45 protein-coding genes and 1 other annotated feature (1 of these 46 only partly in view) are annotated in these 57,671 nt (G+C 30.2%); of the genes, 24 read left to right on the top strand and 21 right to left on the bottom strand.

Translation table 11 applies throughout. From position 1 onward, the window contains the following. The first annotated feature begins 79 nt into the window (after positions 1-79). Complete coding sequence (locus tag CUEA01_RS22690) at positions 80-832, top strand: class I SAM-dependent methyltransferase (protein ID WP_234124500.1); 753 nt, start codon at positions 80-82, stop codon at positions 830-832. A gap of 447 nt (positions 833-1,279) precedes the next feature. Then, positions 1,280-1,831 carry a helix-turn-helix domain-containing protein gene (locus CUEA01_RS22685; protein WP_234124499.1) on the top strand — a complete coding sequence of 184 codons (552 nt, stop codon included), beginning with the start codon at positions 1,280-1,282 and terminating at the stop codon, positions 1,829-1,831. A 41-nt stretch (positions 1,832-1,872) separates the two neighbouring features. Here CUEA01_RS22685 and CUEA01_RS22680 read toward each other — a convergent pair whose 3' ends face one another. The 3 genes from CUEA01_RS22680 to CUEA01_RS22670 form a co-directional block, all read right to left on the bottom strand. Next, a complete protein-coding gene (locus CUEA01_RS22680; RefSeq protein ID WP_234124497.1) occupies positions 1,873-2,736 on the bottom strand; it encodes an AraC family transcriptional regulator in 864 nt (287 codons plus the stop codon). A gap of 184 nt (positions 2,737-2,920) precedes the next feature. Further along, the gene (locus CUEA01_RS22675; protein WP_234124496.1) at positions 2,921-5,557 is read right to left on the bottom strand and encodes a glycoside hydrolase family 3 protein; all 2,637 of its coding nucleotides are present in this window, start codon (positions 5,555-5,557) and stop codon (positions 2,921-2,923) included. 22 nt (positions 5,558-5,579) lie between these two features. Continuing rightward, positions 5,580-6,374 (bottom strand): alpha/beta hydrolase, encoded by a 795-nt coding sequence (locus CUEA01_RS22670; RefSeq protein WP_234124494.1) that lies wholly within the window; start codon positions 6,372-6,374, stop codon positions 5,580-5,582. A 281-nt stretch (positions 6,375-6,655) separates the two neighbouring features. Here CUEA01_RS22670 and CUEA01_RS22665 point away from each other — a divergent pair, with 281 nt between their 5' ends. The 3 genes from CUEA01_RS22665 to CUEA01_RS22655 all read left to right on the top strand — a co-directional run bounded on the left by CUEA01_RS22665 (position 6,656) and on the right by CUEA01_RS22655 (position 9,584). Further along, positions 6,656-7,201, top strand: a complete 546-nt coding sequence (locus tag CUEA01_RS22665; RefSeq protein WP_234124493.1) for a GNAT family N-acetyltransferase — start codon at positions 6,656-6,658, stop codon at positions 7,199-7,201. 85 nt (positions 7,202-7,286) lie between these two features. Continuing rightward, positions 7,287-7,817 (top strand): PadR family transcriptional regulator, encoded by a 531-nt coding sequence (locus CUEA01_RS22660; RefSeq protein WP_234124491.1) that lies wholly within the window; start codon positions 7,287-7,289, stop codon positions 7,815-7,817. A 108-nt stretch (positions 7,818-7,925) separates the two neighbouring features. Beyond that, a complete protein-coding gene (locus CUEA01_RS22655; RefSeq protein ID WP_234124489.1) occupies positions 7,926-9,584 on the top strand; it encodes an MFS transporter in 1,659 nt (552 codons plus the stop codon). A 325-nt stretch (positions 9,585-9,909) separates the two neighbouring features. Here CUEA01_RS22655 and CUEA01_RS22650 read toward each other — a convergent pair whose 3' ends face one another. Further along, positions 9,910-10,677, bottom strand: coding sequence for a YibE/F family protein (locus CUEA01_RS22650; RefSeq protein WP_234124487.1), 768 nt, complete (start codon positions 10,675-10,677; stop codon positions 9,910-9,912). Next, on the bottom strand, positions 10,674-11,813 hold the full coding sequence (locus tag CUEA01_RS22645; RefSeq protein ID WP_234124485.1) for a YibE/F family protein: 1,140 nt from the start codon (positions 11,811-11,813) through the stop codon (positions 10,674-10,676). Before CUEA01_RS22645 ends, CUEA01_RS22650 begins: the two co-directional genes overlap by 4 nt. 246 nt (positions 11,814-12,059) lie before the next feature. Between CUEA01_RS22645 and CUEA01_RS25230 the strand changes: the two genes are divergently transcribed. Next, positions 12,060-14,060: an alpha/beta hydrolase family protein gene (locus CUEA01_RS25230; RefSeq protein WP_234124483.1), complete on the top strand. Its 2,001-nt coding sequence runs from the start codon at positions 12,060-12,062 to the stop codon at positions 14,058-14,060. Between the two features lie 690 nt (positions 14,061-14,750). Here the strand turns inward: CUEA01_RS25230 and CUEA01_RS22635 are convergent. The 6 genes from CUEA01_RS22635 to CUEA01_RS22610 all read right to left on the bottom strand — a co-directional run bounded on the left by CUEA01_RS22635 (position 14,751) and on the right by CUEA01_RS22610 (position 20,702). Beyond that, positions 14,751-15,236: a hypothetical protein gene (locus tag CUEA01_RS22635; RefSeq protein WP_234124481.1), complete on the bottom strand. Its 486-nt coding sequence runs from the start codon at positions 15,234-15,236 to the stop codon at positions 14,751-14,753. A 106-nt stretch (positions 15,237-15,342) separates the two neighbouring features. Continuing rightward, the gene (locus tag CUEA01_RS22630; RefSeq protein WP_234124479.1) at positions 15,343-16,173 is read right to left on the bottom strand and encodes a hypothetical protein; all 831 of its coding nucleotides are present in this window, start codon (positions 16,171-16,173) and stop codon (positions 15,343-15,345) included. Positions 16,174-16,317: 144 nt separating this feature from the next. After that, positions 16,318-17,040, bottom strand: a complete 723-nt coding sequence (locus CUEA01_RS22625; protein WP_234124477.1) for a metallophosphoesterase family protein — start codon at positions 17,038-17,040, stop codon at positions 16,318-16,320. 3 nt (positions 17,041-17,043) lie between these two features. Continuing rightward, entirely contained in the window at positions 17,044-18,696 is a 1,653-nt protein-coding gene (locus CUEA01_RS22620) for an ABC transporter permease (RefSeq protein ID WP_234124475.1), read from the bottom strand. A 31-nt stretch (positions 18,697-18,727) separates the two neighbouring features. Next, positions 18,728-19,738, bottom strand: coding sequence for an ABC transporter substrate-binding protein (locus tag CUEA01_RS22615; protein WP_234124473.1), 1,011 nt, complete (start codon positions 19,736-19,738; stop codon positions 18,728-18,730). Further along, on the bottom strand, positions 19,731-20,702 hold the full coding sequence (locus CUEA01_RS22610; protein ID WP_234124472.1) for an ABC transporter ATP-binding protein: 972 nt from the start codon (positions 20,700-20,702) through the stop codon (positions 19,731-19,733). Before CUEA01_RS22610 ends, CUEA01_RS22615 begins: the two co-directional genes overlap by 8 nt. 142 nt (positions 20,703-20,844) lie before the next feature. On the opposite strand from CUEA01_RS22610, the gene CUEA01_RS22605 reads away from it, so the two are divergent. The 4 genes from CUEA01_RS22605 (at position 20,845) to CUEA01_RS22590 (ending at position 25,501) form a co-directional block, all read left to right on the top strand. Continuing rightward, on the top strand, positions 20,845-21,744 hold the full coding sequence (locus tag CUEA01_RS22605) for a LysR family transcriptional regulator (RefSeq protein ID WP_234124471.1): 900 nt from the start codon (positions 20,845-20,847) through the stop codon (positions 21,742-21,744). 153 nt (positions 21,745-21,897) lie between these two features. Further along, a complete protein-coding gene (locus tag CUEA01_RS22600) occupies positions 21,898-22,146 on the top strand; it encodes a hypothetical protein (protein WP_234124470.1) in 249 nt (82 codons plus the stop codon). A 56-nt stretch (positions 22,147-22,202) separates the two neighbouring features. Further along, positions 22,203-22,458, top strand: a binding site (T-box leader). Positions 22,459-22,591: 133 nt separating this feature from the next. Further along, complete coding sequence (metG, locus tag CUEA01_RS22595; protein WP_234124469.1) at positions 22,592-24,217, top strand: methionine--tRNA ligase; 1,626 nt, start codon at positions 22,592-22,594, stop codon at positions 24,215-24,217. A 72-nt stretch (positions 24,218-24,289) separates the two neighbouring features. After that, the gene (locus tag CUEA01_RS22590) at positions 24,290-25,501 is read left to right on the top strand and encodes a hypothetical protein (protein ID WP_234124468.1); all 1,212 of its coding nucleotides are present in this window, start codon (positions 24,290-24,292) and stop codon (positions 25,499-25,501) included. A 33-nt stretch (positions 25,502-25,534) separates the two neighbouring features. On the opposite strand, the gene CUEA01_RS22585 is transcribed toward CUEA01_RS22590, so the two are convergent. The 6 genes from CUEA01_RS22585 to CUEA01_RS22560 form a co-directional block, all read right to left on the bottom strand. Further along, the gene (locus CUEA01_RS22585) at positions 25,535-26,968 is read right to left on the bottom strand and encodes a sensor histidine kinase (protein WP_234124467.1); all 1,434 of its coding nucleotides are present in this window, start codon (positions 26,966-26,968) and stop codon (positions 25,535-25,537) included. A gap of 21 nt (positions 26,969-26,989) precedes the next feature. Beyond that, positions 26,990-27,163, bottom strand: a complete 174-nt coding sequence (locus CUEA01_RS22580; RefSeq protein WP_234124465.1) for a hypothetical protein — start codon at positions 27,161-27,163, stop codon at positions 26,990-26,992. Between the two features lie 222 nt (positions 27,164-27,385). After that, positions 27,386-28,732, bottom strand: coding sequence for a HAMP domain-containing sensor histidine kinase (locus tag CUEA01_RS22575; protein WP_234124463.1), 1,347 nt, complete (start codon positions 28,730-28,732; stop codon positions 27,386-27,388). Next, a complete protein-coding gene (locus tag CUEA01_RS22570) occupies positions 28,716-29,402 on the bottom strand; it encodes a response regulator transcription factor (protein ID WP_234124461.1) in 687 nt (228 codons plus the stop codon). Before CUEA01_RS22570 ends, CUEA01_RS22575 begins: the two co-directional genes overlap by 17 nt. A 27-nt stretch (positions 29,403-29,429) precedes the next feature. After that, a complete protein-coding gene (locus CUEA01_RS22565) occupies positions 29,430-31,727 on the bottom strand; it encodes an FtsX-like permease family protein (protein WP_234124459.1) in 2,298 nt (765 codons plus the stop codon). Beyond that, positions 31,714-32,370: an ABC transporter ATP-binding protein gene (locus CUEA01_RS22560; protein ID WP_234124457.1), complete on the bottom strand. Its 657-nt coding sequence runs from the start codon at positions 32,368-32,370 to the stop codon at positions 31,714-31,716. The genes CUEA01_RS22565 and CUEA01_RS22560 overlap by 14 nt, the downstream gene beginning before the upstream one ends. A 416-nt stretch (positions 32,371-32,786) precedes the next feature. Between CUEA01_RS22560 and CUEA01_RS22555 the strand changes: the two genes are divergently transcribed. The 4 genes from CUEA01_RS22555 (at position 32,787) to CUEA01_RS22540 (ending at position 37,357) form a co-directional block, all read left to right on the top strand. Next, on the top strand, positions 32,787-34,781 hold the full coding sequence (locus tag CUEA01_RS22555) for an oxidoreductase (RefSeq protein ID WP_234124455.1): 1,995 nt from the start codon (positions 32,787-32,789) through the stop codon (positions 34,779-34,781). A gap of 139 nt (positions 34,782-34,920) precedes the next feature. Next, positions 34,921-35,790: an alpha/beta hydrolase gene (locus CUEA01_RS22550; RefSeq protein WP_234124454.1), complete on the top strand. Its 870-nt coding sequence runs from the start codon at positions 34,921-34,923 to the stop codon at positions 35,788-35,790. A 253-nt stretch (positions 35,791-36,043) separates the two neighbouring features. Further along, a complete protein-coding gene (locus CUEA01_RS22545; RefSeq protein WP_234124452.1) occupies positions 36,044-36,619 on the top strand; it encodes a hypothetical protein in 576 nt (191 codons plus the stop codon). A gap of 33 nt (positions 36,620-36,652) precedes the next feature. Continuing rightward, complete coding sequence (locus CUEA01_RS22540; protein WP_234124450.1) at positions 36,653-37,357, top strand: M48 family metallopeptidase; 705 nt, start codon at positions 36,653-36,655, stop codon at positions 37,355-37,357. A 342-nt stretch (positions 37,358-37,699) separates the two neighbouring features. On the opposite strand, the gene CUEA01_RS22535 is transcribed toward CUEA01_RS22540, so the two are convergent. Then, positions 37,700-38,014 carry a hypothetical protein gene (locus CUEA01_RS22535; protein ID WP_234124449.1) on the bottom strand — a complete coding sequence of 105 codons (315 nt, stop codon included), beginning with the start codon at positions 38,012-38,014 and terminating at the stop codon, positions 37,700-37,702. Positions 38,015-38,052: 38 nt separating this feature from the next. After that, the gene (locus CUEA01_RS22530) at positions 38,053-39,879 is read right to left on the bottom strand and encodes a peptidoglycan D,D-transpeptidase FtsI family protein (RefSeq protein WP_329604022.1); all 1,827 of its coding nucleotides are present in this window, start codon (positions 39,877-39,879) and stop codon (positions 38,053-38,055) included. Positions 39,880-40,179: 300 nt separating this feature from the next. Here CUEA01_RS22530 and CUEA01_RS22525 point away from each other — a divergent pair, with 300 nt between their 5' ends. From CUEA01_RS22525 to CUEA01_RS22510, 4 genes are all read left to right on the top strand, one after another. After that, positions 40,180-42,399 carry a hypothetical protein gene (locus CUEA01_RS22525; RefSeq protein WP_234124448.1) on the top strand — a complete coding sequence of 740 codons (2,220 nt, stop codon included), beginning with the start codon at positions 40,180-40,182 and terminating at the stop codon, positions 42,397-42,399. Positions 42,400-42,631: 232 nt separating this feature from the next. Next, positions 42,632-44,641, top strand: coding sequence for a methyl-accepting chemotaxis protein (locus CUEA01_RS22520; protein WP_234124446.1), 2,010 nt, complete (start codon positions 42,632-42,634; stop codon positions 44,639-44,641). 269 nt (positions 44,642-44,910) lie between these two features. Then, the gene (locus CUEA01_RS22515; protein WP_234124444.1) at positions 44,911-45,438 is read left to right on the top strand and encodes a sigma-70 family RNA polymerase sigma factor; all 528 of its coding nucleotides are present in this window, start codon (positions 44,911-44,913) and stop codon (positions 45,436-45,438) included. A 93-nt stretch (positions 45,439-45,531) separates the two neighbouring features. After that, positions 45,532-46,461: a GH25 family lysozyme gene (locus CUEA01_RS22510; protein WP_234124442.1), complete on the top strand. Its 930-nt coding sequence runs from the start codon at positions 45,532-45,534 to the stop codon at positions 46,459-46,461. A gap of 69 nt (positions 46,462-46,530) precedes the next feature. Here the strand turns inward: CUEA01_RS22510 and CUEA01_RS22505 are convergent, their stop codons facing one another. Both CUEA01_RS22505 and CUEA01_RS22500 read right to left on the bottom strand, forming a co-directional pair. Beyond that, the gene (locus CUEA01_RS22505) at positions 46,531-48,189 is read right to left on the bottom strand and encodes a M56 family metallopeptidase (protein ID WP_234124441.1); all 1,659 of its coding nucleotides are present in this window, start codon (positions 48,187-48,189) and stop codon (positions 46,531-46,533) included. An 18-nt stretch (positions 48,190-48,207) separates the two neighbouring features. Further along, complete coding sequence (locus CUEA01_RS22500) at positions 48,208-48,588, bottom strand: BlaI/MecI/CopY family transcriptional regulator (protein ID WP_234124440.1); 381 nt, start codon at positions 48,586-48,588, stop codon at positions 48,208-48,210. 269 nt (positions 48,589-48,857) lie between these two features. On the opposite strand from CUEA01_RS22500, the gene CUEA01_RS22495 reads away from it, so the two are divergent. From CUEA01_RS22495 to CUEA01_RS22470, 6 genes are all read left to right on the top strand, one after another. Next, on the top strand, positions 48,858-50,099 hold the full coding sequence (locus tag CUEA01_RS22495; protein ID WP_234124439.1) for a hypothetical protein: 1,242 nt from the start codon (positions 48,858-48,860) through the stop codon (positions 50,097-50,099). An 11-nt stretch (positions 50,100-50,110) separates the two neighbouring features. After that, on the top strand, positions 50,111-51,295 hold the full coding sequence (locus CUEA01_RS22490) for a hypothetical protein (protein ID WP_234124438.1): 1,185 nt from the start codon (positions 50,111-50,113) through the stop codon (positions 51,293-51,295). An 11-nt stretch (positions 51,296-51,306) separates the two neighbouring features. Further along, on the top strand, positions 51,307-53,940 hold the full coding sequence (locus CUEA01_RS22485) for a GAP1-N2 domain-containing protein (protein ID WP_234124437.1): 2,634 nt from the start codon (positions 51,307-51,309) through the stop codon (positions 53,938-53,940). A 223-nt stretch (positions 53,941-54,163) separates the two neighbouring features. After that, positions 54,164-55,258: a hypothetical protein gene (locus CUEA01_RS22480; RefSeq protein WP_234124436.1), complete on the top strand. Its 1,095-nt coding sequence runs from the start codon at positions 54,164-54,166 to the stop codon at positions 55,256-55,258. Between the two features lie 275 nt (positions 55,259-55,533). Beyond that, positions 55,534-57,270 (top strand): vWA domain-containing protein, encoded by a 1,737-nt coding sequence (locus tag CUEA01_RS22475; RefSeq protein WP_234124435.1) that lies wholly within the window; start codon positions 55,534-55,536, stop codon positions 57,268-57,270. A gap of 218 nt (positions 57,271-57,488) precedes the next feature. Beyond that, positions 57,489-57,671, top strand: partial view of a tubulin-like doman-containing protein gene (locus CUEA01_RS22470; protein ID WP_234124434.1) — the start only. The gene runs 3,234 nt beyond the window's last position; only the first 183 of its 3,417 coding nucleotides appear in the window; it begins with the start codon at positions 57,489-57,491; the stop codon falls past the right edge of the window.

Here is a 57,671-nt window from a genome sequence, read left to right as displayed (position 1 = left end):
AAGAATATGTTATAATTAGTCAGAAGATAAATAACAGTTTCAATTGATGATTATTTACATTATTAAGGGGGAGATTATTATGGATTTTAGAAAGGTTTTTGACAGTATTCCTGAGAAATTTGACAAAGGGAGAACTCGATATTGTGATGAACTTTTTGCAGATGTTATAGAATACTCAAAGCTTGCACTAGGTAAAACAGTTCTTGAAATTGGGCCAGGAACAGGTCAGGCTACTGAACCAATATTGAAAACAGGTTGCTCGTATTTGGCCATTGAACTTGGAGAAAATCTTGCAGAGTATACAAAGAATAAGTTTTGCTCATACGATAATTTTCAAATTGTAAATTCTGATTTTGAAACATATGATTTTGGGCATAATCAATTCGATTTGGTTTATTCAGCAGCCACAATCCAGTGGATACCGGAAGAAATCGGCTTCCCAAAAGTTTATGATATATTAAAAAGTAATGGAATATTTGCTATGATGCTAACTAGAACGGATGAAAAAAGCGCTAATGAAGCTTTATATTCAAAGATACAGGAAGTATACGATAAATATTTTTATCCAGAAGAAGAGTATAAGTGCAACTTGAATTATAACAATACTAAAAAATATGGATTTACTGATATTGAATGTCGTCATTATCACAATACAAGAAAACTCAATGCTGATGAATATATCTCATGGATAAGTACACATGCTTGTCATATAACTCTACAAGAGCCTTATAAATCTGGATTTTATGCAGGTATTAAAGATGCTATTTTAAGCTTTGGTAATAGCATAACACTATATGACACAATGGATTTATATTTGGTAAGAAAGCCATAATTTAATGATGCAAATACAAGTTGCGGATTTGAAACTTAAAATTGGTGTTGTTTTAGTGTAGAACCTATTATAATTTATACATATAGATACACAACTTGAAACATTGAAATTATAAATACCAAATGTATCCTTATGCTAATATTTTCAATTCACAATTCACAGTTCACAATGCACAATGAAGGATGATTTTTCTACGCAAGCGTAGAAAAATCTGAAAACTTATTTTTTATTGCTTACTGAGCAGCACCATATATGGTGCTTGCGAAGCTGATAATATTTAAATTTAAGATTTACCTGAGAGAAGCGAAAGGTAAATCATCCTTCATTGTGAATTGTGCATCGTGAACTGTGAATTGAAAAATATTGCTGCCAGGATAAACTTGGAATTTGCAATTTTAGTGTTCCAGATTGTATATCTATGATAACAAAAAAGAGAGGTATAAAATTATGGGCTTTGCAGATAATTTAAAATCAATTAGGCAAGAAAGGCATATTTCGCAGGAAGAATTGGCAGAAATAATGGGAGTAAGTCGTCAAGCGGTTTCTAAATGGGAACAGGGAAGTGGATATCCAGAAACGGAAAAGTTGCTTGTTTTAGCTAAGAAACTTAATGTATCTTTAGACTATTTAATGGTTGGGGCTGTAAAATCTTCTGAAGACAATAAAACTTTAGTTAATAATATAATTGTTCCAACGGGGAAAATTACAATTAAATCATATGACGGAAAATCAATTGTTAATTGTTATAAAGTTTTAGCATCACATGTAATGTATAAAGCAAAAAACGATGAGCCTAAGTATTGGTTGATTGGTGTTAATGAAGGATCGTTTTGGGGAGAAAAATCAATTTTACTTGGCTTATATGTTGATGAAGATAGTATAAAAAGAGAAATGGATGAAATTGCAAAAGCCATTAATAGTGGTGTATCAGCATACGAATTAAAATATGCAGTAAAGGTTAAGAATAAAAGGTTAAGAGTAAAAATAGATGAAGAGTAACATGTGTGTATAAATATCTATATCCTAACCATAGCAAAATTTTAACTCCTTAAAATAGAATTTCTATATTCAAAAGGAGTTCTATTATAAACTGATTTAAATACATTAATAAAAGATTTTTCATTTGCAAAACCGTTTTCAAGGGATATAGTAATTATTGATTTATTTGTATTCATAAGCTCCCTATGTGCATTTATGAGCCTTACATTGTTAATGTATTTTAAGATTGTAGTTCCCATATGTTTTTTAAAGTAGCGGCAAAGATATTGAGGTGAAAAACCAAATTTGTCAGCTATTTGTTCTATAGGTAAGGGCTGAGTATAGTTATTTTTTATATACGACACTATTTCAGATATTACTTTTAAGTTTTCTTTTTTATTAACTATGTCAGCCAAAGTTCTTTCTTTTTTAAAGTATTTTAAAAGTAAATACACAGTTTCATAACATAAACCTGTTATTTTAACATTCCAAAAAGTATCTTTTTCATCATAGCATTTTACAATTTGCATAATATTTTTCCGAAGCTTTTTTAAACCCTCTTTCTTATATGCATTATTAATTGAAACAAAGGGCATACAATCAAACTCTATATTGCATAAATTGGGGGATATGCTTTCTAAAAATTTGCATGGTATTAAAAACGTAACAGCAAGCTGATGTATGCAGCTATTTACAGAAATAGAGTGTATACAATTTGAATTAATTAAAAAAATGTCTTTTTGTTTCATAATATACTTTTGACCATCAATATATAAGGTACCTTCGTTTTTAGCTATTACATAAGTAAGTTCCAATTCCTCATGCCAGTGACTTCTGATTAAAATTGACTCTATATCATAATTATGTAGTATTATTTTAAAAGGTATTTTCTCATCATTAACAACATTTTCATATATATACTCCATGTTAATCCCCCTTGATTCTTATAGTATACAAATATAACTTTTAGTTTATTTATCAATAAATTCTATTTTATATAATAAGAATATAAAATAAATAAGCTAGTTGTCAAACATGGAGTAAAGATAAGTTTTGCATTTATACAGCAAAAAATCCAGTATGGCTACTGGATTTTTATATCATAAATTTTTATTTTATATTTTCAGTTTTAACATACCACTTCAAATCACAAAGCTGCTGGGTATATGGCTTAACTCCATTATAAAAATTTGATTTTGAAATCACTTTTAAAATATTTCTAGTGCAATTTTGAAGTTCTCCTAGCGTAATAACTCCATCTTTTACGGCAGCAATAATATCATCCACATTTTGTTTGCATCCAGGCATCTGTAATTCATTACCTGCTTTTATGCAAAGTGGAGAAGAAGAAATTGGATATTTATGTTTTACATTTCCGAATATTGAAGGTGTTTCCTGAGAAGTAAACCAATCTGTCATAACAAAACCCTCAAAGTTCCATTCATCCCTTAAGACTGAAGTTAAGAGGTCGTAATTATTTGCTGAGTGAATTCCATTAATAAGATTATACGAAGTCATGATTGACATTGGCTGAGCCGATTTAACAGCAATCTCAAAGCCCTTAAGATAAATTTCACGCAGAGCTCTCTCACTAATATGTGCATTATTAAACATACGGTTATCCTCTTGAGAATTTGCAGCAAAATGCTTAATAGTAGTACCTATTCCGGGATAAGACTGAACTCCTTTCGTATCAGCTGCAGCACACATACCAGTAAGCAGAGGATCTTCAGAATAATACTCAAAGTTACGTCCGCATAGAGGATTCCTGTGAATATTCATTCCTGGTGCAAGCCAAAGAGTTACATGAAATTCTAACATTTCTCTTCCAACAATTTGTCCAATCGTTTTAATTAGCTCCATATCCCACGACTGAGACAGCATCCAAGCAATAGGAACAGCTGTACAATATTGATAATAGTCTATCTTATCATCAGACTTAACCATCCTCTCAGCAGACAGATTTGAGAATTCTGGTTCATTGACAATCAATGCTCCATCTAAGTTTGTTTGAAAATGAGGCGTAAGTCTAAGTCCTGCAGGACCATCTGCCATAATCAAATTACCTATTTTTCTGTCATCAAGCATTAATGAAGTAGTATCACCAGCTGCTCCAGGAACATTTATAGATGCAGAACCTATAACATCGCAAGAGTCTGCCTTCATGCGCATAGTACCTACACATAGTGAAGCCATCTCCTCTACAGTTAGCTGTGCAGTGAGTTCTTCAATAGTAGCTCGCTTTTCCAAAATATCTTCCATTGTAAGTGTTTTTTCTGGCATATTATCCTTATACTCAGGTTTTTCTGTGTTATATTTTATTGCAACAACATTTATTTTAGAGGTATCAATAAAAATTCTTTTAGCTGCCGAGATTTCCTCCTGCTCACCAGGATACTTATACATATTATTTCGTGTTGGATGCATTAAGTTAAGCTTTTCTGAATCCTTAAATAGATTTATAAGTTTCTCTGTTACAACGTCCTTGTCTATTGTAATAATTGCTGCTACCTTTGTATTTCTAGAACTATTTCCGACACGAATTAGATAATCACCTTTCTCAAGTATCCATGAAGCCGCCTCTTCACTATAAGAAGACATTGATGTTGTCTTAAATGATATTTTCATAAGTTGTTCTTCTCCAGGTGCTAGAAGGTTTGTCTTACCAAATGCAGCTAATTCCTGATAAGGCTTATCTAACTTTCCTTGAGGAGCAGAATAATAAATTTGGACAACTTCTTTTCCATCATAAGTATCTCCTACATTCTTTATCTTAACAGCTACTGAAACCTGAGTTTCATCAGCTCTAACCTCACAAACCTCTATATCAAAATTTGTATATGAAAGTCCATAACCAAAACAGTAATTTGGTGTTATATTAAAAGTATCAAAATATCGGTATCCAACATAGATGCCTTCATTATAATATTCATCATCAATATTGCCGTTATTATGACTATAAGTTCCTGCTGAAGGATAATCCTCATATGATGCTGCCCAAGTATCAGATAATTTTCCTGATGGAACAGTATTCCCTGTTAACACATCAGCTACTGCATATCCTCCAAAGCTCCCAGTTTGTCCAACAAGAATTACAGCATTAATTCCATCAATACTCTTAATGGCACTTGTATCAATAATTCCACCAACATTCAAAATTAAAATAAATTTTTCATATTCTTTTGCAAGCAAGGTAATCTCAGCTATTTCTTCTTTAGATAATAAGTAGTCCCCATCATTATTGTATCTATCAGCACCTTCACCAGAATTTCTAGCAATAACATATATAGCTGTAGAAGTTTTAGAATTGTTAATATCATTTTCTGTAATTGGCTGTGGTTGAGGTTCCTTAAAAGGATTGCCAAATGTCAATATAAACACTGGAGTACCATTTTCTTTTGACATAGCTTCAAGTTCGGACATATATTCCTCATGTTTCTTTTCTGCTAATCTATCATATTCATTAAGCCATTCTTTTGTTGTAATTTTATATCCAACTGCTTCAAGGCCTTGTTCAATATTAATAACGTGTCTGGAATTCACATCGCCAGAGCCAGTTCCGCCTTTTACAGTCCTTCTTGCACCACTACCATAAAGAGCAATGTTTCCATTTGTTGCCATGATAGGTAATGAGCCATCATTTTGAAGGAGTACCATACATTGTCCAGCCAATTTTCTAACAGCTTCTTCGTGATCAATTTCCCTTTTGCTTATAACCTCACTTCTTGTACCAAAATACTTAGTCATATTTATTCCACCTTTCTATTTACTATATCTGGCGTTTTCCAAGTTTAGCATAAAAATCAGTGCGCGGAATCCAGTCCAAGAAAGCCTCAATTTGCAAGTTCCAAAATCTCCATTCATGCTGATAATTTGGAACGGATACCCAATTAACCTCAACGCCCATTTCTGATAACTGCTTTACAAAATCTACATTTGCCTTGTATAAAAAGTCCTTTTCGCCACAAGCGATATAAGCTTTTGGAAATCTTTTACCTGCTTTTGCTAGATTTATAGCAAGGGTAAGTGGATCATATTTTGGATCAATTTCTTTATCCTCACCACCAGTAATGTCTGCAGGGTTAAGCGATATAGCCGCTGAAAATGCACCAAATGCGCAGAATTTTTCAGGACAGCTTAATGCATGAACAAGAGTACCAAAACCACCCATGGACAGTCCAGCTATATAGGTATGCTCTGGCTTATCAGAAATAGGAAACATACCACATATAAACTCAGGCAATTCATCTTCTATAAAATCATAAAATCTATCACCACTTGCTGTGTTATTAATATATGCTTTGTTCTCACCTGAAAGCATTACTACCGCAATATTGCGTTCCTCAGCAAAAAGTTCTACGTTGCTATATCCACACCATGTTGCATGATTGTTTCCCATGCCATGCAGCAAATATAATACTGGATACTTTTCTACAGGCTTATGAGAAGGTTTATATTTACTAAATCCTAAAGATTCAGGAATAGACGGTGTTGGAATAATAACAGTAATATCCACAGCTCTTTTTAACGTATAAGAAATCACATTACAATTAAATTTTGCCATATTTCTCACTCTCCATTTCTAATTTTTACTATTAACATAGTAATATAGCCAATACCAATATCCAATTTTACAAACGTTTACAATGTCATTGTATACATTTTTTTATGTTTTGTATTGTCTTTTATTGACCTATACATAGTCAAATTTTAACTAAATTAAAAATATTGGAGTTGTTATAGTGTATTTTAGTGTAAAATCTACTATAATTAATACATATTAAAAATATTTATTATACAATACGATTAATGAAGAAAGCAAGATTGCATAGAAAGGGGAAAAATATGAAAGGAATTGGAACTCAAAAAATAGAGACTGATAGGCTAATATTAAGAAGATTTGAAATAGAAGATAGTGCGAAGGTTTATAAAAATTGGACTTCAGATAACTTGACTACACGTTATTTAAGCTGGGATACTCATGAAAATGAAGAAATAACAAGAGAATACATTCAATCAAAATTGAGTTTGTATGATAAAGAATTTTTCTTTGATTGGATTGTTATTAGAAAAGAGGATTATGAACCAATAGGAGAGATTAGTTGCGTTAAATTTTCAAAACTTCACAGGCTTTGTGAGATGGGTGACTGCTACGGTTCGAAATATTGGAATTTAGGTTATGGAACAGAAGCATTGAAAGCCTTTATTGAATATATGCTTAAGAAAGTTGAAATTGATATAGTGATTGCTTGTCATACAGAAAGCAATGCAGCATCTGGTCGTATTATGGAGAAGGCAGGTATGAAAAAAGATGCGGCACTACCTAATTATTTTTTTAATAAGGAAACAGGGAAGAGAGAAGCACAGGTGTATTATTCAATAGAACGGTAAATTTCAAAGGTAATGATTTAAAATATTGACAAATATATTGCACAGTACTATACTTTATAGTAGTGTAATAAACGGTGGTGATAAAATGTCTTCAATAAATTTAATAATACTTGGTTATTTACAGAACAAAGAGAAAAGTGCATATGAAATGGTTAAAGAATTTGAAAGCTGGAGTCTTACTTGGTGGTTAAAAATCAGCAGTCCGTCAATTTACAAAAATATAATTAAATTATGTGATAACGGATATTTAAATTCAAGAACCGTTAAAGAAGGTGAAATGCCAGAAAAAACATTATATTCAATGAACGAAAAGGGAATTTTATATTTCAATGAACTAATGGAAGAAAGTTCGAAAGATATAGGAAAGGTTTATTTTGAATTTAATGCATTCTTAGTTAATATAGAGCATTTACCTAAAGAAAAAAGGAAGGAATATCTTAAAAGCTTCAAGACCAAAGTAGAAGAACGTAGGGCTTTTGTAGAGGCAAGATATAATCAAGAGAAGCAGCACGATGGGATAACTGGTTCTGGATTTCTTCTGTTAGAACTATACAATGAATTTTATAATATTTTAGAAAAATGGTCTGAAAAAGTTAATGATTATTATAATAAATAAATTGATGTCTCTAATAAATTAATATATTGAGAGACAATTTTTTTGCACACATACTATACTTTATAGTAGTTTATTATACAGTAATATATTGTTTAGGAGGTTTGTATTATGAATAAAAAATATCAACTCATTTCTTTTATAGCTATCGTTTTAGGTTTTTTTATGACATTATTAGATACAACTATAGTAAATATTACTTTACCTAAAATGACTGAATACTTTAATACTACCATGAATCATATTTCTTGGGTAGTAAATGCATATAATTTAGCTTTTGCGGTTGTTATACTAACTGCTTCGAAATTAGGAGATCAATTTGGAAGAAAAAGGATTTTTATTGCAGGAGTATTTTTATTTATGCTATCTTCTCTGCTAGCTGGAATTTCAAATTCACTTGAACTACTAATATTTTTTAGAACCCTTCAAGGTATATCTGCAGCTTTTGTTGTGCCTGTTACAATGCCACTTTCTGCGGAACTATTTCCACCAGAAAAGAGGGGAACCATTATGGCACTTTGGGGAGCTTTTGCCGGTCTTGCTGCTGCAAGTGGACCAACGCTTGGTGGTATATTAACTCAATTTTTTAATTGGAGATATATTTTCTTTATTAATGTACCTGTAGGTTGCATTTGTATATTATTAACTATGAAATTAATAAAGGAATCTTATGATCCAACTGCAAGTAAAAGTATAGACTTTGCAGGAAATATAACAATTTCAGTTGCTATGTTTTGCTTAACTTTTGCATTAATAAAGGTTAATGAAAAAGGGTGGACTTCGAGTTTTATCCTTTCACTTTTTGCTATCTCTGCTATAGCTCTTATATTATTTGTTATTATTGAGTTAAAAGTTAAGGAACCAATGATTCCCCTTAGCTTATTTAAATCTTTACAATTTACAAGTGGGTCTATTTGCATATTCTTGCTTGGACTTGGCATGATGTGTGGTTCTTATTTTCTATCTTTTTTCCTAATTCAAATTAAAGGATTAACCCAACTGTCATCAGGACTTATTATCTCAACGATGTCCTTAAGTTCAATGTTTTTTTCAGTATTAGCTGCTATTTTAGTAAAAAAAGTAGGTAATAGATTTATTAGTGCCTTGGGTATTCTTTTGTTATGTATTGCTTGCTATTTAAATAGTTCCCTTACCCAAAATGCTTCAAATATAGATGTTATTTTAAGATTAATTATTATGGGTTCCGGTACAGGCTTAAGCATGGCAACACTATTGAGTTCCACAATAGCTAACGTTCCTGTAGAAAAAATAGGAATAGCTTCTGGAGTAGGCAATATGACAAGAACACTTGGAAATGTATTTGGGGTTGCATTGTTTTTAACTATATTTACATCCAATATGACTGTTCAGATGGCTAATTCTAAAGCTTATGCTGTAAAAACAATACAGAAGGACAATGTATTTGACAATAAATCTAAAATACAGATGATTGCGTCTATTAAATCAGCGAGTGGTAAAAACATTAATCTTTCAGAAATATTAAATAGGATTGATAAAAAGGAAACTGAGGCGATAGCAACTTCTCCAGAAATGGCTAAAAATAAAATCAAAGAAAGCTTTGATGCTCAAAAGAAGGAAATAAAAAAAATAGTACCTACTATTCAAGATACATTTTTAACACATGCTGTCAAGGCTTTTAGCGTTACATTTGAAGCAGGGGCTATAATCCTTTTGCCAGGTATATTTTTAGCATTATTTAGTGATAAAAAATTGAAAATTTCGCAGGAATGCTTGGAAAAAGAGATGTAAGAAAATTTAGTGGGAAGCGCTGGACTAAGAATATGTAATTTAAAATTATTACGAACTAATTAAATCAATTCACAATGCACAGTTCACAATGCACAATGAAGGATGATTTGCCTTCCTTGAGTCAGGTAAATCTTAAATTATAAGCTTCGCTTAGCACCATAAATGGTGCTATTGCGTAAGCAATAAAAAAATAAGTTTTAAGATTTTCTGTAGCTTTGCTACAGAAAATCTACCTTCATTGTGAATTGTGCATCGTGAATTGTGAATTGATTTGGTTCGCATTTTTTATTATTTGAGTATAAAATAAATTTGTACTACAGCTCCATTATTTAGAATCATCGCTTCTCTTAAAAAACAAAAGCTTTGAAGCTATAAAAGCTGTAGTTGGTATAATGAGGATAATTCCTATTCCACCGAATAAACTTTGAAATATTTCAGAACAAAAAATTTTAGAGTTAATTATGTCCGAAAAAGAGTAATGCAGTTCACTAAAATAGATAATAAGAGTCATAAAGCTACCTATGTACGTAAAAAGTAGAGTGTTAGTCATTGTTCCTAAAATATCTTTTCCTATTTCTAAACCAGATTTAAATATGTTACTTGGCGTTGTTGATGCAGTATTTTTATATATTTCGTACATTGAAGAAGATATTGAAATTGACACATCAATTATTGCTCCAAGTAAGCCAAACAAAATCTCACATATAAGTACCTTAGCAAAGTTTAATTGAACGTAAACTGATAAATATGCAGTTGTTTCAAGCTGTTCTTTTGAAAAACCTTGAATATTTGCATTACTGCTTATGCCATAAGTTATTAGCATTGTTAAAATTACGACCAATGTAACTGAAAATAAGGAGGATACAGTTTTTACATTAATTCCGTTAATAAAAAATAGCGTTATAAAAGTTATTATAATGCAGCCTACAATAGTCACTTTAATAGGATCAAACTTCGCACCTATAAGTACCAATAAAATGAACATCATAATAAAGTTAAAAAACAGTGTAAGGAAGGATTTCAAACCTCTTTGTCCACCAACAACAATCATTAAAGCTAAAAGAATAAGTATTAATATAAATGGTACACTCATGATTTTATAAATCCTCCAATCCTAGTGTTTTTTAAAAGCATAATTGAAGTGAAAATTGTTATAGGAATACTCAATACTACCCCAATACTGCCTACAAGTGCACGAATAATTTCAAGAGAAAGGTATTCGCCTACAATATTAGAAATTGGGAATTCATTTCTAAGAAGCAGCAGTATAATTGGTATGCTTCCGCTTATATATGCAAAAAGTAGGGTGTTGGACATTGTACCCATTATATCTTTTCCAATTTCTCTTCCACTTTTTATGAGAAGCTTTTTTTCAATAGCAGGATTACTATTAAAGATTTCATTTATTGATGAAGAAATTGAAATTGCAATATCCATTATTGCACCTAAAGTGCCTATAAGCAGCTCGATGTAAAATAATTGTTCTGGTGGATGAGTGAGAAATTCTAGTTCCTCAAAGTGAACTCCATTAGAATGATTTAGTTTTATTACAACTAAAGCTATCAGCATAGTTATAAAGGTAGAAGCAATTGCCGCAGCTATGGCAGAAATAGCTTTTTTATTTATTCCGCAAACTATGAGAATTGATAAGATTACAAATAAAAAGACTGAAACTATAAAAATACTTGCCAAATTAAAATTGTTTAAAAACATTTCAATTATAAGGAAGAATATTAGTGTGTTTATTACAAGACTAGCTAAGGACTTAAAGCCTTTAATGCCTCCAACTATTAAAATCAGTACTACAAATAAGCTTGTTATGTATACAAGATAATTATCTCTCTTAAAGTCGTTTATTTTGCAAGAGATTATGTGACCTTTAGAATCTTCAGATATTGATACAAAAACTTCATTTTTAGGTTTTAAATTTAAATCGTTAACCTCAGAATATGAAGTTGTATTTTCAAGTCCAATGGTTTGACCCTTGTGCTTTCCATTCATTATAATGGCTTTTATATTTTGCTCTGTAATTTCTTCTGATTTCCCATTTTGACTTTTAGATTGAGAGTTTTTTTCTGTTACGGACATGATTTTAGCTATATTTTTCGAGTATAAGCCTTCATTATTATTTACAATAAAAAAGCTTGCACAAATAAAAATTATTAAAGCTATAGCAGATACTAAAATGCGTTTGTTTTTAAATAAAGATTGAAATGACAAATTTTTCATAATTCAAATATCTCCTTGTAGAGATAAACCCTTTGAAACTTAAAAATTAATTTGTACCAAAATGCTGTCTCCTTGGAATTATGGTGCAAATTGATTTTGGTAGTTGAAACGGTTTATCTGTAAAAGTGGTTTATCAATATATTAATGTTAGCATACTAATTATGACTTGTGAATTGATTTACTTTAAAAATTATAAGCAAAGTGATATGATATTTAATAAAATACTATTTAATTGGGGTGAATAATGTGGAAAATTTTAAAATTGATGATTTAGGAAAGTATAAGTATTTATCGGGGGTAAAGCATTCACTGGATGAAAAGCATGCATGTTTTGTTTTGCATGAAAGTAGTGTAGAAGAAAACAAATATTTATCAAATTTGTGGATATTAGATGTTGAAAGTGAAAAATACTATAAGTTAACCTCTTTTGATTCTGAAAGAAGTTTTCTATGGTTAGATAATGAAAATATAATATTTCCAGATGTAAGAGAGGACAAAGATAAGGAAAAACTAAAGAATGGTGAAGAATTTACTCAGTATTATAAGATAAATATTCATGGTGGAGAAGCGGAGAAGTTTTTAAGAATAAATAAAGGTATTAGTTCAATAAAGATAATAGACGAAAATACATATATTTTTACTGCAGAGTATAACGGGAATCAAAAAGAGTTATATCTTTTAGGCGATGAGGAAAAGGATAAGGAATTAAAGGCCAGGAAAGAAGAAAAGGATTATGAAGTACTTGAAGAAATTCCGTTTTGGACTAACGGAGGAACTTTTACAAGCAGGAAGAGAGAAAGATTATATATTTATCATGTAGATACAGATAAAATAGAAGCTATCACTGATGAATATACAAATGTTGGAGCTTTCGAAATAAATAAAGCAAAAACCAAGGTTTTAATTATAAGCAACAGTTTTAAAAATAAGATGGAAATTGTTGATACTATGAGCATTTTAGAACTTGAGACTGGGAAAATTGAAAAGCTTAATGAAGAAAATCCTATGGCATATTATTATGCTAACTTTATCTCTGAAAACAATATTATATTTGCAGCTTCAGATATGAAAAAACTAGGACTTAATCAAAATGCTAAGTTCTATTTATTTGATTTAAAAGCTAAGGAAGGAACTTGTATAACACCAGATCTTGATGTTTCAATATATAGCTCTGTTGGTTCGGATTGTCGATATGGTGATTCAAGTAGTATGCAGGTTTATGGTGAGTATTTATATTTTACAACAACAGAAGACGACAGTTCTTTCTTAAATAGAATGGATAAGAACGGAGAGATTTCAAAACTTACCTTTGATAAGGGCTCTGTTGATGGTATAAGTGTAAGTTCTTCAAGTATATTATTTGTTGGAATGAAACCAAGCAAGCTGCAAGAATTATTTCAATTAGAAAATGGTAGTGAAAAAAAGATAACTACTTTTAATGATTGGGTTCAAACAGAAAGAAAGGTATCAGAACCGATAGAGGTAACTGTTGAAACAGCAGTTGGAGTTACTATAAAGGGTTGGGTTATAAAGCCTGTAGATTTTGATGAAAATAAAAAATACCCTGCTATATTAGACGTACACGGTGGCCCAAAGACTGTTTATGGAACAGTTTTCTACAATGAAATGCAATACTGGGCAAGCGAAGGTTATGCTGTATTTTTCTGCAATCCAAGAGGAAGCGACGGAAGAGGGGATGATTTTTCTGATATAAGAGGAAAATATGGAACTATTGATTTTAACGATATAATGAAATTTACAGATGAAGTTATAAATAAATTTAGCTTTATAGATGGAAATAGAATAGGAGTTACCGGTGGCTCTTATGGTGGATTTATGACAAACTGGATAATTGGTCATACTGATAGATTTAAAGCAGCCGCATCACAAAGAAGTATATCTAATTGGGTATCAAAATTTGGTACAACAGATATAGGTTATTTCTTTGTAGAGGATCAAAATTCAGCTACTCCTTGGAACAATCAAGAAAAGTTGTGGGATCATTCACCACTAAAATATGCCGATAAGGCTAAAACACCTACTCTTTTTCTTCACTCAGAAGAGGATTACAGATGCTGGATTGCTGAAGCTTTTCAAATGTTTACAGCACTTAAGTATCACGGTGTAGATTCTAAACTTATAATGTTTAGAGGTGAGAACCACGAATTAAGCAGAAGCGGAAAGCCAAAGCATAAAATAAGAAGACTTAAAGAAATAACCGAGTGGTTTAACAAATATTTAAGGTAATAGTGTACCAGAACATTAAATAAAATCTATAAATCTAAGAGCCAAAATCTTAAGAGCCTAAGAAATTTCAATAACTCGCTGAAAAGATGCTCAGACAATTGAAGTTTCTAAGTCTCTTAAGATTTTGGCTCTAAGATTTATTAGATTTTATTTAAATTGTTCTGGTACACTATTACCTTAAATAAAACGTGGTTTTAAGGAAAAAATTCCTCCGTGCCTACGGAATTTTGGATGGAGGGAAATTCTAAGAAATTTCAATAACTCGCTGAAAAGATGCTCAGACAATTGAAATTTCTAAGTACACATACTAGGGGTTTGGGCTTTAGCCCATGTAGGTTCATGAACTCTTGATAATTAATTTCTAATGCAACAGAACAAAATCATAAATTAATGCCTAAGATTTATTAGATGTTATTTAAATTGTTCCAAAACACTACTACTTCACATAAACATGGTTTTAAGGAAAAAATTCCTCCGTACCTACGGAATTTTGGATGGGAGAGCCTAAGAAATTATTCAAAACTTTCCTTAAATATTGTTTTTAATAATTCACATGGAACTTGTTGATTATTAAAAATTTGCAGCATACCTTTGGGGGTTATTTTATATCCGGATAATTCATCTTTATGGGGAATTATTGATTTTGCTTCAATATTAATATGGTCTTTAAAAGGAATAAGACGAATAGAATTATTTTTTTATATTCCAAGTCAATTTAGGTGTTAGTTTTTTAGTTAGCTTATTGCATTTTATAAAATAATTTTCCAATGTTTTTGAACTAATGGTGGTCTGCTTTATGCTATTTGGTGAATTAGATTCTTTATTTAACTGATACATTATAGTAAATTTGCTGCCATTTTGCCTATAAATATCAAAGGATCTGTCGTTTAAAATGGTCATTGTCATATGTTCTAAGGTATGTTTTCCTACCTCATTTTTATCTGGTCTTAATTTACCGTTATTTAAGCTATTTACCATAGATTCTATATTTTTTTGATTTAAATATTTAGTGACATCAAATTCAGCCATTTTATTTTTGTCTAGCTCATGAGTATAAGAAACATATACAATTTTATCTTTATTTATTACAAATTGGTTTGAACTATATCTGTAAACAATTATACTAATTATAAAAACTGCTACAATTGAATAGGCAGTAATATTTATTTTTTTCATAATAACACCCCTATTGCTAATTATAGCATTAGTGATTTGTAAAATGAAAGAGAATGAATAATATAAAGTATATTAGAAATAAGCAGTGTTTTAAAGAAGAAAAAAGCTATTCTCCAAGCATAATACCTGTCTTTGTTTCATCAGATTTAATAAGCCAGTTGCTTGCAGTCAAAGTATTTATTAGTTTTTGTCTTTCAGTGCTTGCTTGGTTAATATCATCAGTTTTAAAGGATATTTCTGCAATTGAACTGCCGTTATTTAGTTCATAAACTTCAAGTTCAATTTTAAGGTTATCCCATTGACCAATATATCGAGTACCGCTGTAGGGTCCGTGAAGCACGGAATTATTTAATTGGCTTTGAGCCCAGCCTTTGTAAAGATATTTGTTAAGCTTTCCAGGAATATTGTCTATAGCTGATTCAATGGAAGATGATGTATCTGGAAGGTCAAGGCTAGAATAATCAGCGTAGGAGAAATCTTTATCATTTGAAAAACTTAGAGTTTCATTGGCGTATCCCCAATCAACTTGAGCCGAATAATTATTTGCACTAGTATCAAACCCATCATTTGCAGCTATTTGAAGTGCTGCATTTATATTTCCACTTGTAATTGAATATCTTTTTTTATAGGTTAGTTCGGTATTGTCATCATTATCAAACTTTCTCATTCGTACAATCCAGCCTTCATTATTTAAAGCGAGATTTTGAGTATCAAGATATTGTACGTTTAGGTTTTTAGAAGAATAAATTCCAAATATTGATTTTACTGTAGAGGAGAGATCTCCATTGGTGTCTAGAATTTTGCTTGTGTCCATCATAAGCTTTACTTCATAGTTTGGAGTAGCTAAACTGCTTGCATGTACAGCGGGAGAAAAAGTAAAAGTTATGGTTAAAATAGTTAAAAAAATTGTTGCAAGGCTATTTAATAATTTTTTCATTTTAATACCTTCCTTTTTTGTACTTTTTTTAAGTTAGCTAGCTATAGGAGCATGTGAAAAATATAGGTATTCTTTTCTATTAGCAGGTCATAAGGATTTATGTGCGTATAGTACAACCTATAGAATACCTTTTTTCACATCCTCCTATATTTTTTTCCCTTTTATAATTAATTGATTATAATGGTTTGCATTTGGGAAATTTTTATTGTTTGCAATTCGTATAATTTTTTCAAAGGGGTAAGTTATTCTTCGTGTGCAAAAATTTACTGAGCTGTTTTCTATATTCATAATCCCATAAGAAGCACTGTTCTTACCATCATATGGGCAGCCAACACTTCCGGGATTAAATATGGTTTTTTTATCTATATTTTTTATGAAGGGTATGTGAGTATGTCCACATAAGATAATATCCTCTTTTAAATTTTGCGTTAGCGTTTTTAAAGTTTTTATATCTGTATTTGAAGATAAGCCTTCTACAATACTTCTAGGAGAGCCATGAACGCATAATATATTGTGGTTTTTTAAAGTTAAAGTTTTTTCTGTTGGACAGTTTAATAAGAAGGCTATACTTTCACTTGATAAGTTTTTTAAAGCATATTTTCTGTATATATCTATTTCATTCAAACTAGAACAATTAGTGTCACTTGTAGTTCTTTTAGAAGATAGCCAAAGTTCAGTATTGCCCTTTAGCCAGCATAGGGGCTCAAGGGTTTTTAAAGCATCAAATACAGCTTGTGGCTCAGGACCTTTTAACACTAAATCGCCTAAAAAAATTACTGTATTTACTCCATTTTTTTTAATATCTAAAAGTACTGCTTTCAATGCTTCGTAATTTCCATGTATGTCCGATATAATAGCTAGTTTCATTTTCTATAAAATCTCCTTTTTTGTGATGGAAAGCTGCTTTGAAAGTATGATTAAAATAATTGTAATGAAAATACTTATGACAGCCATTGCCATCCCAGAGGATTCATTCCCTTGTTCAAATTGAGAATATATAAAGGAAGCTGAATTTTCCATTCCAGGAGGTAAAATCATTAAAGCGGCTACAAGTTCTCTTATAGAAACTATTAATGTCATTATAAAACCTGATAGCATTGCTTTTGAGTTTATCGGTATTATTATTTTTCTTAGTATATAAAGGTGATTTCCACCAAAAACTGTCCCAGCTTCTTCAAGCACATGATTCATTTGTTCATAAGAGTTTGCAACATATTGAACGGTATATGGTAAAAATAGAACTACATAAGTAAGGATTACCATACCGTAAGTGTTGTAAATGGGAATTGGCATGTATTTGGTGTCAAAGAATAGTATTAGACCAATAACTACAACGATTCCGGGAATAGTGTTTGGAAGTATACTAAAAATATTAATTAATTTATATGGAAGCCCCTTTTGCCCTTTTCCTATTATAATTCCTAAAATTGTACCCATAAGCATTGTTAAACAGCTAGCTAAAATTGATATTCCAAAAGTATTTATCAAAGCATTAAAGGCATCAGAACCTGGAGAGAATAAATCGGAGTAGCAGCTTAAGGTGAAATTATGTGCAGAAATTCCAAGTCCTTTAACCTTTAAAAGTGAGGTTGCGATAACAGCAAAGAAAGGTATTCCTGTAGAAAAAATAAATACAATAAAAATATATATCCAGGCAATAAATTTACTAAGTCTACTCAATTTATATAAATGAAATTTGGCTCCTTTCCCACCTACTAGGGAGTATGAGTATCTTGATGAAACTAAATTTTGAAAGCCCCATAGTATAAGACAAGTTGTAACAAGTAAGAGAGATAAAGAGGAGGCTTTGCCAAAATCAATAGGCCAATTTGAAACATATTTATAGATTTCAGTGGTTAAAACATAGTAACCAATTTTTCTCCCAAAGGTTGCAGGGGCACCAAATTCAGAAGCTGTTCTTAAAAAAATTAAAAGTGCACCAACTACATAGCTTGAAAATATGAGAGGAAATATAACTTTTCTAAGGGTGTATAAAAAACTAGCACCGTGAGCAAAAGAAGCCTGTTCTAAATTTTCATTTATTTTAATAAGACAATTTTTTAAGCTTAAATACATAAAAGGAAATATGTGAAGGCTCATTATTATAACCAAACCCGTTAAGGTGAAAAAGCGTGGCGTTAAAAAGGATAGCTTGGGTAGTAATTGCTGTAAATAGCCATTTTTCTGCATAAAAATTGTCCAGCCCATTGCTTCTATATAAGGTGGTGTCATAAATGGAATAAGTAAAATAATATCAATAGCTCTTTTAAAGTGTAAATCAGTTTTTACAACAATAAATGCCATTGGAACGGCAATAAAGCTGGAAAGTATAATTACTAGAAAGCCAAGCTTAAGGGTATTTATAAATGTAGAACATACTTCATTTGTAGAAATAGTATTTACAAATGAAGTAAAATTAAAGCTGCCGTTGTTGTAGATGCTGTAAACGCAAATGAGGACAATTGGAATTACGACAATAAACAAAAGTATAAGTATAGCTAGAATTAAAATTATTTTTTTCATGTTAAGCTTTAATTTCAATTTGTTCACCAACCTACTTAAATATGTTTCCAAATTTATTACTTACATCTTTGCCGTTTTCAGCCATCCAGTCCCAATTAACAGTTAAAGCTTTAATATCATTTGCGCTTGGTTTCCCATCCACTTTAACATCACTGCGTCCAGGAAGAAGGTATGCAGCTGCAACCATTTTTTGAGCTTCATCAGAAAGTAGATAGTCTATAAATTTTTGCGCATTTCCTTTATTTTTAGCACCTTTTAATATTAGGGCAGGTCTTGGGCTAATTACAGTACCACTAGAAGGATAAACTAAATCAACAGGTTCACCTTTTTTCTTTGCTGCATAAGTCATATAATCTACTCCGGCCAAAACAATGCTTTTTTCCCCAGTGATAACAGGATCTAAGGCTTCATTATTTGCACCAACCATTTGAGCACCATTTTTCTTTACAGCCTTAAAATAATCCCAACCTTTTTCAGCATTAACATTTACATATCCACTTACAAAATCAAGGCATGACCCCGATAGGCTAGGATCAGACACATTTATTTGGTTTTTATAGGTTGAAGCTGTGAGATCCTCCCAATCCTTAGGTGGATTTTTTACAAGCTTCGTATTGTATACTATAGCAAGGGCAGAGCCACTATATGAAAAATAATTATTATCCTTGTCTTTCCAATCGGGAAATAGTTTATCTGCATTTTTAGCGTTAGCGTAAGCCTCTGTCATTTCGTCCTTTTTAAGTCCAATTGCTGAGGAAAGTGATGCTAGAATAGCTACATCTGCCTCAGGGTTTGCCTTTTCAGCCTTAATTCTACTCAATACCTTTCCGGTGGTACTACTAAATATTTTTACATTTATGCCTTCTTTTTTTTCAAATCCTTTAGTTATTTTTTTTATCAAGTTATCTGGACCAGCACTATAGACTACAAGTTCTTTTGAAGCTTTACTGCTAGAGCCATTTGTACTACAGCCAGACATAAGAGTTCCTGTGATGCATACTAGCATTAAAGAACATATGATTTTTTTATTTAATTTAAACATTTTTTTCCTCCTCATATAGATAAATATTTGAATTCTTTACATAAAGTTTAATTTCTTCGCCTATGTTTTTTTTATTATTTGAGTACACCTTCCACAAAAGACCTTCTTGGAGTTTTACTGTAAGCTCGTAGCAATTTCCAAGATAAGCCGCATTTTCTACAATTCCTTTATGCAATATGCTGTTTTCTTCTTCGACAAGGCTTATGTTTTCTGGCCTTATAAATCCGTTAGCTATGGCATTGGATTTTCCAACAAATTGAGCTACAAATTTATTGTAAGGTTTATGGTATATTGTTTCTGGCGAAGCTTCTTGAAGTATGTCTCCTTTGTTCATTACAATAACTTTGTTTGACATGGACATTGCTTCTGTTTGATCATGGGTTACATAAATTACAGTTATGCCTAATTTTTTTACTAAATTAACTAGCTCAAAACGCATTTCATCTCTTAAATTAGCATCTAAAGCACTTAAAGGTTCATCAAATAAAATTATTTCTGGGTCATTTACTATGGCTCTTGCAAAAGCTACTCGCTGCTGTTGTCCTCCAGAAAGTTCAAAAGGGTGTCTTTTTTCAAGTCCAGCTAATCGTACTGTTTTTATTGCTGAATAGACACGTTCTTTAAGTTTTTCTTTTTTGCCGGTTGCCTTTAATGGATAAGCAATGTTTTCAAATACGGTCATATGGGGCCAAAGTGCAAAGTCTTGAAAAACCATTCCAAGCTTTCTTTTGTTTGAAGGAATATTTATTTTCTTAGCAGATGAAAAAACACATGTATCGCCAAAATATATTTCTCCACTATCTGGTGTTTCAAGCCCAGCTATGATTCGAAGCAAGGTTGTTTTACCACAACCAGAAGGACCAAGCAGTGAGGTAAATTCTTTAGTTTCAAAGTTTATGCTTATTTCATTTAAAACAGTTACGGTATTATAAGTTTTTTTAATTGCATTAATAGATACATTCATAGTTTAATCTCCCCTTATAGTTAAATTTTACAAAAAGTGTTTTGAATAAATATTTAATATATGTAAAGTTAAGGTTAAAAGAAATATTAAAATATATTATTTTCTATAGATTTTTTCTATAATGATTTTTGAGGTGATATTTTTGAATTTTATAAAGTTAGAAATATTAATATTGATTTATAAATATAACAAGGTTACAGCCGCAGCTGAGAGACTTGGCATAAAACAGCCAACAGTTACCTTTCATATGAAAAGCCTTGAGAAAATGCTTGGAGTAAAATTATTTGAGACGCATGGAGGATATATTGTACTTACAGAACCTGGCGAAGCACTTATGCACTATGCGGATAGAATATTAAAATTAAAGGATGAGGCAGAAAGAGCTGTAAGTGAGTTTAATGATTTGAAAAAGGGAACTCTTAAAATTGGAGCAAGCTATGTACCTTCAACATATTTAATACCTGATATTCTAAGGCAAATTAAAAATGTGTATTCAATGCTTCAAATATCAGTTACAGTAAACCCATCTAAGACAATAGTTCAGATGCTTTTAGATCATGAACTAGATGTTGGAATAATCTGCTCTATGGGTAATAATGATTCAAATCTTGTGTATAAAAAAATATATGAGGATGAACTTGGCGTTGTATTTTCTCCTAAAAATTCTCTGATTCAATATAAAATTTTAAGTGAAGAAAATTTATGGAATCAAACTTTTGTGAATCACAGTAAAGCTTCATCAACAAGGCAGCTAGTAGAAAAATGGCTTGAAAAGAGACAAATTAAATTTAGTTCTGTTGTTCAATTAGATTCTTTAGAAGCCATAAAACACACAATTGTTTCAACTGATTGGGTTTCGATTATATCAAAAAAAGCAGTTGAGCAAGAGCTAAAAAGAGAGGAGCTTGTTTACAGAACATTACCTGGAGAAGGTATAAAACGAGATATTTATCTTGTGTACAATAGGGATAGATGGGTTTCGCCAATAATGCAAAAATTTTTTGATGTAGCAGTGGGGTATAAGGCAAATGAATTTAAATAGTTGAGCCGGTATATCTATAAGTTAGAATTTGTAGGTAATAATACTTCAGGCAATGTGCCAGCTGATAACAATAGTAATTCAGTAGCGGAAGCATAAGCAGTATTACAAAATAAGGCTGAATTTTTTAGTACAGATGATAGTAAAAATATGTTATTGAATGATTTTTGGGTTAAGGAAAAAAACAATGGTGTTATATATAAAATAACTCATTTTGCATTGGTTCCTATGGATGGTGATAAAATACCCGAAGTTGTTCTTGAATTAACAGTAGGGAATTATCCAGAGTTTTATGAAATTCTTCATTATACAAACGGTAAAGTTTATGGATATAATCAAGTTAAATTGAGGCATATTAAAGAAATTATCTATCAATTTGGACTTATTATTTTTTTAGATGCCTAAGAGTAATGCTTAAATCTTGACACCAATAAAATAAAAGTCTATAATTCAACTATAATTTAAATGCTTTGAAGAGGAAAGTAACTTTAAGAACACTTTTACAGAGAACTCCTATTTGGTGAGAGGGAGAGAAGAATATTGAAGTGAAAATGGCCTTGGAGCTCCGCACCGAAATTCATATATCTAGGCTGCGGCGGGTTCTCACGTTAAAGAGATAGGGTATAATCACTCATTTGTGACGTACTTGAAGAGGTTTATATCGTGAGGTATAAGCGAAATAGGATGGTAACACGGAGATACGCTCTCGTTCCTAAGATTAATTTCTTAGGAACGGGAGCTTTTTTGATTAAAAAAAGAGTACAGATGACAGAGTACAGAGAATGATGATTTTCCTTAACTGTACTCAGTACTCTGTAATCTGTACTCTGAATAAAGGGAGGAATATAACATGAATATTTTAATTGGAGGAGCATGGCCATATGCAAATGGTTCATTGCATTTAGGACACATAGCAGCATTATTACCAGGGGATGTTATTGCAAGATATTATAGAGAAAAAGGAGATGAAGTTTTATATGTTTCAGGAAGCGATTGTCATGGAACACCTATTGCTATAAGAGCTAAAAATGAAAAGGTAGCACCAAGTGAAATTACAGATAAATATCATAAGGAATTTAAATATTGTTTTGATAAATTAGGTTTTTCTTATGATTATTACTCAAGGACAGATGACGAATACCATAAAAAAGAGATTCAAAAGATAGTTAAAAAGTTATACGAAAATGGTTTTATTTATGAAAAGGAAGTAGAACAGCTATATTGTGAACATTGCAATCAATTTTTGCCGGATAGATATGTGGAGGGAACTTGTCCAGTGTGTGGCAGTAAGGCTAGAGGAGATCAGTGTGATTCTTGTCAGACAATATTAGATCCACTAGAGTTAAATAACAGAAGATGTAAGTTATGCGGAGAAGAACCCGTTGTGAAAAGCGGAAAACAGTTATATTTTGCACTTTCAAAATTTCAGAAAAAACTTGAAGAGTATTTTAAAGAGGTTAAAAATGGGTGGAGATTGAATGCAATTAATAATACAGAAAGATATTTAAAAGAAGGCCTTCAAGATAGAGCCATTTCAAGAAATTTAGATTGGGGAATAGATGTACCAATTGAAGGATATGAGGATAAAAAAATATATGTTTGGATAGATGCCGTGCTTGGATATTTAACTGTAAGTAAAAAATGGGGAGAGGAAAATAATAAAGCTTGGGAAAAGTTTTGGCAAAAAGATGCTATAAGCTACTACATTCATGGAAAAGATAATATTCCATTTCACACAGTTATACTTCCAGCACTTTTAAGTGGAATTGGAATTGAAAAACTTCCTGGTAAGGTTATATCAAGTGAATATGTAACTTTGGAAGGACAAAAAATATCAACTAGCAACAACTGGGCAGTTTGGGCTCCAGATATAATTGAAAGCTATAATCCCGATGCAATAAGATACTTTTTTATAGCAAATGCACCAGAAAGAAGAGACACAGATTTCTCCTTTAGAGAATTTTTAAAGAAAAATAATAATGAGCTTCTTGGAGCATACGGTAATCTAGTAAATAGAACGCTAGTTTTTGCAAAGAAGTATTTTGACAACCTTGTACCAATTGGCAAGGAAGACGAAACTTTAAAAAATGCTATTTTAGGCTTGTATGCTAATGTTGGAAAGAAAATAGAACAGGGTGAATTAAAAAGTGCTATTGATGAAGTATTTGAATTTGTAAGAGGTGTGAACAAATATTTTGATGAAAATACTCCATGGGTAACTGTAAAAGAGGATAAAGAAGCTTGCGGAAATAGCATTTATAATTGCTTAAATGCAATCGCTAATTTGGCCAATATACTTGAGCCTTTCCTACCTTTTTCCTCTAAGAAAATTAAGAACTGGCTTGTGTATAATGTGGATAAATTTGAGTATAAAGCTTTAGCTTGTGGAAAACAAATTGGAGAATTTGAGATTTTATTTGAAAGATTGGATAAGGGAATTGTTGATGAGGAGCTTCAAAAGCTGAAGGGGGTATAATGAAGTATAAGCAAAAATTAGATATAATAATATAGAAATGAATTGATTTGGATGTTTTTGGGGGGACGTAAAATGCAAAATGCAAAGCTAAATTTTTATTTTTTTGGTGATACTGGTGAATACAATAAGTATAATCCAGCATACGCATGTAGTAGTGAATATGCAGATAAAATATTATATTTAATTGCAAAAAATGAGCCGTTTTCTATATCTAAAATTGAAATAGCAAGATCCTTAAATATAGATGAGGAAAAAGTTAAAAGAGTTATAGATAAAATCCAATTGATTAATGCTGTGGAAAGTAAAGACGATGCATACAAAATTAAATTTCCTGTTTTTTTAGAAGAAGATGTAATAGAAATGGAGAAGTATATAAATAATGAAGCAAAGATAATTGGTGATAAAATAATAGAAATGAAGGAGGTTATATACGAAAAAGTATCAAAACTAAGATGTACAAAAAATTATGAGTATAAGAGAATACTTTATCATGTTATTTGTGATCAAATTTTTGATGGTACTGCTTTTGAGTTTTTTTCCGAAAGAAACACTTTTTGTGCATCGAAAATACAGCCTGATAATAGGGATTATATTATTGTTGCATATGAAGATAATGATTTAATAGAAAAACATAGTAATAAACTATTGTGCAGTAGCAATAATTATAGATGCAAGGATTTTATTTTTAATAGTTTTGGAGATTCAAATGGTTCAAGGAAAGATTTATTTAGGTTTTTTAAGCTTGTTCAAAAAAGTACAGATAAGGCAAGCCAATTTAATGAACTAAATATGTCATACAATAAGCTTTTAGATCATATGAATCAAGAAATTGCAATTGAATGTGGAAAGTTAATATGTAGTATCATAAAAGATAAAATTATATATAATCAGTTATCTGAAAAAGAGAAGAACTTGGCAAAATTTTTAATAGAATTAGAATATATTGATGTGAATTCTCAAGATAATGTTCTTTTTGTTGCTATTCCAGTTTTTTATGATTTTGAAATATCCACAATAATTAAAGAAATATCAAATATCATACTTACAAGTATATTTCCTATAGTAAAAGATGTCTTTGATAATTTTAAAGCAAATTTATTAAATTCAACTGTGGCAAGGCATAAAGTGGATATAAAGGAAGCTGGGAATGAGGTATGGCATCAAATCTTTGGTGCTGTAAATGAATATTTAGTAAAAGAAGGATTTGTTGAAGCGCCTAATAATAGAGAAGAAGAAGGACGATATTTAAAAAGTATAGTGATTAGTGCAGTTGACAATGTATAGTTTTTAAGATTTACCGTATACAAGGAAGGCAAATCAACCTTCCTTGAACTCTAACCTAATTGTTTTAAGTGTTACTGAAAAGCATATAGAGCCATTATCGTATCTAACACTAATATTTCCTCCATGTCGCTCAATAATGTTTTGTGCTATGGAAAGCCCAAGCCCAGAGCCAGTATCAGGATTAAATCGGGATTTATCTGCTCTATAAAATCTTTCAAAAAGCATATTTACATTGCTTTCATCTACATTGTTACATATATTGCTTATAGAAAAAACAGCGGCATCATTTTCTTTTTTAAGCGAGATTTTGACTTCAGATGGCTGAAGACTGTATTTTAATGCATTAGAAAATAAGTTCTGTATGGCACGCATAAACATATTGATATCTACACTTATAAATAATTTTTCTGGTGTAAGCTCAGAAGAAAATTTAAGAAAATGTTCTTCAAAATCTGGCTCAAATTCGTCTAAAAGTTGATAAATAAAATCATTGAAACAAATAGTGGAAAAGTTAAATTTTAAGTCTTTGCTATTCAATTTTGTAAACATAAATAAGTCATTTGTAAGGTTTTTCATGGTTTCGGCTTTTTTCAATGAAATTCCAACATACTTATTCATTTCATCTTCAGATTTATAATTTTTCTCTTTTACGAGTTCAAGAAAACCAATAATGCTAGTAAGCGGAGAACGTATATCATGGGCTACATTTGTTATAAGCTGATGCTTTGAAGTCTCAAGTTCCCTTTCTTTAGCTATTCTGCTTTGAAGTTCAGCTGACATATGATTTATGTATTCAGCGATGCTAGAGAGCTCATCATTACCCTTTTTTTCTATTTTAAAATCTAAGTTTCCATTAGCAATGGCATCTAAGCCTGTACATATTTTATTTATATACCTCATTCTAGGTAGGGTTAATAAGTAAAATAGAATAATAACTAGAATAAGAAATATAACCGTGCTTGATAAGGTTGAAATTATAGATGCATCCGTCTTAAAACTTACAGGAACAGCAGTAAGTTGTATTTCCATAATTTTTTTTTGAGTTTCTAATGGTATTTTATATGCAAAATTATAGTAATCATTTACGTCATTACCACTGAGGTTATTAATGGTAGCTGTATAGGCTTTGTTAAAATTGAAATTTATATTTTTGTTATTAGAATTATATATTATTTTGTTTCCATCTAGTATAATAAAGTGTAATTTATATTGAGAGTAGTTTGCTTTATATTTTTTTAAGATACCTTCATAGGTGCTTAAAGTTTTTGGGTAAGCATTGTTTAATTCTAAATCAAGAGCCCTTGTTGTATCGTATAACCTATATGTACTTGATCTATAATTTTGTACATTATGCTTTAATCTAATTCCTACCTGATTAATAACATTAACTAATAAAAAACTTAGTATAAGAGAAATTATAAGTGTGAGAAAAAACTTTAATTGCATTCCTAGTACTTTAACTTTCAATTTTATATCCAACTCCCCATATCATTTTAATATAGTCTTTTTTTTATTTTTATCAAACTGGAGGGTAGTGTGAAATTTAAATTTAGCAATAAGTAACATTCGATTAAATGATTTTGATATATAATCATCAGTCCCAAGAGTTAATCCAAGTATTTGATCTGCGTCGTCTACAACTAAAATAAAATTATCACCCATAAAACACCTTCTATATTGTAAATTTAAAAGTTTGTCCAATATAAATTATACAACATTTTGTATAAAACTGTAGTAAATGTAATAAAAACTTAATAAATCAAGTTTAAATTGTAATGATTTAGGTAGTAGTTTTGTAATGTTATGAGTCTATAATGGAGATAATATTTTGATGTATTGTAGGAGGGGATAAAGTAAAAGGAGCATAGACAAAGAATTATATATTTAAATTTTTAAAACAATATTAAAAGTTAACATGCCGTTTTCCAGTTTTGCATAAGAAAATCCACCATGGAGTTTAGCTATATCTGATGTTATGGCAAGACCAAGGCCACTACCTTCACTATTTCTAGAAGAATTATTTTTGTAAAGTCTATCAAAAAATTTGCTTACATCGGTTTGTGTCAGATTATCTTTTGGAATGTTTGAAACTGAGATTACTGCAAATTCCTTGCTTAAATTATTTTCATTAAAAACTGAAACTATAATCTCGGTATTTTCTTTAGAGTATTTTTTTGCATTACTAATTAAATTATTTACTGATCTATAGATGAGTTCGGCATCTCCTTCAATATATAAGGGGGTTTCAGGCAGGTTAACCGTAAGTTTTAAATTATCCTTTTCAAATACAGCAGTTTCTTGAAATACAGCTTGTCTTATAAGCTCACTTAAATTTAACTGTTCTTTTTCTAATATAACATCCTTAGAGGAGAGCTTGGAATATTCAAAAAAGTCATCTAGCATTGACTTTAAAAATATTCCTTTTTTATCCATTATATTTATGTATTTTAATAATTCATCTTGTGAAGAGTACTTTTCTTTTTTTATCATATCTATGTAGCCAAGGATTGTAGTTAATGGAGTTCTTAAGTCGTGGGATATATTGGTTAAAAATTCGCTTCTTTTACTCTCTTCTCTTTCAAGCTTTTCTCCCATGTTATTGATATCCTCAGCAAGTTCTCGAAGTTCATTTTTATATTTTAAAGGAATACGGCAGGATAAGTCACCATGAGCTATCTTGCTAACATGTTTTTTTATGCTTGAAATATATGCAATTCTACTTTGAGTAAAAGCAAAAAATAAGAATATAAATAATATTACTGCAACAATAGTAGGCAAACTATCACTATGACCTGGTCCTGAATAAGTAAAATATAAGTAGCAGCCATTTTTTAAATAATTGCAGCCGTATACTTTAAAATCTTTGTTGTAGGTGGTATTGGGGGCTACTACTGTTTTGTTAGTTTTAAATTTAGATAAATCAAGTACCTTAATTTCATCTGTAGTAGAATAAATAATAGTACCTTTTTTAGTTACTATATATAATCTGAAAAGCTGAGAACTAGTATCGTTTTGTATTGCATTTTGTATAGCCTTCGGATTATTTAGATTTACATTTTTTAAAGCAGTTTCTGTAGTAAATATTTGTTCCTTTGCATAATTTGAAACACTTTTAGAACTAATATTGCCATATATAAATTTAAAGGTGAAAATAGTAACAATAACAGCAATAATAAAAGAGATTAATGCAAGAAGAATAAATTCGCCTCTTAGCTTAAGTATCCTTTTCAATTTTATACCCCATCCCCCAAATAGTTTTGATGTAGCGGCTGTTTTTTACTGAATCGCCAAGTTTGTCTCTTAAATTTTTTATGTGCATGGTTACAGTATTATCATTTTCAATAAAAGGGTCTTTCCATATAAGCTCATACAGCATTTGGCTTGAATAAAGCCTTCCTTTATTAGAAGCTAAAGTATGCAAAATATCATATTCTTTTGCAGTTAAATTAATTTCCTTGCCAGCTTTTTTTACGGTATATTCTTCTGAATTTATTTCTATGTCTTTAATATTAATTATGCTACTTGAAGAAGCTTTTTTAGAGGAGCGTTTCAGTATGACTGATATTCTAAGAGAAAGCTCTGTAAAATCAAAGGGCTTTACAACGTAGTCATCGCAGCCTTTTATAAAGCCATTAATCTTGTCCATCTGTTCACCTTTAGCAGTTAAAAGGATAACTGGTACATCAGATAGCTCTCTTAGCTTTCTTAGCATAGTATAGCCATCCATTTCTGGCATCATTATATCTAATAAAATTAAAGAGAAGAAAGCTTGCTTAAACAGTTGAAGCCCTTCTTTTCCATTACAGGCGTATTTAGTAGTATAACCTTCTTTTGAAAAATAGTTCATTAGCATATCGCCAATATCTTTGTCATCATCTATAATTAATATATTTTCATTCATTATATCACCCAAATAAATTATAACATTTTAATTTTCTCTTAAAAACTCAAAAGAATTATATTTTTGCATTCTCGCAAAAGGAAAAGCTAGTGATAAGATAGAAAGCACAAGGCTAACTGCAAGTGTCAGTAGTAAAGTTAAGCTGGAATCATACGCTTTAATGTTCATTATTGCTGAAATACTGTTTAAAATTAGTTTATAAAAAAAGTAAGATATAATTGTTGAAATAAATGCCATTAATAAGCCCTTAAATACGTAAACTTTTGAAATAAAGCTTTTACCAAGCCCAATAGCACGCATTATAGTTTCATCCTTTCTTTCGTCAATAAAAGTTAGGCTTAGGAGATTTAGATTGAAGATTATTGATGATACTATTATCATGATAGATAAAAATTTAAAGGTCTTTAAGTAATTTTCTATAAGCTCTGAAAACTCACTTCCTAGCGTATCTACATATGCAGCAGAGCAGTCCCCTATTTTATCCATCCATTTTGCATTGGTTTTAGAATTAATATAGTAAGAGAAACTTGTTCCTAAACCTTTGTAAGATGTTAATATATCTATGCTGTTAAGGACGGAATTGTCGTAAATACCTTTGATTTTAAGTGAAATAATTTTATTATTTATAAGAAGCTTAAGTGTATCCCCAAGTTTAAGCTTGTTTTCACTTTGATATTTAGAAGTAATTAAACAACCCACTGTGCTACTAAATAAAGACTGACCTTTTATTATATTTAACTTTAGTTTATAGTCACTTTGTTTTATTTCGCTAAGTTGAACAAATTTGTTTTTTAAATTATTATTTAATACCTTTGCAGCTGAAGTATACTCTTTTATATAGCCATTAATTCCATTTTTCTTTGTAAGAACTTTATCCAAATTGTGATTGTGAGCATTTACAAAATAATTATATGGAAGAGTGCTTTTTAGTGATTTATCTATACTTGCATTTATGGAGTTATTTAATGAAAAAGCTGTTAGTATAACTACAATTGTTATGGATAAACTTACAGAAACTAATGAAAGAGAAAAAATATTTTTATTTATATCTTTCAAAGAGTACATAATAAGTTTATTTTTAAAAGGTAATCTTGAGATTAGCTTTATGATTAAATGTGTAAGCATTAAGAACATGAGAATTATAAATATAATTAAGGCGGAAACGATAAAATTAAAGATTTCACCAGAATAAAAGCAATATAAAATTATCATTATTGGTATTAAAATTATAGCTGAGGTAAATAATTTTTTATTTATCCTTGAATTATTAAAACTATCTTTAAGTATTTGCAAGCCAGTTATGCTGTTTATTATATTTATAGGTAAATTTAAAAATATAATAAACATAAACAGGTTTAAAAGAACTCCTTTAAGAATTAATAAAAACTTGTTCATAAGGCTAATGCTGTCTGGGAGGTAGGTAAGCTTTAATACTAATGAAGAAAGTATTACTGAAGCTGCTGCACCAAGGATAATTGGTATAAGAACAATAATTGACATTTCCAATCTTAAGGCATTCTTTATTGGTTTATTTTTGATTGAAAGAAGCTTCATTATTGCTATATCCTTTTTACGCTTTATAATAGTTACGATGCAGGTACTTATAACAACAGCAGAGGATAGCATATAGCCTATAGAGGTTAATATACCTAAAGAGGCAGTTTGAGAGGTAGTGCTTTTTTCTAAGGCTTTTTCTTGATCTTTGATAGAAGTATAAGTATAACCATTTTCCTTACTTTCCAAGCGCTGCTTAAGAGCTTCTCCATTTGTGTTACCATTTATATAAATTAAATTTTTATTTATAGGCTCACCTTTAATTTTAGCGTAACCAAGTATTCTTTCATCATTAGTAACTCCACTTGGTATATTTTCAATAGCTTTTACGGTATAAATTTTAGAATTAACTGTTACTTTGTCATAGGGCTTTACCATAAGATTGTTTGCAAGGGACGTTGAAAGTATTATTTCATTATCTTTTAAATCATTTTTTGAGATTATAAGATGACCATATATTTTTATGTTTTTTAAATTTTTTAATATGCAGCTAGAGTCTTCCTTGTAGGTAATTTTATAATGCTGATTTTTTATTTTTAATAATTCATCGTTAAAAGGTTTTGATGGGTAATTTGCTTGAATAAATAAGTCACCACCATTAGCAATTCTGATATTTTGCTTATCATAGTTAGATATATTTTGCGAAATAGTAGGAACTGCAATAGACAGGGCAGTTGTTATAAAAATTATTAACATGGTCAATATTAATATAAGTTTATCCTTAGTTATTTTTTTTAGGTTGTATAGTTTAAATAAATTAATTGAGCTCATTCAAAACACCATCCTCAAGAAAAAACTGCCTATTTCCAAGTTCACCTAAATTTTTATCATGAGTTACTATTACAAGAGAACAAGCAAGTTTTTTTCTAACCTCAACAAGAAGTTCAATAATTTTGTCCCTGTTTTTACTGTCAAGGGCTCCGGTTGGTTCGTCACAAAAAATAATTTTAGGATTGTTCACTATCGCTCGAACTATTGATATTCGCTGAGCTTCTCCACCAGAAAGAGAAGAAATTTTTGAATTACGTTTATCTAGTAGCCCAACTTTTTTTAGTAAATCCTCACATCTATTAATTTTTTCTTTGGCACTTTCGTTGCTATTTATAGCTAAAAGTAAATTTTCAAGTGGAGTTAGAGCTGGTATTAAATTGGAATTTTGAAATACAAGACCTATGTTATCCTGTCGTATATTTTCTAGGTTTTTTTGCTTTTTAAAGTTTATCTCTTTATTATCAAAATAAATTTTACCCATTGTTGGTGCTTCAAGTAGTGAAAGAATATATAGAAGTGTAGATTTACCACCTCCTGATGGACCCATTATTGTAACAAAATCACCATCATTAATTGTTAGATTTATATTTTTTAATATATTTTGGTTTTTATAATTTTTATGTATTGATTTTAATTGAAGCATAAAAAGTCCTCCTTTAATTAAAATATAGGTATTCTTTTTTTGTGTGCGGTATGGTAAGACATATAGAATACCTTTTTTCACATCCGCCTATAGGTGAAATTATAAAGGAGTAAAATGTATATATAGTATAGAAAAAATAAAGAAAAAATAAAGTTTCAATAATTTGAAAAATGATATTTATTTCTATAAAATGGTGCGTAATTAGATTTTGCAATAAGTAAATTGCCAGTATTATTAAAGCTTAAATTTGAGTGTAGATGTTCTTTCTACTTCAAAATAGTTTTTATGGTATTAGGAACTTTATCAATAACTTCAAACATGTAAATATTGACATGATTATATGCAAAGGAATATAATACAATTAAAGCCACAATTATTAACAATATAGTGGCTCATATTTAATAGGGAGGTAAGTTATGGACAAGTACAAAAAGTTATTTGAACCAGTTAAAATTGGAAAATGTGAAATAAAAAATCGTTTTGCATTAGCACCTATGGGGCCTCTTGGACTCGCAGATGCTGAAGGTGGTTTTAATCAAAGGGGAATCGATTACTATACTGAAAGAGCAAAAGGCGGTACAGGTTTAATTATTACAGGAGTTACTTTTGTTGATAATGAGGTTGAAGAACATGGTATGCCAAATGTTCCATGTCCTACACATAACCCAGTTCAATTTGTTAGAACAGCAAGAGAAATGACAGAAAGAATACATGCATACAATGCAAAGGTATTTTTACAAATGTCAGGTGGATTTGGTAGAGTTACAATTCCAACAAATCTTGGAGAATTTCCTCCAGTTGCGCCATCGCCAATTCAGCATAGATGGCTTGATAAGATTTGCCGTGAACTCACAGTAGATGAAATTAAGTCTATAGTTAAGAAATTTGGAGAGGGAGCTTTTAATGCAAAAAGAGCAGGCTTTGATGGAGTTCAAATTCATGCTGTTCATGAAGGTTACCTTATAGATCAATTTGCTATTTCTCTGTTTAATCATAGAACAGATGAATATGGTGGAAGTTTAGAAAATAGACTTCGTTTTGCTCGTGAAATAGTTGAAGAAATTAAAAATAGATGTGGACAAGACTTCCCAGTTGCACTTAGATATTCGCCAAAGAGTTTTATTAAGGATCTTAGAGATGGAGCACTTCCAGGAGAAGAGTTCGTTGAAAAGGGAAGAGATGTTGAAGAGGGAATTGAAGCAGCAAAACTACTTGTATCTTATGGGTATGATGCTTTGGATACAGATGTTGGATCTTATGATTCCTGGTGGTGGAGTCACCCGCCAATGTACCAAGAAAAAGGACTTTACAGACCATATGCTAAATTAATGAAGGAAACTGTAGAAGTACCTGTTATATGTGCTGGAAGAATGGATAATCCAGATATGGCACTTGAAGCTGTTGAAAATGGAACTTGCGATATGATAAGTCTTGGAAGACCATTACTTGCAGATCCTGACTATGTTAACAAATTAAGAAGCAATAGATGTAAATCAATAAGACCATGCATATCCTGTCAAGAAGGATGTATGGGACGTGTTCAACACTATTCAATGCTTAACTGTGCTGTTAACCCACAGGCTTGCAAGGAAAGGGATAATGCACTTACACCAATATTAAAGAAGAAAAAAGTTTTAATAGTTGGTGGTGGAGTAGCTGGCTGTGAGGCAGCAAGAGTATTAGCACTTAGAGGACATGAACCAGTTCTATATGAAAAGAATGATAGATTAGGTGGAAACCTTATTCCTGGTGGAGCACCAGCTTTCAAGGAAGATGACATAGCATTAGCTAATTGGTTTGCACATACTTTAGAAGAATTAAAGGTTGAAGTTCACTTAAACAGTGAAGTTACTAAAGAGCAAATTTTAAAAGCAAATTTCGATACTGTAATAATAGCAACAGGTTCAACTCCAAAGGTATTCTCGCTTGGTGATGATGAAAAAGTATTTACAGCAGCAGAGGTTTTGCTAGGAAAGAAAGACTGCAAAGATACAACAGTTGTAGTTGGCGGAGGCTTAGTTGGCTGTGAACTTGCACTTGATCTTGCTAAAAAGGGTAAAAAAGTAACTATAGTTGAAGCACTTCATAAAATACTTGCATTAAATGGACCATTATGTTCTGCAAATAGTGAAATGCTTGAAAGATTAGTTCCATTTAACAATATAGAAGTAAAAACAAATTCCAAAGTTAAAGCTTATAAGGATGGAGAACTTGAAATAGAAACTGAAAATGGAATAGAAAAACTTAAGTGTGATTCAGTAATACTTTCTGTAGGATACAAAGAGGAAAATTCATTATATAAGGAATTAGAATTTGAACTTCCAGAAATTTATCTTTTAGGCGATGCACGTAAGGTTTCTAATATCATGTATGGTATTTGGGATGCTTATGAGGTTGCAAATCATATTTAAAAAGATATACCAGTTCAACTATTAAAATTCATGTGCACCATAATACCCAGAAGACGGCATTTTGGTACAAATAAATTTTAAGTTCCACAATGGTATATCCTTAAAAAGATATACACATAAGAAGGAGTTGATTTTATCTATGAATTCTAATGAAAAAATTTTAGAAATGGTAAAAAACATGAGAGAACAAAAAGCAAATAGATTAATTGATGTTGCTATAATTGGAGAAGAAGTTTTTATACCAACAAGAGATGGAAAAACTCGTGTTCTTATATATAAAGCTAAAAATAAAAGAGCTATGGCACCAGTATTCTTTGATGTTCATGGCGGCGGTTTTGTAATGGGAAAACCAGAACATGATGATAGCTTTTGTGATAAAGTTAGAAGTGAATTAGATATAACTGTTATATCAATTGATTACAGACTTGCACCTGAATACAAGTTTCCAACAGATAAAAATGACGTTTATGATGTTGTGAAATATGTAAGTTCGCATAGTGATAATTTTGGAATAGATCCTAACAACATGGCAATTGGAGGGCATAGTGCTGGTGCCAATATTTCAACTGTAGTGTGTATGATGGCAAAAGCACAAAAAGAATTTTCATTTAGATTCCAGGTGTTAGATTATCCTCCACTTGATGTAGCAACACCAGCTGCAGAAAAGTTTTATGTTGAAGGGGCAATTCCGCCTGAAATAGCAGCAACCTTTGACAAGTGTTATAGAGAGGAAGAAGATGCTAAAAAACCGTATTGTTCTCCAGTATTTGCGAGCATTGAAGAATTAAAAGAATTACCTCCTGCAATGGTTATAACTTGCGAGATAGATTCACTTAGGGATGAAGCAGAAGATTATGCTCAGAAGTTAATAAAAGCAGGTGTGGAGACAGTGGCAAAAAGATTTTATGGAGTACCGCATGGATTTACAATTTCACGTCCAGAATTGCCACAAAGTAAAGAAGCTTGCAAGATGATTATTGATGGGTTGAAAAAGTATTTGCTCAAATAAGAATATATAGTAAAAAAATTTATGGCTATGTTTTAAATAAGTGTCAAAATCAACGCTTATTTAAAACATAGTCATAAATTTTTTGTTTGCTATCCTATTTTTTACGCATTAAAAGAAATTGTAATTAAATATTTATAAATATGTAAATTATATTAAATATATTTATGATATAATTAGAAAAAGAAGAGATGCAAGTAGTATATTTAAAGTTAATCGTCAGCTTCACTATATATAAAGTCAGGAGGAAGGTTGTGTGAAAAAGCGAAAATTAGCATGCTTTCTGTTGGTATTGAGTGTAATAGTTATTGTAATAGGTATTTATTACAGTAATTTTGAATATGTTAGTAATAAAAATTCTGAAAAAAGAATAGCTAAGATTAATAAAGATATAAGAGACGATAAAAGTGTTAAAAATTTTTATGTTTTAGGTGGGGAATCTCAGCTAATACAGTTAATAGGTCAAAAAAGTAAGTTTGGAATTGCAAATAAAACTTTTAGAGAAAAAGTGTTTGTTGATACAGAATTATATTTATGGGGAGATAAGGATAATATTATTGGCAAAAGCTTAACAATTGTTGGCAAGAGTCAAGATGGAAATAAAATTCAGCTTGCAAGCATTGGGAAAGTTTCTAAGAACGGGCATATAAAAATACCTGGTGAATCAAACGATATTTCAGTTGCAAAAGAACAACTATCATTAAAATTCCCCAAAAAAGGTAAATGGGATTTGGATATATATATTGATAATAAGGTGTTTGGAAAGTTATCTGTAAATGTGTTACCATACGTTCAGAATAATTCATCAGCACCGTCATCGGATTTATTGTAAAAACCTAAGATAAATAAAGAGAAGGGAAAGAATATGTTAATACAATTTGGGGATGAATTAGTTGAGGTTCTTATTGCATATAGGCGAAGAAAAACTATAAAAATAACCATAAAACCTGATTTAAGCGTGGAAGTAATAGCACCTATGAGGACCTCTAAGAAGTATTTGAAGGAATTAGTGCTAAAGAAAACTTCATGGATATTAAAACATAGAGAGAGAATGAAAAAAAGCCTAAGAATAATTAAAGAACATGAATACAAGGATGGGGAAGTTTTTTATATTTTAGGCAAATCGTACAAGCTAAGAGTAATGAAGAGCAGCCAGAATAATGTATTTATTTTTCAAAATGATATTTTTATATGTGCCAAGAAAAAGGATGATATGGATTATAAAAAAAGGCTTATGGAAAAGTGGTATAGTGACATGGCCTTAGCTAAATTGAAAAATATTTATGATAACGTTTGTGAAAAATTTAAAGAAATATATGAGAATAAGCCACAGTTGGCTTTTAGAAAAATGAAGGCAAGATGGGGAAGTTATACCCCAATTGAAAATAAAATACTTTTAAATTCTAATCTTATCAAGGTCCCAGAAGAATGCATAGAATATGTAATAGTTCATGAACTGTGTCATACTCGATACTTAAATCACAAGAAGGAATTTTATAATTTTTTAGAGCATTTTATACCGGAATGGAAAAGCATAAGGGAAGAATTAAATAGATATGCTAATGTTTAGTAAAATTCAGAGTACAGAGTACAGCGTACAAAGTACAGTGAAGGATACACTTACTAGGGGTTTGGGCTTAAGCCCATGTAGGTTCTTTAACTTAGTAGATGCACTGTCAATAGTAGTGCAATAAAACTTTGTATATTAATAATCTTTGCTACAGAAAATCTTAAAACTTATTTTTGATTGCGTAAGCAATCGTGGCATTACTGTTGTCGGCGAAGCTGACAACAGTTAAGTTTAAGATTTACCTAACGTAAGGAAAGGTAAATCATCTTTCACTGTACTCTGTACTCTGTCAGCTGTACTCTGAATAATGGTTCGTGTTTTTATTATTTGTGTGGTAGCCTCTTAGCTTTGTTTATTTTTTATAGCATCAAATACATATGTTAATAGTGAACAAACAATCATTAATAAAACAATTGAAACAATACTAATATTAAAGCCACTTTTTTTAATTGTAATTGGGTAAAGAAAATATAGTTTAAATACATAGCCTATAATATAGAAGATTAAGCTAGTGAAAAGAATAATTAAGAATGCTTTTTTCTTATATTTAGGATTTAACGATATGTTATTATATTTATTATGTCTTTTATCCTTAATAAGTAAAAACAAGCCTACCAGCATGATAGCAATAAAAATTAATTCTAACACTATAGCCATATTTACCTCCATATAGATTTAATTTTAAATTATAATATTTACGGTTGAGTTCCCTGACTGCCTTGGGTTGGCCAAGTAAATTTACCCTCTTGAGCAAGATAGGTAAATATGTTTTGAAATAGTTCTTTTGCAGTAGGGGCTGCTGTTGAACTAGCGTAATAACTATCATTTGCGGTATTAGGATCAGTAATTGATACTAATACCGTTATTTTAGGGTCATCCATAGGAGCCATTCCAGCAAAGGAAGCTATGTAGTTACTATGATTATAACCACCAGTCTTAGGATCTGGAATTTGGGCAGTTCCGGTTTTACCAGCAATATTTAATCCGGGAATTTCAGCTGCATATCCAACAGCACCTTTGTCAGAAACTACGTGTCTCAAATAAGTTCTAAGTTGGCTAGATAAGTTTGAATCTAATATAGTTTTTTTGCCAAAGTTATCATAGTTTTTGTCAACTACTGTTTTACCACCATCATTATGAGTTATTTGTTTCATAACATGAGGCCTTATCCAAGTTCCACCATTAGCAACAGCGTTAAAAGCTGACATGTACTGTACAGCAGTTACACCTATACCTTGTCCAAAAGCCATATTAGCCAATTCTACATTGTGTATTTTATTAGCTGGATTTACTATTCCGGAAGCTTCTCCAGGTAAATCTATACCAGTTTTATGACCAAACCCAAACATATCTATAAACTTAAGTAAATTTGGTTTTCCAATTTTTAAACCTAATTCTACAAAACCAACATTGCAGGAGTTTTTTATAATATCGATGAAATTTTCTGCACCATGACCATCTAACTTCCAGCAATTTATTGGAGTACCATCAACTTTAGTGCTTCCATTACATTCAAAAGCATATGCATTGGGATCTGTTACAGTGCCTGTTGCAAGTCCTGTATAAGCAGTTATTACTTTGAAAATTGAACCTGGTTCGAAAGTAGTTTGAACTGCACTATTTTGCCAAAGCTGATAAATTGGTATTTTCGTGTTGCTAGGTTCTGTATGTGGATTATTAGGATCATAATCAGGCTTATTCACCATAGCAAGTACCTCACCAGTCTTAGGATCCATTACAGTTATTGTAACTGCTTTGGCACTATATTTACTTAAGGCTTCTTCAGCGGCCTGCTCGGCATATAGTTGGATATTTCTATCAATCGTTAAAACAACATTTTTTCCGTTTATTGGTGAAACATTAATTGAATCGTTGTACGGAAGTTGATTTTTAGCAGCATCTGTTTCTAATTTTTCTCTACCTGGTATTCCAGAGAGCTCTTTATTATAACTCAATTCAACTCCTGCCACTCCGTTATTTTCCAAGTTGGTATAACCGAGGACATTAGCCAAAAAATTATTGTTTACATACTGTCTTTTGGTATCTGAGGAAATTACAAGTCCATCAACTTTTAAAGCTTTAACTGCATCTGATTCGGTTTTGTCTATTTGTCTTGCAAGAGTTACATATTTAACTTGAACTCCATCATCTGAAGTTGGATATAGTATTTTTAAAATTTTAGCTGATGACATTTTTAAAATTGGTGATAATTTATTTGCAAGTTCTTCTTTTGTCATTTTGTTTTTTAAATAACTTGTTAAGGTATTCATATCAACGTCAATTCTATAAGCATCAACACTAGTAGCAAGTTTGTCCCCATTTCTATCAAGTATATCACCACGCTTGGCTGGAATTGTTATATCAAGTGTATTTTGAGCTGCAACTTTTTGACGAAGCCAATTAGAATCTATAAACATTAAATAAAAAAGCCTACCTGCTAAGAAAATGAAAAGTGCAACTAATATTGAAAATATAAATAGAAGCTTTTTTCCAAGTATGATTTTGTTATTTTTTCCCCTCAATGGAATCAATCCCTTCTAGTTTCACTATCTCTAATAAAATTAATGATATCATAATTTAGAGTAGTGAGTAAAGAGAATATGCCATCTTAAAAATCCAAATTGCAATTTCCAAGTTGTTTATTTAAATCTTTACTAAAAGTTAAAAAACATAAATAAAAAATTCAAGAAAAATTAATAAATTAATCTGCGAGAAATGGCTATTTTACATGGTTTTTAAAGTTTTGTGAAGTAGACAATATTATTAAAGAAATTTATAATTAATAATAAGGATAAAAAGCAAAAGGAAGTGATGAGCTATTTATGAACATATACCAACTATATTATAATATTGAAAGTGATGATAAAACACTAAATATAGAAAGCCAAAAATCTACTATTCCTGAAGAATTGGATTGCTTAGAAATAGAGGAAATAGAAAATAGCTGCATTTCATGTTGTTTTAAGGATATGTCCATGAATAAAAAGAATCTCGTGACACCAATATTACCATTTTTTAAATTAAGGAGCGGAAAGTACTGTATTTATAAGGTAAGTGCTGTAAAAGAAAGTCAATATTTCTATCATATACTTGTTTTAGATTGCAATAAGACTTGTTTTGAAAGATTAGAAAATACTTTGAAATTTAATGTAAAAGAGGAATATCTTATAACAAATAAAGAGTTTCAAGAAAGTGGTTTTAAGGCTAATGGTGAAACAATAGAGAATTTTTTTAGATTTATGGGCTATTTTGATTATAAAATAATTGATTGGAAAATAAGTTATATACAAATTTTATTTGAAGTAATAAATTGTGGGTTTAAAGAAGCAAGTTGTAGCAATATAATAGAAGCATTAGATTTTGCAAATGATTATAGTTCAAAAGGCATTTTTGAAAAGATAACCTTTCGTATGGATGAAGAAGAATTGATGGATTTGATATCCTGTGTACCACAAAAAGATATAGAAATTATATTTAAGTTTTTGCTTAAAACTTTAAGCTTATCTGATAATAAAGAATGTATAGATAAAGCATATAGCATACTATTTAATTGTATTCACTTTTTAGTTTCGGATATGTATGAGGTTGAAGCTACTACGATAATGGAAATTTGTGATAATATGAAGAAATTTAATGAGTTTAGTATAGAAAAATTTATTATAAAGACAGCGGAGGACATTAGAATAGAGAGGTTAATTGTTTTCCTTGAGAATGTAGGTAAACCTAGGCATGCATATTTTTATTTATGTAGTTTACTTGGAGAATTTATAGCTCTTGAAGAAAAGCAAAAATCAAAAGTATTTTGGAACATTTTTGATAATAGTTCTGACCTAAAAAAATTTGTTGATTTATGTCTCAAAATATTAATTAATTCTCAAAATGAATTTAGAGATGTACTTAAGTATATAGCTAAGGATTTAGAATATATTACAAATATAATGAATATAAGTTATGAATTGTGTTCATCTATGGATAACTATAATGTAGTAATATGGGCTTATAGCGAATTGCTACTTAAACTTGATTCAGATACAGTTAAAAAAATGAATACAAAACTTATGGATAAGAATTATGGCGGTGATATACTTATATTTGTCTATAAAAATAGAATAAAGAATGCGGACAATAAGAAAAAATACTTTATAAAGTATTGCATTAATGTTTTTGACGAAAATGAGGAATATAGGAAGAAGTATTTTTCACTTGCATTAGAGGAACTTCTTGTAAGTTTTAATAATTATGATTTTAACATAGAGTTTTATAAGAGTTTTACAAGATATATTGAAGAAAGAAATTTAGAAAAATATATAGGAAAACTTTTGGCTTCAAAGCTTGTATATAAGTTTCAAAATGTTGCTCAAATTGAAATCCCTTCAGAAAGTTCTAAAAGTGTTATAGAAGAAATGAATTATATAAAAAGGCTTTATGATGTGGAAGTTAGCCCCGATATTTCTGAAATGATACATTTTGCAGATTTACTTAATAGGAGGACTATTTCAGTAGAAAGATTTTTATGTTATGAAAAGAAATTAGATTTTGAAGGAATTGATGAAGAAAAATATGAAAAAGCATTAAACTTGCTTTTTAAAGTTATATGTCCTCAATTAAAAGATGTTTCTAGTCATATGAAAATGATGAATATGTTGATGTATAATAAATTTTTTAATGTGTATTTTACTGCTTATTTAAATGAAATGAGTGAAATTTTAAGCTATAGTGATGAATCGAATATTAATGTAAAAAATTCATATAAAATATATCTTGATTTTGTCTGCTTTATAATAAAAAGTAAGAACTTATTTTCGGAAAAACAATATAGGGATATTGAAAAGTTTATAGTTTCAAGTCTTGAAAAAGCAAAGATATATGACTTTGGTAATTTTAATGAATATATGGATAATATTATAAGTAGTATTTCAAAAAATAAAGAGGCGAAAAAAATCCGTAGGGAATGGCAAAAAATGTATAAGCCCTTAAGTGAAAATGAAAAAATTAGAAATATTATAACTAAGATAAAGAGAATTACAAGTGTGGAAAAATAAAATGGCTTCAATAAATCATTAGAAAAAGGTGCGATTATTTAAAAAAAAGAAAATAATTGCACTTTTTTTATGGAAAAATTGCAATAAATAATCTATAATAAATATTAAGAAAGTATTGAGAAATTTTGAGCAATTGTTACATAATTTGCCCCACGATATACGAATTATGTAGAAATGTAGTATGAAGATACCCACTTGTAGCAGATATGTTTTAACGGAGGAGGTAAGAAAATTGAAAAAGAGTTTAAAAAACACCTTGATTAAATTATTTTTAGTATTTATTATTATTCCGCTTATAGCGCTAGGTGCATTTTCAGATATTATGGCATCAAAGGCAATTAATCAAAAAATAGATGAATTAGCCAAGTCAGCAGCAACTCAAGCTGTTAATACAATAAATCAAGATGTAACATCGGTAAATAATTATGTTCAGCAATTAAGTAATAATCCTCAGCTTACAGGACTTGCAGCTGGTGATGAGAGCTTAAGAGATCCTGTATATAATTATTTGCGTCAGCTAAAAATGCAAAATGGTAGCCAGATAGAAATGTTATCAGTAGTTAATGGGCAAGGAAAAGAAATAATTACTAGTGATGATGAAAATGTAAATATTGATTTAAGCAGCAATGATTCTGTTCAAAGTGCTTTAAGAGGAACTCCAGATACAAGTGCAATTGAATTGTCACAAACTACAGGAAATAGAGTAATAGCTATTACTTATCCTTTAAAACAAGATGATAAAGTTGTTGGTGCAGTAGTAGGAACAATAAAATTTGATGATATTGCAAATTATGTTTCTCAAATAAAAATAGGTAACAAAGGTTTTGTATATATGATAGATAGTTCAGGGCTCGTAATCTACCATCCTACTAAGAGCAAATCATTTACACAAAACTTATCAAGTGCCAAAGATACTCAGCTTAAAAAACTTGTAGCTAAAATGAAAAGTGGCACAAGCGGATTTGGTACATATAAAGGTGATAATGGAACTGAAAGGGTGTATTATGAATCAGTAGGCGTAGATGGATGGATAGCAATTGGTTCAGCAAACCTAGGCGAAAATAGACAAACCTTAAATATGATTCAAATAGGAACAGTAATAATAGCTTTAATTTCAGCTGTAATATGTGTTTTAATAGCTTCTAGTATAACCCAAAAAAATATAATAAGGCCTATTGAAAAACTAAAATTACTTATGAAAACTGCTGGAAATGGTGATTTAACAGTTAAAGCTGATATAAATACTAAAGATGAAATTCAAGATTTAGGTGAGAATTTTAATGTAATGATTGAAAATCAAGCTGGAATTATAAATAAAATTAGAGCTGGTTCGGGTGATTTTACAGCATCTTCACAGGAACTTTCAGCTTCAAGTGAGGAGATAAGTGCATCAACTCAGCAAATAGATTCTAGTATACAACAGGTTGCTAATAATGCTGACAAGCAGAATCAGCTTGTTAAGGAAACCTCAGCTGCATTAAATGAATTATCAGACCTTGTCAAGGTTGCAGAGGAGAAGGCAATTGAATCTAAGAAAAATTCAGAGTATACAATGAATACAGCAAAAGAAGGAAGAAATAAACTTGAAAGCACGATTAATGCTATTGGGGATATAAGTAAGTTCGCAGATGAAACTGCAAATATCCTTGGAGTATTAAATGACCTTTCCAAAAGAGTTGGCGGGATTATAGGAACCATAAATGGAATATCGTCACAAACAAATCTTTTAGCCTTAAATGCGGCAATAGAAGCTGCTAGGGCTGGAGAACACGGAAAAGGATTTGCTGTTGTTGCTGAAGAAGTTAGAGAACTTTCAGAACAAACCACTTTACAAGCAAATGAGATAGACAACCTAATAAATGAAATGGTTGGTCAAATTTCTAAAGCTGTAAAATCAGCAGCAGATGGAAGAGAGACGGTAAAAGTTGGAGTAGATGCTATTAATGAAACTGATAGGGCATTTATGTATATTATAAATTCCGTAAACAGTATAGTAAAGGATATTGATGAGACTGTTAATGTTACAAAAGATGAAGTGGATAATTCAACAAAGATAGTTGAACTTACTTCTTCTATTGCAGAGATTGCACATTTTACAGCAGGTGAAAGTTCAGAGGTGGCTAAAGCAGCAGAGAATCAATCAGCTATAGTTGAACAGCTTGCATCAAGCGCAGAGGAATTAAGTGCTGTGGCAATTGAACTTAATAACTTTGTTGAAAAATTTAAAACTAATGCGAAGTAAGTGTATCGCAGGATATTAAATAAATTGGCTATGTTTTAGATAAGTGTGAAAATCAACACTTATTTAAAACATAGCCAATTTATTTAATAGAAAGGCGGTAAAAATCTTGTATTACAAGATTTTTACCGCCTTTCTATTGTTTTGTACAAAACAAGTAATAAATTGAGTATTATGGATAAATATTTATATATTATAAATGTAAAAAAATAATTGGTTTACAAAATAGAACATTTTATCTTTTAACCATATAAAAAATATGGAGGGGTATTATGGATAATTTGTATACTATGATGATTAGTGCAAAAAACAAAGATGAAAATTCACTAATGAAAATTTTGAATAAATTTGATCCTTTGATAAAGAAATATGCAAGAAAATTGAATTATGATGATGCAAAATCAGAATTAATAATTACGTTAATAGAAACTGTACTTTTTATGCCTATAGCTGATAAGCAATATTTGCAGAAAGATGAATGTATAGTTGGATATATAAGTAAATCTATAAAAAATAAATATATATACCTATCTAAAAAGAAGAGTAAAATCGAAGGAATAGAAACAGAGTTGAATTTAGACACATGTACCGATAAATATTATATAAGTGCTGATAATTCTCTTTTGATTAAAAATTTATTGGACAACCTATCTGATTTACAAAGGGACATAATAATACAAAGGTTTTTTCTTCAATATAGTGATGTAGAAATAGCAAGTAGACTATGCACATCTAGACAAGCTATTAACAGAATTAAAAACAGAGCACTTAAAAATATGAAAAAATATATTAACTACTAAAGTTTACAAAATAAAGCAAAATTCTTATATATATAGTGTAAATAAAAATTCAATCGATTGAAAATAAGTAGAAATTTAAGGAGTGATTTACAAATGTATCAAGGAATAGATGTATTTTCAGGTACAAACGTTACAAATTGGAGTTCTGTAAAAAATAGTGGTATTCAAATGGTATATATAAAAGCTACTGAGGGAGTATCATATACCAACCCGTTAATGAATTCTCAGTATAATGGAGCAAAGGCTGCTGGAATATTAGTTGGTTTTTATCATTTTGCTTCTACAAATAGTCCTACAGCAGAATATAACTACTTTATGAATGCAATAAGTGGTTATGGACAAGATTTAAAACCTTGCTTAGATTATGAAATTGATAATGCTGATTACAGCTTTATAAACCAGTTTATGGCTCAAAATTCTAATTTGATATTTTATGGATCTCATTCAATTGCTGATAATACTGGTTTAGCATTAAATAAAATTTGGATAGCAGAGCCAGGAACATCACCTTCAGGTACAAATGGATATGCAGGTATTCAATATTCATGGTATGGACAAGTTGACGGTATTTCTGGTGATGTAGATAGAGACTGTTTTGATAGTATCGTTTTATCAGGCAATGTTCAGCCTACACCTACAGATAATAGTGTTGCACAAATTCAGCAAAAGTTAAATACTTTGCTTAAGCTAGGTTTAGTTGTAGATGGTATACAGGGACCTCTTACGACATCAGGCATTGAAGAATTTCAAGGTATTATGGGATTGACTGAAGATGGTATTTGGGGAAGTATGACAGAAGGGGCTTCAGATCAAATTTTTTCAAGACCTACAGATGGCGTTGCATATCCTCATTATGAATATGCAACGCGATATATTCAATTTCGTTGCGGTTCTTCAGTTGATGGTACATTTGGTAGTATAACTGAGTCATATGTTGAAAGCTGGCAATCAAATCACGGACGTACTGCAGATGGAATTGTAGGACCAGCAACCTGGAGTATGCTACTCGATGAAAATGTATAGAAACTATTAAATAAAAGGACTATTACAATAGAATTCAATTGCTATTGTAACAGTCTTTTGACTATACATCTACCATTGTATTCCTGGATCATTTGCCATATCATCAGCTGTACTACGAGGATCTAAAACAAAGTAATGATTCAATATAGGCTCATTATTACCCTTTAAAGGTTTAGAAAATACAAATTCAATTTTAACTTTATATTTTTCATGCGTCTTGTTGTCTATGACCAATGTTGTATAGCCAATAATTTTTTGGCCATTAACTGTTACATTGTATACAGGATTTCCGAAAAAACTCCTTACCATTGTAAGGGATAGTTGACTTAATCTACTATCAAATGACCTTACTTCAAAAACTTGCCCTCTTTTAACTCCAAAAACGACATTGTATTTTGAATAAGTGTAAAATTTACTATTTTTAATCTGTGGCACAGAATCTTCTCTATCTGCTTTTCCCAATTTTGCTTCGATAATCTGAATAGAAGTAGTATAAACCGCAAAATCGGAGTTTATAATTTTACCTTCTGAAGCTGAATTTTTAATATTTTTAAGAAGTATATTTTGTGAATTAGAATTTTGTTCAGAGTTAATTGAATTAATTACGGAATTTTTGGGTGTACTACTTGAAGAAGTATTTGTAGCATTTTTATTGGAAGAAGCAGTTGCATTAGATGTATTTGTAGTATTGTTTAAATTACTACTCAGAGTTTTAGACGTACTTGAACAACCAGCCATAAATATTAAACATAAAGCTATAACAGTACTTGTAATTGATTTTTTATTAAATGATGAGATCATAATTATTCTCCTTTTACTATATCTACTAGAAAAACCTAAAGTTCCAATAAACAAATTTGGTTTTGAAAGTATTTTAAGCATAGTAATAATAGTTTCACCATATTTTCTAATTTCGCTAAAATCTAAAACGGAGAGGGCGGTGGCATCGCATGCTAACTCGCAATCTTGTTTAAACTCATAAAGTGCGTATAAAATTAATGGGTTGAACCAATATATAACCTGAAGAAGCATAATGACTACATTTATTATTAGGTCTTTCCTTTTTATATGAATTAATTCATGTAAAAATATAAATTTTAGTTCTTGTAAAGATAATCTATCAATAACATGTTGAGAAATTAATATTTTAGGGTGTATAATTCCATAAACAGCTGGTGATTTTATATTGTTGCTGCAAATAATGGGTATTTTTGAGTTTATACCAAGTTTTAATTTAGTTTCTTTTAATATGTCATTTACATCATGTCTATTACAAATAGAATTTCTTTTTATATTGATTAATAACATTATATTCACAAAAATTATATATGATATAATCAGTAAGATTCCAATAACCCAAATTAGGGAGGCTGTTTTAAAATTAAATGTGTTGTGTACAGTTATTGGTTTTGCATAATTATATTTTGGTGCAGTAACTTGATAAGCCGTATTAGTATTTAAATTTGTAATGCTGGAAAAGTTTTTATTTACTACTGAAGACACATCATATTTTTGAGAATTATTATTAATAAATTTAAAGGTATTTAATTGAGGTTGAAGATTTAATGGTATTGTAAGTTTTAGTACAAGTAAAAACCAAATATAGTAATGAAATTTGCCACTGAGTTTTTTTCTGAAGATAGCTTTTATTAGCAAAATGACAAGTGCAAATATACTGCCCATTAATGATAAGGATACAATTTGTAGAAATAAATTAGCTAAACCCATAAGGTTTCACCATACCTTTCATTTTTTCATACCTTCATCAAGCAAGCGTTGTAATTCCTCAATTTCATTTTTAGATAGACTTTTGTTATTAATGAAATTGCTAATCATGAGATTAACTGATCCATCGTAGACTTTTTTAATAAAGGACTTAGTTTCTTCCATGACATAATCATTTTTATTTAAAAGTGGATAAAATTTAAATTGAGGACCTTCCTTATTAACGCCTAAAGCTCCTTTATTAACTAGTCTATTAATTAGCGAATGAATAGTTTTTGGTTTCCAATCAGTTTTTGAACTTAAGTTTTCAATTATCTGAGTAGAAGTTAATTGAGGTTCTTTCCACAGTATTTTGATTACAAGCCATTCAGCATCAGATATTTTGCATTTCTTATTATTCATTAAAATTTATCTCCTTCCTACAAGTGTAGTACGTATTTATAGATTACACTTGTAGGAAACAAAAGTCAAGCAAAAAATTACATAAAATACAATTTAAAACAGAGTGCAATGTCTGTACTCTGTTTTAATATGTGTTGTTCAAGAAAATTTAATAAATTAAGCTTCAGAAAGTGGCTGATTTACTTGGGTTTAAAAGCAAAAGAGAGTAGACAACCAAACTAAATAAATTTATAATTAAAATCATAGTCTAGTGATTTGAGGTGAATTTATTGGATTGTGAAAACAAAGAAAAGGCAATTAGCGAATTAAAGGATGAAATAGAAGTAGTGCTGTCTATAAAAGATGACATTACACAAGATGAAATAAATAACTTTAAAGAAGAATTTTCTATATTTACAGAAAAGGAAATAAGACAAGAAATTTCAAAGCTTACACAAAATGAAAAGTATATAGAAGAATATTCAGAGAATATAAATCCTTGTAAGCAAGATGAAATTGAAAATAATGCGGAAGAGATAGATGATGTTAAAGAATATAAAATTGGAGAGAAAAGTGAAAGTAAGGAACAAGAAAATATTAATCTTGGGGACACCATACGAATTGACAGAGATAAAATAAATGAGGCTATTTTAAAATTTAAAAGCGAAGAAGCTCCAAATGAAGAAATACAGAAGGAAAATATTGAAATTAGTGATGCCATTTTAATTTCTGCTATTAAAGATGTAGAAGAAAATTTAAGTGTAAATAAGACAAAAGTTGAAGATGAAAAGAATTATGATACTGATGATGATATTAAGATTAAAGAAGTGAAGAAGCCAGAAAAAGTATCATACGAGGCGAAAGAAGTAGAAGATATTGAGCCCGGTAGGTTACCTGAGAATATAAGAGTTATAAGAGGAGAGGTTAAATATAATCAGCTTTCAATAGATTGGGATTGGCCATATGGCGTTAAAAAGACATTAATTTTATATAGAAATGATAAATTTCCTACAAAACCTGATGATAGCAGTGCTGTAAAAATAATAGTAGAAAAAAATTACGGAGAAACTATAGGACAGTTTACAATTCACAAAATTAAAGAGGAAAATTATTATTTTTGTGTTTTCCCAATTATCGAGGCTAATGGTGAAATAAATTACCTTGAAGGAAAGAGACGACTTATTGTAAGTAAGTCTCCAAGTGAAATTTCATATGAATTAAAGGTTAAAAGAAAGTTATTTTATGGTATTAAAGCTGTAAGTATAATATTTAGCACGTCATCTGAGGAAGTTAACATGCCACCTACAGTACTTATTGCGAAAAAAGGAAACATGCCTGTTTTCAAATCTGACGGTGAGGAAATCTACAAATTTGATTATATAAAAATAGGTAAGCATGAGACTGTGGAAGTTGAAATACCAATTAATATAATAAAGAAAAACACATATATTAAGCTATTTTTAGAGGATGAAAGAAATAGTTCAATGTTTAGGATAATACCACCAGCAAAGAGAGAATTATATTTCAAATAGGAAGTGAAGTTATGAATTTTGGTAAGAAAGATTACTATATATGTCCATTTTGTTTTACAAAACATGGCTTAAATGAAGTTGGATTTATATGCAAAAATGAAAGATACAATAAAGATGGACAAATATGTTTAAATGCTAAAAATAATAAGATAATGTTTAATGAAAATACAGAAGTTAAAGAAATTCCAAAATCCATGCACTGTAGTGAATGTGGGGAAGTATCAACTACAAAAGTATGCCCAACCTGTGGCTCGGAGCTTCCATATACAATAGGTGAATATGATGATTTAGTTTTTGCTATAATAGGTGCAAAGGAAGCTGGAAAAAGCCATTACATGGCAGTATTAATAGATAAAATAATGAATGAAATAGGTGCGGCTTTTGATTGCAGTCTTCAAGCAATAGATGATGCCACTATAAAAAGATATAGAAATGATTTTTACTATCCTGTGTTTAGAAAAAATGAACTTATAAAAATCACACGTTCAGCTAAAACTGATGAAAGCGTGAGTAAGCCTTTATTGTATACTCTTTCATTTAGAGAGAAAAGTAAGTTTGCGAGATTAATTAAAGGAAATAGTGTGAAAAAAGTTGTTACAATAGCGTTTTTTGATACAGCAGGTGAGGATTTGAACGAGGAAGATACAATGAAAACTGTTAATAAGTATATATATAATTCCTCAGGAATCATTTTCCTTTTAGATCCTCTTCAACTTCCAGAGGTAAGAGAAAAGATGCCAAAGGGAATGAAGCTTCCAGAGCAAAATACGGAAATAGATGACTTGCTTTCAAGAACTGCCAATTTAATAAGGAAGGCAAATGGTATAGGTTTAGAAAATCCAATAGATATACCAGTTGCAGTTGCATTCTCTAAAATTGATGCATTGGAAGAGATAATAGGAAAGTCTTGCTGTATTAATTATCCGAGCAAACACGTGGAAGAGGGAAAATTTGATATAGCTGATTTTGAGGATGTTGATAATACTATGGAAGCCTTAGTAAAGGAATGGGGAGGAACTAACTTTACAAATCAATTAAGTGCTAATTTTAAAGACTATGCATATTTTGGGCTTACGGCACTTGGATGTAACCCAGAAAGTAATAAAATACAAAAATTGAGACCACACAGAGTGGAAGATCCTTTTTTATGGTTGCTTTGGAAATACAAACTTATAAAGGCTGAAAAAAGGAAGTGACATTCTTACCTATGAAGATATATCAATTATATTATACCTCTTGTAAAAAGGGATTAACTTCTGGAATGGGATTTCAAACCTATTCCATGTCAGAAGGAATTACTGAAGAAGAGAGGCAAGAAATAGAAAGGCATTGCAATTATATAGAGCCGAGTAGCCTGACCAGTAATCCTACTGATGAAGAAATAAAAGAAAACTTTCCTATAGCTTTCTCTTTTTTTAAATTAAAAAATGGTAAATCATGTATTTGTAAAATAAAATATAAAGGAAAGGATTATTCGGGTAGATTTGGAAATTATTTTTGCCATGTGCTTATATGGGATGCTGGAGAACTACCTTTTTACCCAATCGAAATTTATAATTCAAGAATTTTTAAAGATGGACTTACAGAGGAAGAGGAAAATGAAGAAGATATAAGGCCACTTCCAATATTAAATCATATTTTAGAGGAAGATTTTATAACTACTTCTGACATTGAAAAGTTTTTAAAGGGAGCTTCTCTCAAAAAAAGAACTAAAAGTTTAAATGATTTAATTGATGGTATTATTGATGCTAAAGAAAGCGATAAAAAAATTGTTTTTTCAGATGATCCTAAAAACCTACATATGTGGATTGCAGCAGCAACTATGGCATTGCCACTTTCTATGGCAAACAGTATAACTTTTAATACTTATAGCTTTAATGCCTTTAATGCTGGAGAATTTTTATGTGGCGGCTTAGAGGAGAATTTAGGAACTCAGCTAAACAACACAAACAAAAATTATAAATTTAATGTATTTAATTTTAAGTTAGGAAATAGTAGTGAAGTGGAGTTAAAAACCAAATTTGCAAAACAAGCTGCACTTGAATATACAATAATAAAAGATTATAGAAAAGATATTATAGACTTTATAGAGGCATTTAATTATAAAAAGGTAGATTCAAATATAGATAACTGTGTAAATTTATTTAGCATAATAAACAATGGACTTCAAAAAGTAAATGATGTGGATGCTGTAAATGCCATAGCTTTTGCAAATAAATATGGATCGGAAAGTACTCTTGAGAAAATAATGAGTACAATTGATGCTGAAGCGTTAAATAAAATAACTACAAATTTAAATCTCAAAATGGCAGAGGTTATGTTTAAATTCCTGTTCAGGATATCAAAGATTACCGAGAAACCTGAATATATTAATAAAGCATATGAATTTTTCTTTGATTCAATTCAGTTCATGGTTATAGATGGTAAGGATATAAACATAGAAGATATACTAAAACTTTACCAGGATATAAGAAATTATAACGAAGATAATCTTCAAAAGTTTGTTTCAAAATCTGCGTATGGTGAGAGGCTCCGGAATATTGCTGTTTATCTTGAAGGTGGATTACCAAGGCATGCTCAGTTTTATTTTTGTAGTATAATTGGAGATTTTATGGAGCTTAAAATACCATGGGAGTATTTTGGAAAAAATGTTAACTTTAAAAAATTTATAGTTATTTGCCTCAAGGTACTTTTAGGTGATAAAAATAAATTTATGCATGCACTTAGATATGTTCAAGATTATGCAGATTATTTTTCAAATGTAGTTAACATAGCTTATGAGGTTTGCACAGCAAGAGAAAATTATATTGTGTTAGTTTCAAGTTATACGGATATTTTATATGAAATTTCTTTTTATAAATCAACTGAAATAGTTAAAAAGCTTGTTGAAAAAATGCATGGAGCTGACATATTAATAGAGTCCTTTAAATATAAAATTAGAAGTACAACTGACAAGGTTAGCTATTTTAATAGTTACTGTACTAACATATTCGATGAAAATGTAGACTATAGAAACAGATATTTTTCTGAAGCATTAGAAGTCCTTATTAGTGTTTTACAAAAGTATGAGTTTAATATGAGCTTTTATGAAAATCTTACTAAATACATTAGAACAAGAAAGCTTGAAAGAAATTTAGGTAAAAAACTTTCAGAAAGGCTTGTGGATGAATTTCAAAATTTAGTTCCTATTAAGCTTCCAGATGAAACTGAAATAGCTATTATAGCTGAAATTGACAATATAAAGTATTTGTATAAAATGGATATTAGACCTGATATTTCAGAAATAATTCAATGCGCAGATTCACTTTATAATGAAAAAGTTTATATAGAAGAGTTTTTGTGCAATGATGATATTTTTAAGTTTGATGGTATTAGCAAGGAAAAGTATGAGGCAATTTTAGACTTGATGTTTAAAATAATATGTCCCCTATTAAATGACATTTTGTCACATATGAAAATGAAAAGGATACTTATGTATGAAAAATATATGGTAACATATTTTAATACTTATATGCTTGCAATGGAGGATATTTTTGATTCTAAGGGAACAAATAAAATTTATTTGGATTTTATTTGTTTTATTATAAAAAGTCAAAGTTTATTTTCAGAGAAACAATTTAAAGACATAGAAGAAAATATAGTTATTAATATATCTAGTGTGGATACAAACCGTATTGAAGGCTATGATAAATATATCCAGAAAACTATTGAAAATTCAACAAGAGGAGAAGAAACAAGGGATGCAATAAGGACATGGATGGAAATGTACAAGGCAGCAAAGAAAGAATCAGAAGGAAAATCGATTTTTAATAAGCTTCAACAGAAAATTTATAAAAAATAATTAAAAAAGAGTACAAAGTACAAAGTACAGAGTACAGTGAAGGAGGATTTATACGCCTAGCGTTGGATAAATCTTAGAACTTATTGGTTCACCTTCGGTGAAGAAAGAGGGTTTGGGCGTTAGCCCATTAAGTTATAAAATTTTCTGTGCTAGCAGAAAATTAACATTCACTGTACTTTGTACTCTGTACTCCGTACTCTGAAAAAGGATTGGTGGTGGTATATTGCTTCTTATAATCAAGGAATTTCTTATAGTGCTGCTATTATTTGCTTTAGTTAAGGTTGCTATGGTTATATTTAGACCAGTGCATGAAATTATTTCTTCTATAACCTTAAGCATAGGTAAAGGTGTGATTTATGCTGCAACAGCTGTGATTGTTTTGCCGAAAAAAATATCTGGTAAGGCTAGCGTAAATGTAAGTGAAAGTAATGATGATATTCCTTTTAGTGAAAGAATAAATAAATTTTTTAAGAGTATAGCTGCTGAAGCTGTAAAATTAATTGGAATAGTATATATGCATAATAAAGTCAGCTATAGTATATGCCCTAATTGTTTTACAAAATACAGTGAACCTAGATATGTATGTCCAAAATGCGGAACTGTATATCACAGTCTTGAACCTAGCAATAATGGTGTATTTAGTATAGAATGCAGTTGTGGATATAAAATACCTGTAACTGCCTATGGAAAGCGAAAATTAAAAACACTTTGTCCCACATGTGGCAATGAAAATCCTATTCCGGAGATTGAATCTTTTGTTATTGCAGTAATAGGCGGAAGGGGAAGTGGGAAAAGCACATTTATAGAAAACAGTGAACTAAGTAAAATAAGTACGGGAAAAGAAGTTTTTTATGAGACAATAATAGAAGATGAAACAGGCAAAGAAAAGCACATTATGGTTGTTGAAACAGAAGGAAAAGACTTTATTAGTAGTGAGAATTTAAAGCAACATAAATATTATGAATACAACAGTGGGTTTATATTTATTATTGATGCTTTTTCTGTAGGTAGTGCTAAAAATTTTAATAATGAAACGTATATATTAAGTGATGTACTAGATACAACTATTTTAAATCTTCAAAAGAATTATAATTTAAAACCAGGAGAAAGAATACAAAAGCCAACTGCATTTGTTTTAGCCAAAAGTGATATGCTGGATAATGTAAATATAAAAAAGGAATCCCCAAAATTTCTCATAGAAAATGGAGAAGAAGTATTTGTAAATAAAATACATAATAATTTTACAACATACAAGTTTTTTAAAACAGGTTTGAAGGAAAATCAAGAAATAATTAATTGGATTACAAGAAATATGTAATAAATTATTAAGAATTTTGACACAAAAAGTATGATATAGTTTAGGTATAATAGAAGAAAACCAGAGTACAGAGAACAAAGTACAGAGTACAGTGAAGGAGGATTTGCCTTCCTTATGTCAGGTAAATCTTTAAACGTATGGTATTAGTTTTGCTGATAATGGCATACTGGGTTTGGGCGTCAGCCCATTAAGTTTAAAGTTTTCCGTATAGACAGAAAACTAACCTTCATTGTACTCTGTACTCTGTACTTTGTACTCTGTTTCGGAGGGTTTTTATGAAAATATTTTTGAAAAAAAGTTATCGGCTTTTTTTAATTATGCTGATAATTGTAATACAAGCTTTATACATACCAAAGGTTCAGGCAGAAAGTGTTTCACATTCAAATTTAGATACGGTATTTTTACTTGATTCTAGTGGATCTATGAAGGAAAGTGATCCAGAAGAAATTAGAATAGAAGCTATTAAAATGTTTCTAGATATGAGTGAGGATTCAGGGAATAAATTTGGACTCGTAGCGTACTCTGATAATATAGTACGGGAACACAGTTTGGATGCTGTAAATTCAAAAGCTGATAAAGAAAATATTAAAAATATGATAAATGGAATACAGCTTGGACAAAAAACTGATACTGGAATGGGATTAAAGGAAGCTGTAAGTTTGATGGACAATGGACATGAAAGTGGACACAGGCCAGTCATAATACTTCTATCCGATGGAAAAAATGATCCTGCAAGAAGTGAGGCCGATTCAGAAAAAGATTTAAACAGTGCGATAGAAACGGCTAAAAGTAAGGGATATAAAGTATATACAATAGGACTTAATTATGATGGAACTGTAGATAAAGCACTACTTGCAAATATAGCAGAGAGCACTGGTGGGAAAAGCTATATAACAAGTACGGCAGCAGATTTACCCAAAATACTTACAGATATATATGCTGATAATTCAAAAGTAAAGGTTCAAGATGGAGGGTCAATAACTGCAAATGGAGCTTTTCAAGATGTTAAAATAAATATACCAAATTCAGATGTTGCAGAGGCAAATATATCGATGCTTTCCAGTAAGCCTTTAGAAATTAAGCTTGAGGATAATAAGGGAAAGGAAGTAGCTTTGCCATCTCAAGCAGCCTATGTATCTACATCGAAAAAGTATACTCTGCTTAAAATATTAAAACCAGAAAAAGGTGACTGGACACTTAAGGTAAAAGGTGTAAATGGGGACAATATAAAAGTAAATTTTGTATATAATTATGATTTAACAGTAGGCACAAGTATAAGTCCAACTTCAATAAAAAAAGGTGATAGCATAAATGTTTCAGCTTACCTTATGAGTAATGGACAAAAAGTATCTGACAAAAGCGTGTACAATGGCGTAAATGCTAAGCTTATAATTAAAAATTTAAAGGATAATTCCATAAAAGAAAGTAATTTAACTAAAAATGCAAATAATTATACAGGAAAGTATAAATTTGATACGCAAGGTAATTATGAAGTTAGTGTTAAGCTTGATGGAAATAGCTTCTTCAGGGAAAGTAATCCGGTAAAAGTAATTGTGCAAAATGGAGTAGTTACAACCTCTAAAGCTTCAAGTACAGTAAAAATAATTGTAATAATTATAGTGCTTTTAATTGCTTTGGCTTTAGCTTTATTTATAATAAACTCAATCAAGAAAGGCAGAAGAAAAGGCTTTGGACGAGTTATGCTTGAAGTAAGAGATGAAAGCACTGGAGAAGTAATGTCACCTAAATATAAGCTTCTTGAAGGCTATACAGGCAAATTCAGTTTATATGAAGTCTTGGGACTAAAAGAAGAATTTGCAGAAACAGAAAACTTATATTTTAAATTTGGAAATGAGTGTTTAATATTAGATAACAAATCTGAATGCATAGTGAAAAAATCAGGAAGAAACATTGAAAAAGGCGAAAACATAGAAATACTAAATGGAGATAGAATAGTTGCGATTTTAAATAAAGTTGAAAAAACTATTTCAATGGAATTTTATACAGACTAGAAAGCAGAGTACAGAGTACAAAGTACAAAGTACAAAGTACAAAGTACAGTGAAGGAGGATTTGCCTTCCTTGCGTCAGGCAAATCTTTGAATAAATAGTTCACCTTCGGTGAGAGAGGTTTGGGCGATAGCCCAATTAAGTTGTAAAATTTTCAGCGGCAGCTGAAAATTATCCATCACTGTACTCTGTACTCCGTACTCTGTTCTCTGAACAAAGGAGTGTTTATATTGAATGGTAAAGTTAGAGAACAAATAAGAGAATTTGATGTTATGACTGGCGGAGGGATTATTAGTGATAAAATCCGTATAGATAAAATAGATAATCCCGTACTTATAATTGGTATAGGTGGAACAGGAATTGATGCTCTTTTAAGGGTTAAATATCAGATAAATAGAAGATTT

The sequence above is a fragment of the Clostridium hydrogenum genome (assembly GCF_021432385.1).
Taxonomy (GTDB): Bacteria; Bacillota; Clostridia; order Clostridiales; family Clostridiaceae; genus Clostridium_S; species Clostridium_S hydrogenum.
This window is presented reverse-complemented; position numbering and strand designations above follow the sequence as displayed.

Bases quoted from the DNA above. Each gene is read 5' to 3' on its own strand.
- CUEA01_RS22580 (WP_234124465.1), bottom strand. From the start codon at position 27,163: ATGGGTGATAATTTTATTTTAGTTGTAGACGACGCAGATCAAATACTT.
- CUEA01_RS22510 (WP_234124442.1), top strand. From the start codon at position 45,532: ATGTATCAAGGAATAGATGTATTTTCAGGTACAAACGTTACAAATTGG.
- CUEA01_RS22540 (WP_234124450.1), top strand. From the start codon at position 36,653: ATGTTAATACAATTTGGGGATGAATTAGTTGAGGTTCTTATTGCATAT.
- CUEA01_RS22505 (WP_234124441.1), bottom strand. From the start codon at position 48,189: ATGGGTTTAGCTAATTTATTTCTACAAATTGTATCCTTATCATTAATG.
- CUEA01_RS22565 (WP_234124459.1), bottom strand. From the start codon at position 31,727: ATGAGCTCAATTAATTTATTTAAACTATACAACCTAAAAAAAATAACT.
- CUEA01_RS22635 (WP_234124481.1), bottom strand. From the start codon at position 15,236: ATGAAAAAAATAAATATTACTGCCTATTCAATTGTAGCAGTTTTTATA.
- CUEA01_RS22500 (WP_234124440.1), bottom strand. From the start codon at position 48,588: ATGAATAATAAGAAATGCAAAATATCTGATGCTGAATGGCTTGTAATC.
- CUEA01_RS22550 (WP_234124454.1), top strand. From the start codon at position 34,921: ATGAATTCTAATGAAAAAATTTTAGAAATGGTAAAAAACATGAGAGAA.
- CUEA01_RS22475 (WP_234124435.1), top strand. From the start codon at position 55,534: ATGAAAATATTTTTGAAAAAAAGTTATCGGCTTTTTTTAATTATGCTG.
- CUEA01_RS22660 (WP_234124491.1), top strand. From the start codon at position 7,287: ATGTCTTCAATAAATTTAATAATACTTGGTTATTTACAGAACAAAGAG.
- CUEA01_RS22610 (WP_234124472.1), bottom strand. From the start codon at position 20,702: ATGAATGTATCTATTAATGCAATTAAAAAAACTTATAATACCGTAACT.
- CUEA01_RS22665 (WP_234124493.1), top strand. From the start codon at position 6,656: ATGAAAGGAATTGGAACTCAAAAAATAGAGACTGATAGGCTAATATTA.
- CUEA01_RS22555 (WP_234124455.1), top strand. From the start codon at position 32,787: ATGGACAAGTACAAAAAGTTATTTGAACCAGTTAAAATTGGAAAATGT.
- CUEA01_RS22490 (WP_234124438.1), top strand. From the start codon at position 50,111: ATGAATTTTGGTAAGAAAGATTACTATATATGTCCATTTTGTTTTACA.
- metG (WP_234124469.1), top strand. From the start codon at position 22,592: ATGAATATTTTAATTGGAGGAGCATGGCCATATGCAAATGGTTCATTG.
- CUEA01_RS22680 (WP_234124497.1), bottom strand. From the start codon at position 2,736: ATGGAGTATATATATGAAAATGTTGTTAATGATGAGAAAATACCTTTT.
- CUEA01_RS22625 (WP_234124477.1), bottom strand. From the start codon at position 17,040: ATGAAACTAGCTATTATATCGGACATACATGGAAATTACGAAGCATTG.
- CUEA01_RS22650 (WP_234124487.1), bottom strand. From the start codon at position 10,677: ATGAGTGTACCATTTATATTAATACTTATTCTTTTAGCTTTAATGATT.
- CUEA01_RS22620 (WP_234124475.1), bottom strand. From the start codon at position 18,696: ATGAAAAAAATAATTTTAATTCTAGCTATACTTATACTTTTGTTTATT.
- CUEA01_RS22525 (WP_234124448.1), top strand. From the start codon at position 40,180: ATGAACATATACCAACTATATTATAATATTGAAAGTGATGATAAAACA.
- CUEA01_RS22535 (WP_234124449.1), bottom strand. From the start codon at position 38,014: ATGGCTATAGTGTTAGAATTAATTTTTATTGCTATCATGCTGGTAGGC.
- CUEA01_RS22655 (WP_234124489.1), top strand. From the start codon at position 7,926: ATGAATAAAAAATATCAACTCATTTCTTTTATAGCTATCGTTTTAGGT.
- CUEA01_RS22675 (WP_234124496.1), bottom strand. From the start codon at position 5,557: ATGACTAAGTATTTTGGTACAAGAAGTGAGGTTATAAGCAAAAGGGAA.
- CUEA01_RS22630 (WP_234124479.1), bottom strand. From the start codon at position 16,173: ATGAAAAAATTATTAAATAGCCTTGCAACAATTTTTTTAACTATTTTA.
- CUEA01_RS22615 (WP_234124473.1), bottom strand. From the start codon at position 19,738: ATGTTTAAATTAAATAAAAAAATCATATGTTCTTTAATGCTAGTATGC.
- CUEA01_RS22690 (WP_234124500.1), top strand. From the start codon at position 80: ATGGATTTTAGAAAGGTTTTTGACAGTATTCCTGAGAAATTTGACAAA.
- CUEA01_RS22515 (WP_234124444.1), top strand. From the start codon at position 44,911: ATGGATAATTTGTATACTATGATGATTAGTGCAAAAAACAAAGATGAA.
- CUEA01_RS22685 (WP_234124499.1), top strand. From the start codon at position 1,280: ATGGGCTTTGCAGATAATTTAAAATCAATTAGGCAAGAAAGGCATATT.
- CUEA01_RS22590 (WP_234124468.1), top strand. From the start codon at position 24,290: ATGCAAAATGCAAAGCTAAATTTTTATTTTTTTGGTGATACTGGTGAA.
- CUEA01_RS22670 (WP_234124494.1), bottom strand. From the start codon at position 6,374: ATGGCAAAATTTAATTGTAATGTGATTTCTTATACGTTAAAAAGAGCT.
- CUEA01_RS22485 (WP_234124437.1), top strand. From the start codon at position 51,307: ATGAAGATATATCAATTATATTATACCTCTTGTAAAAAGGGATTAACT.
- CUEA01_RS22560 (WP_234124457.1), bottom strand. From the start codon at position 32,370: ATGCTTCAATTAAAATCAATACATAAAAATTATAAAAACCAAAATATA.
- CUEA01_RS22645 (WP_234124485.1), bottom strand. From the start codon at position 11,813: ATGAAAAATTTGTCATTTCAATCTTTATTTAAAAACAAACGCATTTTA.
- CUEA01_RS22570 (WP_234124461.1), bottom strand. From the start codon at position 29,402: ATGAATGAAAATATATTAATTATAGATGATGACAAAGATATTGGCGAT.